This is a genomic window from Modestobacter sp. VKM Ac-2983, assembly GCF_026967885.1.
Classification (GTDB): Bacteria; Actinomycetota; Actinomycetes; order Mycobacteriales; family Geodermatophilaceae; genus Modestobacter.
The window spans coordinates 335,550-391,154 of record NZ_JAPVBK010000003.1; the positions used below are offsets into that span (position 1 = coordinate 335,550).

A 55,605-nucleotide genomic window follows, 5' to 3' on the forward strand; every position below is an offset into this window, starting at 1 on the left:
TGCGTGGCCCGCGGCTACCTGTCCGGCTCGGGCACGGTCGAGTATCAACGCAGCGGCGCGATCGTCGACGTCCCGCTGCCGGCCGGTCTGGTCGAGGGCTCGCGGCTCCCCGAGCCGGTCTTCACCCCCTCGACCAAGGCCGAGGTCGGCGAGCACGACGAGGCCATCGGGTTCGCCCAGGTCGTCGAGGCCGTCGGCGCCGACCGGGCCGAGGCGCTGCGGTCGCTCACCGTCGCGCTCTACCGCCGCGGGGCGGAGATCGCCGGACAGGCCGGGCTGGTCCTGGCCGACACCAAGTTCGAGTTCGGGACGGCGGGGGACACCCTGGTGCTCGGCGACGAGGTGCTGACGCCGGATTCGTCGCGGTTCTGGCCGGCCATGACCTGGTCGCCGGGGGCTCCGCAGCCCTCCTTCGACAAGCAGTACGTCCGGGACTGGCTGACCACCTCCGGCTGGGACCGGGTGTCCCCGCCGCCTGAGCTGCCCGAGGACGTCGTCGCCGCCACCCGCGACCGCTACGTCAAGGCCTACGAACAGCTCACCGGGCTGCCCTGGCGCTGAACCACCCGGCCACCGGGACGGCCGTGTCGGTGGGTCAGTAGAGCGCGGCGATGCCGCGGGCGCGGGCGTTGCGCAGCGCGGTGAACACGTGCGAGCGGATCAGGTCGGCGGCCCGCTCGGGCAGGTCGACGAAGCGCAGCGACCACTCGTGCAGGTTGTCCTGGCGGGGCCGGCGGCGGACCAGCGCGACCTCGGTGACGAGCTCGTCGGAGTACAGGTCGAGGGTGAGGAGCAGGGGCTGGCTCTTCGCCGGGAAGGGGATGCTGACGCCCAGGTCGCCGTGCGGGCGGAAGACGGCGAGCAGGCCGCCCTCGCTCAGGTCGACCGTGCTCCCGACCAGGGTCGCGCGGTCCCAGGCGAGGGTCACCGACAGCCCGATGGGGGCGCGGACGGCGTCCCGTCGCTGGATCGTGCTGGCCGGGCCGGTGACCTCGACCTCCCAGAGGCCGTCGGCGGCGACCGCGACCGCCTCGGCCGGGACGGACCGGAGTCCGTCGTCGGCCTGCCAGGACAGTTCCAGCATCTCGCGCTCGACGAAGGGGGTGACCTCGCCCAGGGCGTTGCGCGGTGGACTCAGGAAGAGGAACGACTCGCTCTCCCGGCGGACCCGGGCGGTGAGCGCCTCGTCCTGCCCGAGCAGCAGGACGCTCAGCGCCGTCGTGGCGGCCGGGTGGTCCACACCGGGCACTCCAGCGACCACCTGTGCTCCTCCTTGTCCCCCACCGATCGCCCCAGCGGCCATCGCATCCGGTCCATCGTGGGTCACTCGGACCGGTTGTCCAGCGCAACGGTGCAGGTCCGTGACCCGTCCGGATGAGCCGGGACGGGCCGGGGCCGGCTGGGCCACGGCGGTTCCCCGCAGCGGGCCGGCCGACCGGCGTGGTGTCGGTCCCCGTAGCGGAGCCGGTACCCTCGTCGGCGTGTCCCAGGTGGTCGTCGACGTCGTCCTGAAGCCAGAGATCTCCGACCCCCAGGGGCAGGCGGTGCTCGGCGCCCTCGGCCGGCTCGGCCACACCGGGGTGCGCAGCGTCCGCCAGGGCAAGCACTTCGTGCTCGAGGTCGACGGCGAACCCGACGAGGCCGAGCTCCGGCAGATCGCCGAGACGCTGCTGGCCAACCCCGTCATCGAGGACGTCGAGCTGCACCTCCCCGCTCGCACCACCGACTGAGAGAGACCCAGTGCGCATCGGTGTCATCACCTTCCCGGGTTCCCTGGACGACGTCGACGCCGCACGCGCCGTGCGGCTCGCCGGCGCCGAGCCCGTGTCCCTCTGGCACGGCGACCACGACCTGAAGGACGTCGACGCCGTCGTCCTGCCCGGCGGGTTCTCCTACGGCGACTACCTGCGCGCCGGGGCGATCGCCGCCCGCTCGCCGCTGATGGCCGACGTCGTGGCCGCGGCGCACGGCGGCCTGCCGGTGCTGGGCATCTGCAACGGCTTCCAGGTGCTGTGCGAGGCCGGGCTGCTCCCCGGGGCGCTGACCCGCAACAGCCACCTGCACTTCCGCAACCGTGACCAGGGGCTGCTCGTCGAGCGCGCCGACACCGCCTGGACGACGTCCTTCCAGCAGGGCCAGCAGATCGTCGTCCCGGTGAAGAACGGCGAGGGCCGCTACGTGGCCGCGCCGGCCGACCTGGACCGGTTGGAGGGCGAGGGCCGGGTGGTGGTGCGCTACGTCGGGGGCAACCCCAACGGCAGCTCCCGCGACATCGCCGGGGTCACCAGCGCCGACGGACGGGTGGTCGGGCTCATGCCGCACCCGGAGCATGCGGTCGAGGAGCTCACCGGCCCGAGCACCGACGGCCTGGGCTTCTTCACCTCGGTCCTCTCTGCCCTGGTGGTGGCCGCGTGAGCGCCACCGAGGGCCTGTCCGAGCTCGACACCGCGCCAGGGCGGACGAGCCGGCTGGACACCGTCGAGCTGGCCACCCAGCACCCCGACGACGAGCAGCCCTACGCCGAGCTGGGGCTGCGCGCCGACGAGTACGCCCGGATCCGGGAGATCCTCGGCCGCCGGCCGACCACCGCCGAGCTGGCGATGTACTCGGTGATGTGGAGCGAGCACTGCTCCTACAAGTCCTCGAAGGTGCACCTGCGCCGGTTCGCCGACCTGCCGAAGAGCGACGCACTGCTGGTCGGCATGGGCGAGAACGCCGGCGTCGTCGACGTCGGCGAGGGCTGGGCGGTCACCTTCAAGGTCGAGTCGCACAACCACCCCAGCTACGTCGAGCCCTACCAGGGCGCGGCCACCGGGGTCGGCGGCATCGTCCGGGACATCCTGACCATGGGCGCCCGCCCGATCGCCGTCATGGACTCGCTGCGCTTCGGTGCCGCCGACGCCCCGGACACCGCCCGGGTGCTCCCCGGCGTGGTCGCCGGGGTCGGCGGCTACGGCAACTGCCTGGGCCTGCCCAACATCGGCGGCGAGCTGCTGTTCGACGAGACCTACGCGGGCAACCCGCTGGTCAACGCCCTGTGCGTGGGCGTGCTGCGGCACGAGGAGCTGCAACTGGCCAAGGCCGAGGGCACCGGCAACAAGGTCGTGCTCTTCGGTGCCCGCACCGGCGGCGACGGCATCGGCGGGGTCTCGGTGCTCGCGTCGGAGACCTTCGACGCCGAGGGCCCGGCCAAACGCCCGGCCGTGCAGGTCGGCGACCCGTTCACCGAGAAGCTGCTGATCGAGGCCTGCCTGGAGATCTTCGCCGCCGGCCTGGTCACCGGCATCCAGGACCTCGGTGGCGCCGGCATCTCCTGCGCCACCAGCGAGCTGGCCGCGGCCGGCTCCGGCGGCATGGCGATCGACCTGGACGCCGTCCCGCTGCGCGACTCCACGCTCACCCCCGCCGAGATCCTGATGAGCGAGTCCCAGGAGCGGATGTGCGCCATCGTCGAGCCGGGCAAGGTCGAGGCGTTCCTCGCCGTCTGCGCCAAGTGGGACGTGCTGGCCACCGTCATCGGTGAGGTCACCGACGGCGACCGGCTGACCATCGACTGGCACGGCGAGCGGATCGTCGACGTCCCGCCGCGCACGGTCGCCCTGGAGGGCCCGCGCTACGAGCGCCCGATGGCCCGCCCGGCCGACCTGGACGCGCTGCAGGCCGACACCCCGCCGTCGTCCTCGGCCGACCTGCGGGCCGACTGGCTCGCGGTCGTCTCCAGCCCGGACGGCGCGGACAAGAGCTGGGTCACCGAGCAGTACGACCGCTACGTGCGGGGCAACACCGTGCTCGCCCAGCCCGAGGACGCCGGTGTCCTGCGGATCGACGAGTCCAGCAACCTGGGCATCGCGCTGTCGCTGGACGGCAACGCTCGCTACGCCCGACTGGACCCCTACACCGGCGCCCAGCTGAACCTCGCCGAGGCCTACCGCAACGTCGCCGTCTCCGGCGCGAAGCCGCTGGCGGTCACCAACTGCCTGAACTTCGGCTCCCCGGAGAACCCCGAGGTGATGTGGCAGTTCGCCGAGGCAGTCCGCGGCCTGGCCGACGGCTGCCGCGAGCTCGGCCTGCCGGTCACCGGCGGCAACGTGAGCCTCTACAACCAGACCGGCGACGTCGCGATCAACCCCACCCCGGTGATCGGGGTGCTGGGCGTGCACGCCGACGTCACCCGCCGGGTGCCCACCGGCTGGCGGGCGGACGGTGACGCCGTGCTGCTGCTGGGCGAGAGCCGGCCGGAGTTCGGTGGGTCGGCCTGGGCCGCGGTCGTCCACGGCCACCTGGGCGGGCTGCCGCCCCGGCTGGACCTGGCCGCCGAGCGCGCCCTGGGGGAGCTGCTGGCCTCGCTGTCGGCCGACGGGCTGGTCAGCTCAGCGCACGACCTGTCCGACGGTGGGCTGGCGCAGGCGCTGACCGAGTCGGCGCTGCGGTACGGCACCGGTGCCCGGCTGAGCGTGCCCGGCGACCCGACGGCATCGCTGTTCGGTGAGTCGGTGGCCCGCGTCGTCGTCACCACCGCGGACCCGGCCGCGGTGCGGGCCGCCGCTGAGGCGGCAGGGGTGCCGGTCACCGAGCTCGGGACGACGGGTGGCGACGCCCTGGTGCTGGAGGGGTTGCTGGAGCTGCCGCTGGACGAGCTGCGGGCGGCGTGGACGGCGACCCTGCCGGCGCTGTTCGGCAGCCCGGAGGCCACGGTCGGGTCGATCCCGGCGGGCACCGTCCCGACGAGCTGACCGGTCCGCTCCTGATGGCCGGCGCCGCGCCGATCTCCGCCGAGGACCTGCGGGCGGCGCTCGCGCCCACGGTCGGCTGGCTCGCCGGGGACGCCGAGCAGCCGCCCCGGGCGGTCCTGGGCGCGGCGGTGAAGACCTCGGCCCGCTGGCTCGCCCAGCACGTGCCCGGGCGCTCGGTGGAGTTGCGGGTCCCGCCGTTCGTGGCGGTGCAGTGCGTGCCGGGGCCGCGACACACCCGCGGGACCCCGCCCAACGTGGTCGAGACGGACGCCGCGACCTGGCTGCGGCTGGCGACCGGCGCGCTCTCCTGGGCCAATGCGGTCGGAGAGGGCAAGGTCAGCGCCAGCGGCAACCGCGCCGACCTCTCCGAGCACCTCCCGCTGCGCGCCGTCCGACCCGCCGGGCCACCCCCCTCGTCGAGTTGATCATCGGCGAACGGCTGCCCGCCAGGCCGGCGGGCGCCGCCGTTCGGCGATGATCGACTGCGGGTGGGGGGCGAACGGCACAGCGCCCCTCCTGCCGGTGGCAGGAGGGGCGCTGTGCGGTGTGGTGCGGGGGGCTCAGCCGCCGAACAGCGCGCTGGCCGCCTTCACCGTGTTGTACAGCCCGTAGGCCAGGGGCACACCGACCAGTGCCCAGGCGAAGGCGACGAGGCCGGTCGGGGTGTTCGTCGTGGCCTGCTGGTCGCCGGCGTGGCGTGAGGTGCTCATCGCGTCAGGTTCCGATCTCCGGTGGTGGATGCGGCGGTGGGGACGTCGGTGTTCTTCGGCTCGAACCACTTCTCGGCGACCGGCTTGATCATCAGGTTGGCGACGAAGCCGACGGCCAGCAGGCCGACCATGATGAACAGGGCCGGCCGGTAGTCACCGGCGGTCAGCTCACCCGGCGTGCCGCGCGCGTCGAGGACGCCGTTGATGATCAGCGGGCCGGCGATGCCCGCGGCGGCCCAGGCGGTCAGCAGCCGACCGTGGATGGCGCCGACCTGGTAGGTCCCGAACAGGTCCCGCAGGTAGGCCGGGACGGTCGCGAAGCCACCACCGTAGAAGCTGATGATGATCGCGGCCAGGATGACGAAGACCCAGGTGGCGGTGCTGCCGACGGTGGCCAGCAGGACGTACAGCACCAGGCCGACGCCCAGGTAGACCATGTAGATCGGCTTGCGGCCGATGTAGTCCGAGGTGGAGGACCACACGAACCGACCGGCCATGTTGAACAGCGAGAGCAGCCCGACGAAGCCGGCGGCCGTTGCGGCGAGGACCGTGGAGGTCTCCCCGTTTCGGAAGAAGTCCTGGATCATCGGCGCGGCCTGCTCGAGGATGCCGATGCCGGCGGTGACGTTGCAGAACAACACCGTCCAGAGCAGCCAGAACTGCGGGGTCTTGATGGCGTTGTTGGCGGAGACGTTCTCCGTCGTCACCAGGGACTTGGCCTTGACCTGCGACGGGTCGAAGCCGTCGGGGCGCCAGTCGGGCGCGGGGACCCGGACGATGAAGGCACCGAACATCATGAAGACCAGGTAGACGATGCCCAGCGTGACGAACAGCTGGGCGACGGCCGAACCCGAGGGGGTGGTGCCGATCGTGCCGTCGTAGGTGGGGTCGTACCAGTTCATCAGCTGGCGGGACAGCGGCGAGGCGATGAGCGCACCGCCACCGAAGCCCATGATCGCCATGCCGGTGGCCAGGCCGGGCCGGTCCGGGAACCACTTGATCAGCGTGGAGACCGGGGAGATGTAGCCGATGCCCAGCCCGATGCCGCCGAGGACGCCGTAGCCGAAGTAGACCAGCCACAGCTGCTCGGTCGAGATGCCCAGCGCCCCGACCAGGAAGCCGGCGGACCAGAAGCACGCGGCGGTGAACATGGCCGCCCGCGGGCCGTTCCTGTCCACCCAGGTGCCGAAGACCGCGGCCGAGAGGCCGAGCATGACGATCGCGATCGAGAAGATGATGCCGATCGCGGTCAGGCTGGACTCGAAGTGCGAGACGAGCGCGGCCTTGTACACGCTGGTCGCGTAGGCCTGGCCGATGCACAGGTGCACCGCCAGCGCGGCTGGCGGGATGAGCCAGCGGTTGAAGCCCGGGCGAGCGATGATGCGCTCCCGGGCCAGGAAGCTGGGTACTGCCACGGAACGACCTCCGAGGTGCGGGAACGGCGCGCCCGGACGGGCGCAACCTGGTCGCGGCCCGTCCACAGGTGTGACACAGGTCGCGACCGAACCGCACCGTACGACGCTGTGACGATTCCGGCTGCACGCTGGACCCCAGCCGGGTGAGGCTGAGACCAATTCGTTGCACGCACAACCGTCGTTTCCGCGGTGTGGGAGCGGGGCGCGGAACGGTCGCCCCGTTCCCTAGGCTGGCTGCATGTCGTACGAGGTCAAGGGCGTCGTCGCCCTGAGCAAGGGTGCTCCGGTCACCATCGAGACGATCATCGTCCCCGACCCGGGTCCGGGTGAGGCGGTGGTCGACGTCCAGGCGTGCGGGGTCTGCCACACCGACCTGCACTACCGGGAGGGCGGGATCAACGACGAGTTCCCGTTCCTGCTGGGTCACGAGGCGGCCGGGCTGGTCTCCGCGGTCGGCGAGGGCGTCACGAACGTGGCCGTCGGTGACTACGTGGTGCTGAACTGGCGTGCGGTGTGCGGGGAGTGTCGGGCCTGCACCAAGGGCAAGCCCTGGTACTGCTTCAACACCCACAACGCCGCGCAGAAGATGACGCTGGCCGACGGCACCGAGCTGTCCCCGGCGCTGGGGATCGGGGCGTTCGCCGAGAAGACCCTGGTCCACTCCGGCCAGTGCACGAAGGTCGACCCGGCGGCCAAGCCCACCGCGGCCGGGCTGCTGGGCTGCGGCGTCATGGCCGGCGTCGGTGCCGCGATCAACACCGGCGGCGTGGGGCGCGGCGACTCCGTCGCCGTCTTCGGCTGCGGCGGGGTGGGCGACGCCGCGATCGCCGGCTCCCGGTTGGCCGGTGCGGGCACGATCATCGCCGTCGACATCGACGACAAGAAGCTCGAATGGGCCAAGGGCATGGGCGCCACCCACACGGTCAACTCCTCCCAGACCGACCCGGTCGAGGCGATCAAGGCCCTCACCGGCGGCTTCGGCGTCGACGTCGCGATCGACGCCGTCGGGCACCCGGCGGTCTACGAGCAGGCGTTCAACGCCCGGGACCTGGCCGGCACCGTCGTCCTGGTCGGCGTCCCGAACCCGGCCTCGACGATCGAGCTGCCGCTGATCGAGGTCTTCGGCCGCGGCGGGGCGCTGAAGTCCTCCTGGTACGGCGACTGCCTGCCCAGCCGCGACTTCCCGATGCTCATCGACCTGTACCTGCAGGGCCGCTTCGACCTGGACGCCTTCGTCAGCGAGACGATCGGGCTCGAGGACGTCGAGGCCGCCTTCGACAAGATGCACGCCGGTGACGTGCTGCGCTCCGTCGTCGTCTTCGAGGGGGCCGAGAAGTGAGCGTCCGGATCGAGCAGGCCGTCGTCAGCGGGGTGTTCAGCCTCGACGGGCAGGACTTCGACGTCGACAACAACGTCTGGCTGGTCGGGGACGACGACGAGGTGGTCGTCATCGACGCCCCGCACGACGCCGCCCCGATCATCGAGGCGATCGCCGGACGCCGGGTGACCGCGATCGTGCTCACCCACGGGCACAACGACCACATCACCGCGGCGGTGGCGCTGCGCGAGGCCACCGGGGCGCCGATCTGGCTCAACCCGGCCGACCGGATGCTCTGGGACGTCGTCCACCCGGACACCGCACCCGATCGCGACCTGGTCGAGCGGACCCAGTTCACCGTGGGAGGCGTGCAACTGCACGCGCTGCACACCCCTGGGCACTCACCGGGCAGCACCTGCCTGCACGCGCCCGACCTGGCCACCGTCTTCACCGGGGACACGCTGTTCTGCGGTGGTCCCGGGGCCACCGGCCGGTCCTTCAGCGACAAGCCGACGATCCTGCGGTCGATCACCGACCGGCTGATGACGCTGCACGGTGACACCGTGGTGAAGACCGGTCACGGCGACGACACGACGGTCGACGCCGAGCTGGGCAACATCGCCTGATGGAGGACCTCGCCCCGCGCAGGCTGGGGCCGAGTCTCTGGGCCGGGCCGGGCTGACCGGTCGTTCCGGCCGCTGAGCTGCCATTTCCGGACGGCGTCGTCCTCCCCCGAGTGAGCGGTCCCACCCGGGGGAGGACGGCGCAGCCGGTACGCTCGCACCCGTGCCTCGCGGTGACGGACGGCTGACGCACGACCTCGACCCCCATGACCCTGGTCCCCAGGACGCCTGTGGCGTCTTCGGGGTCTGGGCTCCCGGGGAAGAGGTCGCGAAGCTGACCTATTTCGGCCTGTACGCCCTCCAGCACCGCGGTCAGGAGGCGGCCGGCATCGCGGTGTCCGACGGCTCCTCCGTCGTGGTCTACAAGGACCTCGGCCTGGTCAGCCAGGTGTTCGACGAACCGACGCTGGGCAGCCTCCGCGGCCACATCGCCGTCGGCCACGCCCGGTACTCCACCACCGGGGCCTCCACCTGGGAGAACGCCCAGCCGACGTTCCGCACCACCGGGGCGGGCACCGGGCTGGCGCTGTGCCACAACGGCAACCTGGTGAACACCGCCGAGCTCGCCAGCGCCGCGGCCGACGAGGGAGTTGCCGGGGCGTTCGTCGCGACCAACGACTCCGACCTGGTCACCTCGCTGATCGCGGCCAAGCCCGACATGTCGGTCGAGGCGGCGGCGATGGAGGTGCTCCCGCGCCTGCGGGGGGCGTTCAGCTTCACCTTCATGGACGAGGACACCCTCTACGCCGCGCGTGACCCGCAGGGCGTGCGGCCGCTGGTCCTGGGCCGGCTGGAGCGGGGCTGGGTCGTCGCCAGCGAGACGGCGGCGCTGGACATCTGCGGCGCCTCGTTCGTCCGCGAGGTCGAGCCCGGTGAGCTGATCGCCATCGACGAGGACGGCCTGCGCAGCCAGCACTTCGCCGTCGCCGATCCGAAGGGCTGCGTCTTCGAGTTCGTCTACCTCGCCCGGCCCGACACCACGATCTCCGGCCGCGGCGTGCACGCGACCCGGGTGGAGATCGGCCGCCGGCTGGCCAAGGAGCACCCGGTCGAGGCCGATCTCGTCATCCCGGTGCCCGAGTCCGGCACGCCGGCCGCGGTCGGGTACGCCGAGGCATCCGGGATCCCCTACGGCCTGGGCCTGGTCAAGAACTCCTACGTCGGGCGCACGTTCATCCAGCCCAGCCAGACGATCCGGCAGCTGGGCATCCGGCTGAAGCTCAACCCGCTGCGCGACGTCATCCGGGGCAAGCGCCTGGTCGTCGTCGACGACTCGATCGTGCGCGGCAACACCCAGCGGGCGCTGATCCGGATGCTCCGCGAGGCCGGGGCCCTCGAGGTGCACGTGCGGATCGCCTCCCCGCCGGTGAAGTGGCCGTGCTTCTACGGCATCGACTTCGCCAGCCGGGCCGAGCTGGTCGCCAACGGGCTGGACGTCGACGGGGTCCGGGCCTCGATCAACGCCGACTCGCTGGGCTACGTCTCCGAGCAGGGGCTGATCGCGGCCACCGAGCAGCCGGCCAACCGGCTGTGCACGGCCTGCTTCACCGGCGAGTACCCGATCTCCCTGGGCCAGCCGGAAGTGCTGGGCAAGCACCTCCTCGAGGGCATCGGCCGCCGGGCACTGACCGAGGAGGCCCCCGCGGTCACCGGCTGGACCGGCCAGCAGGCCGGCAGCCCGATGCTCCCCGGCGGGGCCGACGACGCGCTGAGCCGGCCGTGACGGCCCACGAGGGCGAGCTGACCTACGCCGCCTCCGGCGTGGACATCGACGCCGGTGAGCGGGCCGTCACCTTGATGCGGGCGGCGGTGGAGAAGACCAACCGCCCGGAGGTCGTCGGCGGGCTGGGCGGGTTCGCCGGGCTGTTCGCGCTGGACACCGCCAAGTACCGCGCGCCGCTGCTGGCCTCCTCGACCGACGGCGTGGGCACCAAGATCGCGCTGGCCCGGGCGCTGGACCGGCACGACACCGTCGGGATCGACCTGGTCGCCATGGTCGTCGACGACCTGGTCGCCTGCGGGGCCGAGCCGCTGTTCCTGCAGGACTACGTCGCCTGCGGTCGGGTCGTGCCGGAGCGGATCGCCGCCATCGTCACCGGGATCGCCGAGGGCTGCACGCAGGCCGGTGCCGCACTGGTGGGCGGGGAGACCGCCGAGCACGGCGACCTCATGGGCGCGGACGACTACGACCTGGCCGCCACCGCGGTCGGGGTCGTGGAGGCCGACGCCGTCCTCGGGCCGGAGCGGGTGCGCTCCGGTGACGTCATCGTCGCCATGGCCTCCTCCGGGCTGCACTCCAACGGCTACTCGCTGGTGCGCCGGGTCGTCGACCGGGCGGGGTTGGACCTGACCGGCACCCCGGCCGGTCTGGGACGTCCGCTCGGGGACGAACTCCTCGAGCCCACCCGCATCTACGCCCGCGACTGCCTGGCGCTGGTCGAGGAGCTGGGGGTGCAGACGGTGCACGCCTTCGCCCACATCACCGGGGGCGGGTTGGCCGGCAACACCGTCCGCGTCGTCCCGGCCGGGCTGGAGGCGGTGCTCGACCGGAGCACCTGGGCGCTGCCCGCGGTGGTGCGGCTGCTGGAGGAGCACGGCGTCCCCCGCACGGAGTCCGAGCGGGCGTTCAACTGCGGGGTCGGCATGGTGGCCGCGGTCGCCCCCGAGCACGCGGACCGGGCGGTCGAGTTGCTCGTGGCCCGCGGCGTCCCGGCCTGGGTGGCCGGCACGGTCGGGGCACGCGACGGAGAGGCCTCGGCCCGGCTGGTCGGCTCCTACCGCTGAGCCGGCCGCCGGCCGGTCTCCGTGGGGTCGGCCGGCCCAGGACGCACGACAGCACCACTTCTCCCGGAGGAGAAGCGGTGCTGCCCTGTCTCAGGGGCTGGGTCGCGGGCTCAGCGGGTCAGCGACTGGCAGCCCAGTCGTCGTCCTCGTCTTCCTGCGACCAGCTCCCGACGTGCGTGTCGTCCTCGTCGTCGTCCTTCGGCCCCCGGGAGGGGAACGACGACGGCTGTCCAGCCAGTTCTCGCTGGAGGGCAGTGAGGTCGGTGTTGGGTGAGCTGTACTTGAGCTCACGGGCCACGCGTGTCTGCTTGGCCTTCGCTCGGCCGCGCCCCATGGCTCGACCCCCTCGTGACGGAGTGCGGGTCGTCTCCAGCACTGGGCTGGACGGCCCGTGTGGCGACCCCGACTGAGTGACTGTGTCCTTGGCCGAGCTTACGACACGGATCGGTCACGGGCACGCAGCGCACCCCCCTGCCCCCTCATCCGAGGCTGGATGTGACCGGGGTCTCACCCGATTCGGCTGCTGGGACCGGTCAGCGGGGCAGCCGGATGGTCGCCAGCCGACCCACGGAGCTCATCCGCTCCTCGGCGAGCCGGTCGGCGGCCACGGCGGGGGAGACGTCCTCGGCGTCGGCGGCGGCGAACACCCGCAGCGCGACGTCGAAGATCGAGGTGGCCTTGGACTCGGCGCGGGCGAAGGAGAACCCGTGCCGCTCGTCCTCGACCTGGATCACGCCACCGGCGTTCACCAGGTAGTCGGGCGCGTAGAGGACGCCACGGGCGCGCAGCAGCTCGGCGGTGCCCGCGTGGGCCAGCTGGTTGTTGGCGCCGCCACAGACGACCTGGGCGGGCAGGACGGCCACGGTCTCGTCGTCCAGGGCGCCACCGAGGGCGCACGGGGCGTAGACGTCGTGCGGCGTGCGCACCAGGGCGGCGGTGTCGGCGACGGCGGAGACCTGCGGGTGCCGGGCCCGGACCCGCGCGACCGCGGCCGGGTCGACGTCGGTGACGACGACGGACGCACCGTCGGCGACCAGCCGGTCGACCAGCCAGCTGCCGACCTTGCCCACGCCGGCCACGGCGACGGTGCGCCCGGCCAGGGTCGGGGCGCCCCAGCGGTGCTGGGCCGCGGCCCGCATGCCCTGGAAGACCCCGAAGGCGGTGAGCACCGAGGAGTCGCCGCAGCCGCCGAAGGCCTCGGACCGGCCGTGCGCGAAGCGGGTCTCGCGGGCGACGACGTCCAGGTCGGCGTTGTAGGTGCCGACGTCGCAGGCGGTGAGGTAGCGCCCGCCCAGGCTCTCCACGAACCGGCCGTAGGCGCGCAGCAGGGCCTCGGTCTTGTCGGTGCGCGGGTCGCCGATGATCACCGCCTTGCCACCGCCCAGGTCGAGGCCGGCCAGGCTGTTCTTGTAGGCCATCGCCTTCGACAGCGCCAGCGCGTCGGCCACCGCGGCCTCCTCGGAGGCGTAGGGGAAGAACCGGGTGCCGCCGAGCGCCGGGCCGAGCGCGGTGGAGTACACCGCGATCACCGCGCGCAGCCCCGACCCGGGGTCGGAGCAGAAGACGACCTGTTCGTGCCCGGAGCCCATCACGTCCACGCCCGGCAGCCTAGGCAGCCGCGGGTCGTCGCGTCTGCTCCCGCGCGCCTCCAGGGGGTGCCGGGTGGCGGGCGACGGCAACGACAGGGTCTCGGTGTGGAGGTCCGTGCCGTGTCCGGTCCCCCGGGCGGGCATGATCAGGGGCTGACGACAGGCACCGGTCGATCCCGGTGCCGCACACTCCTCTGGAGGGCCGAGTCGAGGCCCGATCGGCGGAGGACATCAGCGGGGCATCGCTGCGCCGCCACACAGGAGGACACGCACACGATGGCTCGACCCAAGCGGCTGCTCGCACTCGCCCTGGCGGCACCCCTGTTGCTGAGCGCCTGCTCCACGGAGAACTCCGGCGGGGGCGACGAGAGCGGGGAGGGCGGCGGTGCGACCGCCTCCGGTGACCTCGACTTCGCCGTCGTCACCCACGGGTCGGCCGGTGACGCCTTCTGGGACGTGGTCCAGAACGGCGCCGAGGCCGCCGGTGAGGACCTGGGCGTGGGCGTGGACTACCAGAGCGACGGTGATCCGCAGCGCCAGTCCCAGCTGATCGAGGCCGCGGTGAACCAGGACGTCGACGGGATCGTCGTCTCCATGGCGAACCCGGATGCGCTCGAGGACTCGATCGGCGCGGCGGTGGACGCCGGCATCCCGGTCATCACGATCAACTCCGGGGGAGACCGGTCGGCCGAGTTCGGCGCCATCGGGCACGTCGGTCAGGACGAGACGATCGCCGGCATCGGTGCCGGGCAGCGACTGGCCGCCGACGGGGCGCAGAACGTGCTCTGCGTGGTGCACGAGGCTGGCAACATCGGCCTGGAACAGCGCTGCGCCGGCGCCTCGCAGGGGCTGGGCACCGACGTCCGGCTGCTCCAGGTGGACATCAACGACCTGCAGGCCGCCCAGTCGACGATCACCTCGCAGCTGCAGAGCGATCCCTCGATCGACGCGGTGCTCACGCTGAACTCCGCCGTGGCCCCGGTGGCGGCGTCCGCCGCCGACGACGCCGGGGCCGACGTCGAGATCGCCACCTTCGACCTCAACGGCGACGTCATCGCAGCGATCCAGGACGGCACGATCTCCTTCGCCGTCGACCAGCAGCAGTACGAGCAGGGCTACCTGCCGATCGTGATGCTCAAGCTGTACGCGGAGAACCTCAACACCGTCGGTGGCGGGCAGGCCGTGCTGACCGGTCCGGGGATCGTCGACGCCGAGAACGTCGACGAGATCGCGGACCTCGCCTCGGCAGGGACCCGCTGAGCGCGACCCGGGAGGCGCCCGTCGACGGGCCGGCGCGCGCCGACGAACGCGTCGCCCGGGTCAGCCCGTGGCGGCGGCTGCTGGTCAAGCCCGAGCTCGGGTCGCTGATCGGCGCCGTCGTCATCCTGGGCTTCTTCTCTGCCCAGTCCGACGTCTTCCGGTCGCTGGCCGGGGTGGCCAACTGGCTGGACGTCGCCTCGATCCTGGGGATCATGGCGGTCGCCGTCGCGCTGCTGATGATCGGCGGGCACTTCGACCTCTCCGCCGGGGTGATGACCGGCACCACCGCGCTGACCGTGGGCATCGTGGCGGTGCAGTTCCAGCAGAACATCTGGGTGGCGATCGCCGCGGCGCTGGCGCTTGCGCTGGGGATCGGCGCGTTCAACGGCTGGCTGGTCACCCGTACCGGCCTGCCCAGCTTCATCATCACGCTGGGCACCTTCCTGATGCTGCAGGGGCTCAACCTGGGGCTCACCAAGGCGTTCACCGGCACGGTCCAGGTGCGGGGGCTGGCCGATGCGCCCGGCTACCACTCGGCCGAGCTGGTGCTGGCGTCCACGGTCGAGGTCTTCGGCCAGCCGTTCCGGGTCGCCGTCCTCTGGTGGCTGCTGGTCACGGCGCTGGCCGCCTGGGTGCTCCTGCGCACCCGGTTCGGCAACTGGGTCTTCGCCACCGGCGGTGACGAGGTCGCCAGCCGCAACGTCGGGGTCCCGGCGCGGCGGACGACGATCGTGCTGTTCATGACCACCGCGACCGCCGCGTGGCTGGTCGGCTCGATCACCGCCGTCCGGCTCACCTCCGTGCAGGCCAACACCGGCACCGGCCAGGAGCTGATCTACATCGTCGCGGCCGTGATCGGCGGCTGCCTGCTCACCGGCGGGTACGGCTCGGCCGTCGGCGCGGCCCTCGGTGCGCTGATCTTCGGCATGACCCAGCAGGGGATCGTCTACCTGAACTGGGACGCCGACTGGTTCTACTTCTTCCTCGGTGCCATGTTGCTGCTCGCGGTCCTGACCAACCGGCTGGTCCGGCGCTACGCCGAGGCGGCTCCGCGATGAGCGCCGCAGCCGACCGGCCGGCCGCACCCGGGGGCGCACCGCTGCTGGAGCTGCGCGACATCGGCAAGGACTTCGGCTCGGTCATCGCGCTCGACGGCATCTCCACCAGCGTGCGCGCCGGGCAGGTCACCTGCGTGCTGGGGGACAACGGCGCGGGCAAGTCGACGCTGATCAAGGTGCTCTCCGGGGTGCACCGGCCCACTCGGGGACAGCTGTTCCTGGACGGTGAGCCGGTCGACTTCGACGCGCCGCGCGAGGCCCTGGACGCCGGCATCGCCACCGTCTACCAGGACCTGGCGATGATCCCGCTGATGTCGATCTGGCGGAACTTCTTCCTCGGCTCGGAGCCGACGACCGGCTGGGGCCCGTTCCGGCGGTTCGACCGGGCGACGGCCAAGGACGCAACCCGGCGTGAGCTGGCGGCGATGGGCATCGACATCCGCGACCCCGACCAGCCGGTCGGCACGCTCTCCGGGGGCGAGCGGCAGTCGGTGGCGATCGCCCGTGCGGTGCACTTCGGGGCCCGGGTGCTGATCCTGGACGAGCCGACGTCTGCGCTGGGCGTCAAGCAGGCCGCCGTGGTCCTGCGCTACATCGCCCAGGCGCGCGACCAGGGGCTCGGCGTCGTCTTCATCACCCACAACCCGCACCACGCGCACCCGGTGGGCGACCGCTTCCTGCTGCTCAACCGCGGCCGCAGCATGGGCGACTTCGCCAAGGCGGAGGTGACCCGGGAGCAGCTGACCGACATGATGGCCGGGGGGGACGAGCTCAGCCGGCTCGCCGAGGAGCTGGGGCGGCCGGGCGCACCCTGACCTGTCGGGTCGACATGGGCACAGGGGGACCGGGTGCGGCGGTGACCGAGCTCTTTGACACGGACGCGCGGTAGCTGCGCGTGTTGCGTCTGTGACTGGTGGTGCGACTGGGACGCTCGCTGAGCCCACCCGTCCATCCCTCTTCCCCAGGGAGCGACCATGACGCAGCACGTGCGGCGCCCGGCCACGGCGGCCGGCTGCCGAGTCCGCGCCGGACGCCTCCGGCCGTCCCGGCTGCTGGCCGGTGCGCTCACCGCAGCCGTCGCGGCCGTGCTGGTCGGAGCCGGCGGCGGCACCGCGCGGGCCGAGCCGGTGAACCCGAGTGACGAACAGCTGGCCGGTGCCCAGTCGGCGCAGGACGCGGTCGCGGCCGAGGTGGGCCGGATCGCCGCGCAGGTGGCCGCCGCCGAGGCACAGCTGGAGCAGGTCCAGGTGCTGGCCGAGGCCGCCGGCACCGTCTACCTGGCGGCGGAGGAGGCCCGGGTGCAGGCCGAGGCCGCGGCCGCACGGACGGCGCAGGACCTGCAGGCAGCGGCCGTCGCCGTCGCCGCCGCCCAGACGCGGATCGCCGAGTTCTCCCGGGACACCTACAAGAACGGCGGCGAGCTGACCAGCGAGATGGCGCTGCTGGACGTCGGCGGGCCGGCCGAGCTGGTGCAGAAGGCCGCGATGCTGTCCTACGTCGGCGACCACCAGGTCGACGTCCTGGCGGTGATGGAGGCGGCTCGGGTGGCGCAGGCCCAGGCCGACGCGGCCGCGCGGGCCGCCCGCGACGAGAAGGTGGCGACCGAGGCGGCGGCCGAGGCGGCCCGGGTGGAGGCCGAGCGGCAGCTGGCCAACCAGCAGTCGGTGTACACGCAGGTGACCGCGGACAAGGCCGCGCTGGACCAGCAGCTGCAGGACGCCCAGGTGCAGCTGCTCACCCTGCAGGGAGCTCGCAACGCCTACGAGGTGTGGCAGCAGCAGAAGGCGGCCGAGGAGGCCGCGGCCCGGCTGGCCGAGGAGCAGGCCCGCGCCCAGGCGCTCGCCGACGACCGGCAGGCACTCCTGGCGGACGCCGACACCGCCGGGTCCGGCTACGCCCGGCCGACCGTCGGCATCACCAGCAGCTGCTTCGGCTCACGCTGGGGGGTCACCCACTTCGGCGTCGACATCGGCGCGCCGATCGGCACGCCGGTGCGTGCCGCCACTGCCGGGGTGGTCCAGCGGGCTGGGCCGGCGACCGGCTTCGGGCTGGCGATCTACCTCCGCGGGGACGACGGTGCGATCACCGTGTACGGCCACGTCAACCGGTCCTTCGTCCGCGCCGGGGAGCGGGTCGCGGCCGGCGAGCAGATCGCCGAGGTGGGCAACCGTGGCCAGTCGACCGGGCCGCACCTGCACTTCGAGGTCCACCCCGGCGGGGCGATGCACAGCGGCCAGGTCGACCCGGTGCCGTGGTTGCGGGACCGCGGCATCACGATCCGGGGCTGCGGCTGAGCCCAGCACGACGACCCGGCAAGCGCGGCCCGGCACCCTGGGGAGGGGCCGGGCCGCGGTGCGTCGGGGGTCAGGCGTTGTCGCAGTTCTCCGTGATCCAGGCGTCCAGCCGGGTCTGGGACTCGGTCGCCTGCGCCTCGATCTCGGCGAGCGCCTGCTCCGCGCTGGCCTGGCCCTCCGGGGTGGTCAGGTCGATGTCGCCGACGGTCTCCCGGATGCCGACGAACGTGTCGATCAGGACCTCCCAGTCGGCGCTGATCTCGGCCGGGGCATCCAGCTGTTCCAGCTGGGCGATGGTCTGGTCGAGCAGCTCCTCCTGGGTCAGCTCGGCGGCCCCGGGGGCGGTGAGCACGGCCTCGGCCTCGGTGCAGAAGGCCTGCACCTCCTCGTCGGAGGTGGTGGCCTCGGCGGAGGCGGAGGCCGTCGGGCTGCTGGTCGTCGACGCGGCGTCGGGTTGCTCGTCGTCGCTGCCGCACGCGGACAGGAGGACGACGGCGACGGTGGCGAGACCGGCGCGGAGGGGGGTGGCGAGTGCGCGCATGGCCTCGACGGTATCCGCTCCCGGTGGAGGCGCCGAGGCCCGCCGGGGCCGGTTACGGTGCTCCGCGTGACCGCCCCCGTCGACCCGCGGACCAGCTGGGCGCTGCCCGCGCCCGGGGAGATGGCCCCGGTCGCGGACCCCGAGCCCCTGGTCACCCGGGTGCTGGCCCCGAACCCCTCGCCGATGACGCTGGACGGCACGAACACCCACCTGGTGGGCGAACCGGGCTCGGGCCAGGCCGTCGTCGTCGACCCCGGCCCGGACGACGCCGCCCACCTGGCCGCCGTCGAGGCCGCGCTGGCCGCCCGCGGCGCCCGGGTGGTGGCCGTGCTGGTCACCCACCACCACGCTGACCACGCCGAGGCAGCGCTGCCCTGGGGCCGGCACTTCGGTGCACCGGTCGCCGCCGCCACCGGTGAGGTCGCCGGACCGGGTGGCCGGCTGCTCCGGGCAGGGGAGCGGCTGGAGCTGGCGGGGACGACGCTGGACGTCGTCCCCACGCCCGGGCACACCGCCGACCACCTGGCCTTCCGGCTGGCCTCCGGGGCGGTTCTGGTCGGCGACCACGTGCTCGGCCGGGGCACCTCCGTGGTCACCCATCCCGAGGGCGACGTGCTGGCCTACCTCGAGTCGCTCCGCCGAGTGCACGACCTGGGGCCCTCGGCGCTGTACTGCGGCCACGGGCCCGAGCTGACCACCGACCCCGGGGCGGTGCTGCGGTTCTACCTGGCCCACCGGGCGTACCGGGAGCAGCAGCTGCTCGACGCCCTCGCGGCCGGCGCCCGGACGGTCGAGGAGCTGGTCGCCGTGGTCTACGCGGGCGTGCCGCAGGCGGTCTGGCCGGCCGCCGCCCAGTCGACCCGGGCCACGCTGGCCAAGCTGGCCGCCGAGGGCCGGGTGGAGCCCGCCGGGGACCGGGTGCGGCTGGCCTGACCGGCCACCGTCCTACTGTTCCGGGGGTGGAGCCGGCCGGGGAGTGGGACGTCGTGGTCGTCGGCGCCGGTTCCGCCGGCTGCGCGCTGGCCGCCCGCCTGGTCGACGCCGGCCGGCGGGTGCTGGTCCTGGAGGCCGGCGCCGACCACCCGCGGCCGGAGGACTTCCCCGCGACGATCCGGGACGCCGCGACGATGGGGGCCGCGACCCCCGGCCACCCGGCGAACTGGGAGCTCACCGGAGAGCTCACCGACGACCTGCGCTGGCCGGTGCCCCGGGGGAAGGTGCTGGGCGGCTCCAGCGCGCTGAACGGCACGTACTTCATCCGGGCCACCCGCGCCGACCTCGACGGCTGGGCCGCCGCCGGCAACGACCTGTGGTCGGCCGACGCGCTGCGCCCGGCCTTCGCCCGGTGCGAGAGCGACGCCGACTACGGCGACCGCCCCGGGCACGGCTCGACCGGCCCGCTGCCGGTCACCCGGGTGCACGAGCCGCATCCCGTCACCGATGCCTTCGCCGGCGCCTGCGACGCGCTGGGCTTCCCGGCCGAGCCGGACAAGAACGCCGACGGCCCGCCCGGGCACGGCCCGGTGCCGTTCACCGTCGCCGACGGCGTGCGGGTCAACACCGCGATGGCCTACCTCTCCCCGCGCCGGGGGCGGCCCGGGCTGACCGTGCGGGGCGGGGTGCGGGTGACCCGGGTGCTGGTGGAGCACGGCCGGGCGGTGGGCGTGCAGACCGACCGCGGCCCGGTGCGCGCCGCGGAGGTCGTGTTGTCGGCCGGCGCCGTCGGTTCCCCGCACCTGCTCCTGCTGTCCGGGATCGGCCCCGCCGACCACCTGCGGGCCACCGGCGTCGCCGTCGTCGCCGACGTCCCGGGAGTGGGGCAGGGGTTCAGCGACCACCCCGACGTCTACGTGACCTACCGGCCGTCCCGGCGCACCCCGATGCCCCGCGGGCTGCTCCCGCTGGCCACCGCCCTCAACACCGCCGACCACCTCGAGGTCATGCCCTGGCTCAAGCCGTTCCGACAGGTGATGCTGTTGCGGTCCTCGGGGTCGGCGCTGTCCGGCGTCGCCGAGGTGCTGCGCCGGCCCGCGGCGACGCTGCGGGCGTTGCGGGGGGCCTCCGTGCCGCGGCTGCTGGACTCCGCGCGCCGGCGGGACGACCTCTACCTCGCCGTGGCCCTGCAGCAGGAGGAGAGCCGCGGGCGCATCAGCCTGACCACCGCCGACCCGCTGGTGCAGCCACGGATCCAGTACCGCTACCTGACGCAGGACGCCGACCGGCGCCGGCTGCGGGCCGGCGTCCGGCTGGCCGCCGAGCTGCTGCGGACCCCGGCCTTCGGCCCGCTGGTCGCCGAGCGCACCGGCCTGCCCGACGACGTCCTGGCCGACGACCGAGAACTGGACAGGTGGACCCGGGCGCACCTGGCGACCGCCGTGCACCTGGCCGGCAGCGCCCGGATGGGGCCGGCCACCGACCCCGGGGCGGTGGTCGACCAGCACCTGCGCGTGCGGGGGGTGGCGGGCCTGCGGGTGGTGGACACCTCGGTGATGCCGGTGGTGCCCTCCCGCGGGCCGGCGGCGACGGCCGTGGCGATCGGGGAGCGGGCCGCCGAGCTGATGACCGGCGGCGGCTGACGGACCACCCTGCCGGACGGTGGGTTCAGCCGCCGGCGTCGCGGGCCGCGTCGGCCACGGCGAGGGACCGGTCCAGGTAGACGGCGTTGCCGGACAGCAGCCGGTGCAGCTCCCGGAACGACCGGTCCAGCACCGCGGCGGGGTCGGTGTCGGCCGGGTCCGGGTCCGGCGCCTGGCCGGCCATCTCGGCCAGCCCGACGGCCGCGTCGGCCAGCGTCGGCCACAGGTGGGCCCACTGCCAGAACTCGTAGGTGGCCGGCCCCACCAGGGCCGACGCCGGGGTGCCCAGCAGGCCGATCCCGTCGACGCCCGGCCGGCCGGGCGGCTCGCCCAGCCCGAGCAGCAGCGACTGGACCCGGTGCGTGCGGGCGAACTCGGCGGCCGGCTCGGAGCCGGGGACGAGCTCGGCCACCAGCCCCCGCTCGATGAGCGCGTCGAGCACGAGGTCGCAGTCGGGGACCCCGGCCTCCTCGGCCGCCTCGCGCACCGCGGTGCGGGTCCAGGGCACGCCGTCCTGCACCCGGCTGGGCACCCCGTGCGTCAGCGTCCACACGTCGGCGGTGGTCTGGTCGCCCAGCAGCGGGCTGTCCCAGCCCAGCCGCACCACCCAGTAGCTCGGCGGCTCCCCGCGGTGCTGGTGGAAGGCGCCCATCGGGTGGCCGACGGGGAAGACCAGCGCCTCCTCCGCCGGGGGCATCGGGTCGGTGGGGGTCATCAGTTCACCGCCCAGGTGTCCAGGTGGACGGCGTTGGGGGTGAGGAGCCGGTGCAGGTCCTCCAGCAGCGAGGTCAGCAGCGCGTCCGGGTCGGTGGCGAGGGTGTCGGTGATGCCGACCCGTGCCGCGGTGGTCGCGGCGCCCTCGCATGCCCGCCACAGGCTGGTCTCCATGTGCGCCCACTCGAACAGGTCGTAGGCGGCAGCCGACAGCACGGCGAGCGGGCGGCCCGGCAACCCGACCGCGTAGGCGTCCGGCGCGGCGGCGCTGTTCCCGAGCCCCAGCACCAGCGGCACCATCCGGACCCGGCGGGCCAGGTCGCGGGCCGAGTCGGTGCCCGGCGCAGCGAGAGCGACCAGCCCCTGCTCCTGCAGTCGGTCCAGTCGCTGCACGCAGTCCGGGAGGCCGACCGCCTCGGCCTGCGCGGCCAGCGCGTCCGGGGTCCACGGGCGCGGCTGGTGGTCGGCCGGCCCGTGCGCCATCGCCCAGACCCCGAACTCGGCCGAGGTGAGGCTGTGCAGGGCCGCACCGACCCGGACGTCGAACTGGTCCACGACCGCGCGGACGCCGATCAGCTGACCGATCGGGTAGACCTGCAGCGCGGGCGAGTCGCTGGTCATCGCGGCGAGCCTAGCCGGGGCCGGAACTCCCGCGCCGGACCACCGCCGGGCCGCGGGTCAGCTCAGCGGACGGTGCGGATCTGGGTGCTCGTGGTCGACAGCGGCGCCCACGGGTCGGGGTGCGGCTGCCCGGCGTCGCTCGCCCAGCCCGGTGGACGGCTGCCCGTCGTGCTGCCCCGGGTGGCCGGGCGGGCACTCAGGTGCACGATCAGGGAGAGCAGGACGAACAGCCCCACGAGCACGCCGGCGATGGTCAGGAGCGTCGAGAGCATGCTGGAGAAGCTAGTGGTGCGGACTGGTCCGTGTCCGGCGTTGCGCTGGGCAGAAGTAGCCGAAGTCGATCATCGGATGCGGGAAGTCTGACGGTTGACGTCGACTTGTCGACCGCAGTTGGACGATCCACCCCGTCAGAGTCTGCCAGTGCACGCGGTTCCGCGACAGCCCGGACCGAGCGCCGTCCCGACCCTCAGCCACCAAAATGGCCATTTTGGTGGTCGAGGGGTCAGGCGTCGAGGGGGAGGCCGGTGTAGTTCTCAGCGAGTTCGCGGGCGGCGGCCTCGGACGAACAGACCCGGCGGAGCTGGGACAGCTGCAGCTCGGCGTCGAAGTCGTCGCCGGCGCGGTGCAGCATCGAGGTCATCCACCAGGAGAAGTGGGTGCACCGCCAGACCCGCGCGAGCGCCCGGTCGGAGTAGCTGTCGACCAGGTCGGTCTGCTTCTCGGCCAGCAGCCGGACCAGTGCGGTGGCGAGCAGGGTGACGTCGGCGACGGCGAGGTTGAGGCCCTTGGCGCCGGTCGGCGGGACGATGTGCGCGGCGTCGCCGGCCAGGAAGAGCCGGCCGCGGCGCATCGGCGCGCTGACGAACGAGCGCATCGGCAGGATCGACTTCTCGGTGACCGGGCCGGTCTCCAGCTCCCAGCCGTCGAGGGCGAACCGGGTGGACAGCCCGTCCCAGATCCGGTCGTCCGACCAGTCCTCGATCTTCTCGTCCGGGTCGACCTGCAGGTACAGCCGCGACACCGACGGCGAGCGCATCGACAGCAGCGCGAAGCCGTCGGGGTGCCAGGCGTAGACGAGCTCGTCCTCCGACGGGGCGACGTCGGCCAGGATGCCCAGCCAGGCGTAGGGGTAGGTGCGCTCCCACAGCCGGCCGGAGGTGCCGGCGGTGACCACCGGGCGGGAGACGCCGTGGAAGCCGTCGGTGCCGGCGATGGCGTCGCACTCGAGCACCTGGGGCACGCCGTCGGCGTCGGTGAACCGGATCCGCGGGTGGTCGGTGTCGACGTCCTCGGGGGTGACGTCGGAGACCTCGAACAGCAGCGGCGGGCCGCCGTCGAGCTGGGCGGAGATGAGGTCCTTGGTCACCTCGGTCTGGCCGTAGACCCACACCTTGCGCCCGCAGAGCTCGGGGAAGTCCAGGTGGTGCCGGGTGCCGGGGTACTGCAGGAAGATGCCGTCGTGCGGCAGGCCCTCGCGCTGCAGCCGGTCGCCCATGCCGGCGTCGATCAGCGTGGAGACGGTGTGCTGCTCCAGGATCCCGGCGCGGATCCGGGCCTCGACGTAGTCGCGGGAGCGGTTCTCCAGGACGACGGTGTCGATGCCCTGCAGCTGCAGGAGCCGGGACAGCAGCAGCCCCGCCGGGCCGGCTCCGATGATCCCCACCTGGGTGCGCATCGCCCGAGTGTGACCCCCGCCGCCGACGTCGGGCGACCTCCTCCTCCCGCTGGACGGAAGGATCAGCGGAACTGCTCGGTGCGCGCCAGGGCCCGGCCGATGCCCCGGGCCGCCACCTGCAGCACCGGGGCCAGTCGGGCGACGTCGCGGCGGTGGGCCGGGACGACGATGCCGAGCGCGGCGACCACGATCGGCCCGGACAGTCGCTCCACGGTGACCGGGACGGCGACCGAGGCCGCGCCCAGGCTCATCTCCTCCGCGGTCCGGGCCCACCCGCGGCGGCGCACCTCGGCGAGCTCCCGGCTCAGCAGCCCGGCGTCCACGACGGTGTGCCGGGTCTCCCGGGTCGGCTGCCGGAGAACCTGCTCCAGGACGTCGTCCGGCGCGGAGGCCAGCAGCACCTTGCCCACCCCGGTGGCGTGCAGCGGCAGCCGGCTGCCGACCTGGCTGACCACCGGCACCGACTCGCGGCCGGAGATCCGCTCGACGTAGAGCGCCTTGGTGCCCTCGCGGACCGCCAGGTGCACGGTGTCGCGGGTGGCGGTGTGCACATCGAGCAGGAACGGCGAGGCGACCTGGCGCAGCTCCAGGTCGACCGGGGCGAGCAGCCCCAGGTCCCACAGCTTGCGGCCGATCTCGTAGCGGCCGTCGCTGCGCCGGACCAGGGCGCCCCAGGCGGCGAGCTCGGCGAGCAGCCGGTGGGTCGTGGTCAGCGGGGTGCCCGACCGCTCGGCGACCTCGGACAGGCTGAGTCGGGGGTGGGTGGCGTCGAAGGCGTCCAGGACGCCGAGCGCCCGCGAGGTGACCGATCGACCGGTCGCGGCGGCACCACCGGCCACGTCGTCCCACCTTCTGCTGAGCGGAAGCAGTTGCTTCCGGCAGCGTACTGCCGGGCCGTACGGTCCGGACATGACCGGGACCACATCTCGCGAGCCGCGACCGGCGTCGGACAGCGCCCTGGTGCTGCCCCGCTACCTCCGGGAGCCCGCCGACGGGCGCACCCCGGTGGCCTACCCCGGCTACAAGAGCACGGCGTCCCGGGCGCCGCTGCGCACCCCGGTCGACCTGCCGCACCGGCTGACCGAGATCACCGGCCCGGTGCTCGGCGAGGACATGGTCGCCGCCGCCGACGCGGACCTGACCCTGCGCGAGGGCGGCGAGGCGCAGGGCCAGCGGATCATCGTCTACGGCCGGGTGCTCGACAGCGACGGCCGCCCGGTGCCGCACACGCTCCTCGAGATCTGGCAGGCCAACGCCGCAGGCCGCTACCGGCACGTGGTCGACAACTGGCCCGCCCCGCTGGACCCGCACTTCGACGGGCTGGGCCGGGTGGTGACCGACGACCTGGGGCGCTATGAGTTCACCACCGTCAAGCCCGGGGCCTACCCGTGGGGCAACCACCACAACGCCTGGCGGCCGGCGCACATCCACTTCAGCCTCTTCGGCCAGGCGTTCACCCAGCGGCTGGTCACCCAGATGTACTTCCCGGACGACCCGCTGTTCGGGCAGGACCCGATCTTCAACTCCATGCCGACCACGGCGCGGCACCGGGCGATCAGCCGGTTCGACCTGGAGCGGACCCAGCCCGACTGGGCGCTGGCGTTCCAGTGGGACATCGTGTTGCGCGGCCGCGAGCAGACCCCCTTCGAGACCGATGACGACGGAGATGTCGCGTGAGCGCCGACCGACTGTCCCCCCTGGTGCTGGCAGCCGACGAGACCAACGACCGTCGGCAGGGGACGCCGCGGCGCGGCACCGGCTTCCTGACCGAGCCCTTCCGGCTGGGCACGACCCCCAGCTCGACCGTCGGGCCCTACCTGGCGATCGGCCTGACCTGGGCCGACGGGGCGAACGCCGTGGCGGAGGGCACCCCGGGTGCGATCTGGCTGCGCGGCCGGGTCTTCGACGGCAACGGCGACCTGGTGCCCGACGGCATGATCGAGACCTGGCAGGCCGACCCGGACGGCCGCTTCGCGCACCCGGACGACCCGCGCGGCGCCGTGACCACCCCCGGCTTCCGCGGGCTGGGCCGGTCGCACACGGTCGACGGCGGCGCCTACGCCGTCCGCACGCTCAAGCCCGGCCGGGTGCCCGACGGGGAGGGCGGGCTGCAGGCGCCGCACGTCGACGTCTCGGTCTTCGCCCGCGGCCTGCTCGACCGGCTCGTCACCCGCATCTACTTCGCCGACGAGGCCGCCGCCAACGCCGAGGACGCCGTGCTGCGCGGCCTCCTGGACGACGCCTCGCGCGCCACGCTGATCGCCCAGCCGAGCGAGGACGGCTACGTGCTGGACATCCACCTGCAGGGCTGCGCGGCCCAGGGCATGGACGAGACCGTCTTCTTCGCGGTGTGAGCACCGGCCACGGGGGAGCACCCGCCAGGATGGACGCGTGATCCTCGACGCGACCTTCGCCCGCGGCCCCGTCTCGGCCGGCACCGCCGGGGACGCGTGGCTGGTGGCCCTGCTCGAGGTGGAGGGTGCGCTGGCCCGCGCCGCCGCCCGGGTCGGCCTGGTGGCCGGCACGGCCGCGGACGAGGTGAGCCGGGTGTGCGCCGACCCGGCCGCGCTGGACCTGCCGGCGGTGTACGCCCGGGCCGGGGACGCCGGCAACCCGGTGCCCCCGCTGGTCCGGGCGCTGCAGGACGCCGTGGGCCCGCACGCTGCCCGGGCGGTGCACGTCGGCGCCACCAGCCAGGACGTCGTGGACACCGCGGCGGTGCTGCTGGCCCGGCGCGGCCTGCACCTGATCGACACCGACCTCGCCGCGGCCGCCGAGGCCTGCGCCCGGCTGGCCCGGGCGCACCGGGACGACGTGCTGATGGGCCGCACCCTGCTGCAGCAGGCGCTGCCGGTCACCGCCGGGCTCAAGGCCGCCACCTGGCTGGCCGGGCTGGACGGCGTCCGAGCCCGGGTCGCCGCGGTCGCCGCGGCGCTGCCGGTCCAGTACGGCGGGGCGGTCGGCACGCTGGCCGCCAGCTCGGGCTCCGGGGTCGACCTGCGCCGGGAACTGGCCGCCGAGCTCGGGCTGGCCAGCACCGAGGTGCCCTGGTTCACCGTGCGGCTGCCGATCGCCGACGTCGCGGGCGTGCTGGGCGCGGCGGCCGGGGTGGTGGCCACGATCGCGCTGGACGTCGTCCTGCTGGCCCAGACCGAGGTCGCCGAGGTGGCCGAGGTGGCCGAAGGGCGCGGCGGTTCCTCGGCGATGCCGCACAAGAGCAACCCGGTGGCCGCGGTCTCCGCCCGGGCCTGCGCCCGCCGCGCCCCCGGGCTGGTGGCCACCCTGTTCGCCGCCATGGAGCAGGAGCACGAGCGCGGCGCGGGCACCTGGCACGCGGAGTGGCCGACCCTGACCGACCTGCTGGGCACGGTCGGCTCCGCGGCGTCCTGGCTGGCCGAGTGCCTGTCCTCGCTGCGGCTGGACACCGAGCGGATGGCGCGGACCGTGGCCGCGGCCGGTGACCCGCAGCTGGCCGGGGCGCTGGCCGAGGCGCTCACCCCGGCGCTCGGCGCGGGTGCGGCGCACGACGCCGCCGCCGCCGCGGTGCGGGAGGCGGCCGCGGCCGGTCGCCCGCTGGCCGACCTCGTCGCCGAGCGCACCGACGTCGACGGCGCCGCACTGGTCGCCGACGGCACCCCGGACGTCGGTGAGGCCGGCGCCCAGGTGGACGCCGCGCTCGCCGCCCACACCATCGCGATGCAGGGAGGACACCCGTGACCGCCGTCGAGGTGCACGCCGTCGTCGAGGGCCCGGCCGAGGCGCCGGTGCTGCTGCTGTCCAACTCGCTCGGCTCGGACCTGTCCATGTGGGACCCGCAGGTGCCGGCGCTGACCGAGCGGTTCCGGGTGGTCCGCTACGACACCCGCGGCCACGGCCGGTCGCCGTCGGGGCCCGGTGACGCCACGATCGACGACCTGGCCGACGACGTCGTCGCGCTGCTGGACCGGCTGGGGGTCGCCCGGGCGCACGTCGCCGGGGTGTCGATCGGCGGGATGACCGGCCTGCGGCTGGCCGTGCGCGAGCCGCAGCGGGTGCTGACCCTGGCGGTGCTGTGCAGCTCGGCGCACACCGGCAACGCGGCGAGCTGGGCGGACCGGGCGCGCACCGTGCGCGCCGAGGGCACCGGCGCGATCGCCGAGCCGGTGGTCAGCCGGTGGCTCACCCCGCCGTACGCCGCTGCGCACCCCGAGCTGGTGGCCCGGCTGCAGGCGATGGTGGCCGCCGCCGACGACGAGGGGTACGCCGGCTGCTGCGCGGCCATCGAACGGATGGACCAGCGCGCCGACCTGCACCGGATCACCGCGCCGACGCTGGTCGTCTCCGGCGCCGAGGACCAGGCGGTGCCGCCGGAGCACCAGCAGCTGATCGCCGACGGCGTCCCCGGTGCCCGGCTGCTCAGCCTCAGCCCGGCCGCGCACCTGGCCAACCTGGAACAGCCCGAGCAGGTCAGCCGGGCCCTGATCGCGCACGCCACCGGAGGCACGCCGTGACCGAACCGCAGCAGCCCGGGCCGCTGGAGACCACACCGCTGGAGACGGACGAGCAGCGCCGGGCGGCCGGCATGCGGGTGCGCCGGGAGGTGCTCGGCGACGCCCACGTGGACCGGGCGGTCGCCAACGTCACCCCGTTCACCGCCGACTTCCAGGACTTCATCACCCGCGTCGCGTGGGGCGACCTGTGGCAGCGGCCGGGCCTGGGACGCCGGGAGCGCAGCATGCTGACCCTCGCGATCACCGCGGCGCTGCGGCACTGGGACGAGTTCGCGCTGCACGTGAAGGCGGCGGTGCACAACGGGCTGACCGACGAGGAGATCGCCGAGGTGTGCCTGCACACCGCGGTCTACGCCGGGGTGCCGGCGGCCAACCACGCCCTGGCCGTCGCCAGGCCGATCCTGGCCGAGCTGCGCACCCAGGATGGGGGCGCCCAGGATCGAGGCACCCAAGATCGAGGCACCCAGGGCTGAGGCGCCCGGGGGCGGTCAGCCGGCGGGGACGGTGACCGGCACGGTCGCCCGGCCGGTGCCCAGGTCGACCGAGGCGCCGTCGGGGAAGGTCGCGGAGCCGGTGACGAGGAGGTCCCCCTCGGTGAAGCCGGCCGGCACGTCGAACGCGGTGATCACCCGCGTCGGGGAGTCGTCCAGGTCCAGCGCCCGCAGCGTGGTCCCGTCCGGCAGGCGCAGCGACAGCAGCCCCGGCGGCACCGCGCCGGGCGCGGCGTCCGGCAGGGCCATCGTCACGTCGAGCAGCAGCAGGGCGCGGCTCGGGTCGGCCGGCCGCTCGTCCTGGACGAACCACTCGAGCCGGCCGCCGCCGACCGCGATCGTGACGGGCAGGGACGCGGAGACCCGGCCGGGTGCGCTCAGCGTCGCCGACAGCTGCCGGACGGCGTCCACGTCGGCCTCCCGGGAGGTGCGCGCCAGGACCTGCAGGTTGCCCGGGCCGGGGGCGCCGGTGAGCAGCGACAGCCGTTGCTCGACCGCGGCGTCGACGACCAGGAGGTCGGCGACGGTGGTGTCCACGGGCACCGACAGCAGCGCCTCGACGGTGGTGCCCGGGGCGGTCAACGCCGGGGCGACGACGACCGGATCCCGGCCGGGGACCTGGTAGCTGATCGCCGGTGGGGTGGGGGAGCGGCCCTCGCCCTGCTCCACCAGGTACCGCACGGCGAGGAACTCCTCACCCTCGGCCGGGCGTCGGGCGGCGTCCCCGGTGCCCACCCGGTCGGGCCGGGCCAGGCCGGTCACCGTCACCGCCGCGGCGGGACCGGAGAGCCGGGCCGGGCCGGCCGGCTCGGCCCAGGTGACGTCGGGGAACGGCCCGACCGCGCTGTGGCCGGGGGGCGCCTGCGGCACGGCAGGGGCGGTCAGCCCGCCGGTGCCCCGCGGTGGCTCCTCCCGGTCCGGCCGGCGGAGCAGCCCGCGGTCGGTCAGCGGCTCGGGGGCGGGGTCGGCCGGCAGCGCGGCGACCGACAGCCGCACGTCGCCGCCCGCCGGGGTGCCGGTCAGGGGGAACCGGAGCCAGCTGGCGTCGTCCTGCCCGTCGACGAACAGCGCCGGGCCGCACAGCAGCTCCGGGCGCAGCTCGGAGCCGGCGGCGTCCTCGAGCTGGAACCAACAGCGGCTGTCCGCGCTCCGGACTCCCTGCCGCATCGCCACGTGGTCGCTGAAGGCACGATCGGCCGCGGCGAGGACGACGGCGGGATCGGTGACGTAGCGGCCACCGAAGGTGAGCGGGTCCTCGCGCAGCAGCGCGAACAGCCCGGCGCCGGCCAGCAGCACGACCAGCAGCGCGGCGCTGAGGATCGACCCGATCGGACGGCGACGGCGGCGTCCGACCAGCGGGGGTACCGGCGCGGCCGGGTCGGGCGCCGGGACGGCGGGGCGCTCCTCGCCGGCTCCGCCCACTGGTCCTCCGGCCTCTCGCAGCTCCACGGCGGCCTGGCGGCGGCCGACCGGGAACGCTAACCGACCAGGCAGGCCGACCGCACGCACCGCCACCGGAACGGGGAACGGGTCGCCGCGCTGCGGTCACCCGGAGGGAGGAGTGGCTCCTTGTCTCTCGGTTCGGCAGCGGCTACACCGGGTAGGGGCGATCCGCTGGACCCACCCACTCGTCGAGGAGGACCGCCCTGCCGCGTCGGAGTGATCGACCGCAGGAGGCGTTCCACCGCGTGACCGCAGTGCCCGAGGAGAAGGCCCGCCCGCTGCGGGTGGCGACCGTGCCGTACGCCGGCGCCTACCCCGCGGCGGTGCTCCCGGCCGGCGCCGTCCGCGTGGGCCCGGACGTCTCGCCCAGCCCCTGGCTGGACCCCGAGCACCTCACCGCCCATGCCGCGGAGCTGGACGTGCTGCACCTGCACGGCGGGTACGAGCACCTGACGGCCCCGGAGCTGGACGCCTGGACGGCGGCGGTGCGCCGCTGCGGGGTGCCTCTGGTGGTCACGGTCCACGACCTCACCCCCCGGGAGGCGCCCGACGGCACCCTCCGGCGCACCCGGCACCGGGCCCACCTGCGTGCCCTGCTGGCCACCGCGGAGGTGGTGCTCACCCTGACCCGGGGCGCCGCCGACGAGATCGCCGACCGCTTCGGCCGGACGGCGATCGTCGTCGCCCACCCCTCGCTGGCCGAGCCCACCCCCGACATCGGGCGGGAGACCCGGCTGGTCGGACTGCACCTGGGACGGCTGGGTCCGGAGGTGGCCGAGCCCGGGACGCTCGTCCGGGCCGCGCTGTCGGGCGCAGTGTCCGGTGGCGGCCGGCTGCGGGTCGACGTGCACCCCGACGTCGACCTCGCCGCACGGCTGCCGGAGCTGCTGGAGCTCGCCGGCGCCGGTCAGCTGGAACTGGCCCGCAGCTGGCCGCAGGGCCCGGCCGCCTGGGTCCGCCACCTCCAGGGGCTGCACGTGTCCGTGCTGCCGCGCCGCACGAGCACCCACTCGGGCTGGGTGGAGCTGTGCCGCGACGCCGGCACCCGGCTCCTCGTCCCCCGCGGTGGCCGGCACTCCGAGCAGTGGGCCGACGTCGTCCTGTACGGCAACGACCCCGAGCACGGGCTGGACGCCGCGTCACTGACCTCCGCGGTGGTCGCCGCCCTCACCCGGCCGGCACCGGGCCGGGTGGACCGTGCCTGGCGGGCCGCGCAGCGTGCCGCCGTGCAGCAGGTGCACGCCCAGGTCTACGAGCAGGTGGCCGCCGACGCCGCGGTGGTCTGAGCGGCAGCTGGTCAGTCGCCCTCGGGACCGGACTGCGTGGCGTGCGGCAACCGCACGGTGAAGGCGGTGTGCCCGGGTGCGCTGGACAGCTGCACGCTGCCGCCGTGCGCGGTGACGACGGCGTGCACGATCGCCAGCCCGAGCCCGGTGCTCCCGGCCGACCGGGACCGGGAGGCGTCACCGCGGGCGAACCGCTCGAAGACGTGCCCCTGGAGCCCGGCGGGCACCCCCGGGCCGTCGTCGGTGACCTGCAGGACCGCCCAGTCGGACTCCGTCCGCAGCCGGGTGGTCACGGTCGTGCCCTCGGGGGTGTGGGTGCAGGCGTTGCCGAGCAGGTTGACCAGCACCTGGTGCAGCCGGGCGGCGTCACCACGCACCAGCACCGGGGTGTCGGGGAGGTCGAGCTGCCAGTGGTGGCGCGGGCCGGCGACGTGCGCGTCACTGACCGCGTCGACGGCCAGGGCGGTGAGGTCGACCTCCTCGGCGGCGAGCTCCCGGCCGGCGTCCAGCCGGGCCAGCAGCAGCAGCTCCTCGACCAGGGCCGACATGCGCAGCGCCTCGGACTCCACCCGGCTCATCGCGCGCCCGACGTCCCCGGCGACCTCGGTGTGCTGCCGCCGGACCAGTTCGGCGTAGCCGCGGATGGAGGCCAGCGGGGTGCGCAGCTCGTGGCTGGCGTCGGCGACGAACTGGCGCACCCGGGTCTCCGACTCCTGCCGGGCGGCCAGCGAGCCCTCGACGTGGTCGAGCATCCGGTTCAGCGCCATCCCCACCTGGCCGACCTCGGTGCCCGGGTCGGTGTCCTGCGGGGCCACCCGCTCGGCCAGCTGCACCTCGCCGCTGGCCAGCGGCAGCTCGGAGACGCGGGTCGCGGTGGCCGCCACCCGGTCCAACGGCGCCAGGGTGCGGCGGATGACGAGCACGGCGGCGCCGGCGGCGGCGAACAACGCGGCCAGCCCGGCCAGCAGCTCCACCGCGATCAGGTTGCGGACGGCGTCGGCGGCGCCCCCCAACGGCAGCCCGTCCACCAGCACCCCGTTCGGGATGCTGTTGGCGACCAGCCGGTACTCGCCGAGGTCGCCGCCGAGGTCCCGGGTCGCCGGGGCCGCGTCGGTGGGCAGCTCGGCGAGGACGGCCTCCTGGGCGTCGGTCAGCGGCAGTGGCTGGCCGCGCTGGTCGAGCACCGCTGAGTCGACGACGGCCCCGTCCATGATCATGGCGCCGAGCGTGCTCTCGCCCTGGCCTCGGGCGCCCAGACCACCCGGCCCGCCACGCCCGTCGCCCCCGCGGTCGAACCACTCGCCGTCCCGGCCGGTGGCGTAGTCCTGGGAACGGTCGGCGGCCGCCTGCAGCCGGCTGTCGACCTGGCCGACCAGCTCCGAGCGCAGCGCGGTGACCGAGACGACGCCGACCAGGGCGAGCACCAGGACCAGCGGGACGACGAAGGCGATGAGCAGTCGGGTGCGCAACGAACGGCGGGACCGGGTGGGGCCGCCGGTCACCGGTGGTGGTCAGACGTCATGCGGCGGGCTTGATCACGTATCCGGCGCCCCGGAGGGTGTGGATCATCGGCGGGCGGCCGGCGTCGATCTTGCGCCGCAGGTAGGAGATGTAGAGCTCGACGATGTTGCCCTGGCCGCCGAAGTCGTACTGCCAGACCCGGTCGAGGATCTGCGCCTTGGACAGCACCCGCTTGGGGTTGCGCATCAGGTAGCGCAGCAGCTCGAACTCGGTGGCGGTCAGTCGGATGTCCTCCCCGGCCCGGGTGACCTCGTGGCTCTCCTCGTCCAGGGTCAGGTCGCCGACCACCAGGAGGCCGTCGTCGGCCACCACCCGGCTGGTGCGGCGCAGCAGGCCGCGCAGTCGGGCGGCGACCTCCTCCAGGCTGAAGGGCTTGGTGACGTAGTCGTCGCCGCCGGCGGTGAGCCCGGCGATCCGGTCCTCCAGCGCGTCCTTCGCGGTCAGGAAGACCACCGGGACCAGCGGGGTCTCCGCGCGCAGCCGGCGCAGCACCTCCAGGCCGCCCATGTCGGGGAGCATGACGTCGAGGACGACGGCGTCGGGACGGAACTCGCGGGCCGCGCGGACCGCATCGGCTCCATCGTGGGCGGTGCGGACGTCCCAGCCCTCGTAGCGCAACGCCATGGACAGCAGCTCACAGATCGAGGGCTCGTCGTCGACGACCAGCACCCGCAGGGCAGTGCCGTCGGGCCGCGTGAGCTGGGCGCGGGAGCTGGCTGCCGGGGAGGTCGTCGTCATGAGCCGACTGTGCGTCCTGGACCTGAGATATTCCTGTGTGCCACGCAGGAAGTGGCTGGACGTCTGCCCGGCGGCTGGAGCGCGGCTGGGCAGACGGGGATGAGGTGAGGTGGGCAGGGGCGGGGTCGAACCGCCGACCTCTCACTTTTCAGGCGAGCGCTCGTACCAACTGAGCTACCTGCCCCTTCCCGGTGTACTGGACACCGGGTGGCGACCCTGACGGGACTCGAACCCGCGACCTCCGCCGTGACAGGGCGGCGCGCTAACCAACTGCGCTACAGGGCCTTGCTGTGGAGCCGTGCTGCGTGGCTGTGGAGCTGTGCTGCGTGGTGGTTGTGGTGCTGTTGTGCATGGTGCGTGCCCCCAACGGGGTTCGAACCCGTGCTACCGCCTTGAAAGGGCGGCGTCCTGGACCGCTAGACGATGGGGGCTCGTGGTCGCTGGAGGCAGTGAGAACCATACATGCCCGGTCGGAGGTCCTCCCACAGGGGGTCGCCGGTGCGCGTGGCGACCGGGCCGGCGGCGTCCACCGTGCCAGCATCCACCCCGTGCTGATCCGCCGTCCCGCCCGGGTGACCCGTTCCGCCGGGCTCGCCGTTGCCCTCCTGCTGGTGGCCGGCTGTGCCGCGCAGCCCGACACCGACAGTGCGGGGTCGACCGGAGACGCCTCGTCCAGCAGCGCTGCGCCCGAGCCGACCACCGAGACGACCGCAGCAGCGTCGGCGAGCCCGGCCGCGGAGTTCCCCGCGGACACCTCGGCCGACACCGCCGACCCGGTCGACCCCGAGGGGCTCACGGTGACCGCCGTCCGCGCCGCCGAGCACGAGGGGTACGACCGGGTGGTCTTCGAGCTCGCCGGCAGCGGCACCCCCGGCTGGCGGGTGGAGTACGTCGACGCGCCGTCGTCCCAGGGGTCCGGTTCCCCCGTCGACGTCCCCGGGACGGCGTTCCTCCAGGTGACGCTGCAGGGCACGAGCTATCCGTACGAGACCGGCGCCGAGGAGGTCGCCCGGGGGCCGGTGTCGGTCTCGGGCACCGACACCGTGCAGGGCGTCGTCTACGACGCCACCTTCGAGGGCACCTCGGTCGCCTGGATCGGCACCAGCGCCGAGGTGCCGTTCCGGGTCTCCGCGCTGAGCGACCCCACCCGGCTGGTGGTCGAGGTCGCCGACGCCGGCTGAGCTCAGCCCAGGGAGGCGCTGAGGTCCACCGACCCGGGCGCCACCGTCGTGCAGGTCAGCGACAGCGGCCCGGCCGAGACGCTCTCACCCTCGGCGCAGGAGACGCTCGTGTTGCCGACCGTGAGGCTGGCCCGGCCGTCCTCGGTCCCGCCGAAGGAGAGCTCGGTGCCGAGGATCGTGGCCGTCGCGCCGTCGCCGCTGAGCGTGGCGGTGCACTCGTTGCCCGAGCAGGCGACGCTGGGTGAGCTGCAGGCCGTCAGCGGCAGGAGCAGCAGCAGCCCGGTGGCTGCGCCGGCCGCCAGGCGGGCGGGACGGTCCATGATCGACATACGGGCAGCGTAGGACCGGGACGCCGGGCGCCCGGGCAGCCGCGGCGGCGAGCCGTCGCGTCCGGTCGGGAGGTGGTCGCTCCCGGCGAGCTCGGTCGCTGGGGCCTCAGTCGCGGGCAGCCGGGGAGAACACCCAGCTGCGCAGGGCGACGAACCGGATCAGTCCGATCGCACCGGTGACCGCGGCGATCAGGCTGAGCTGGACGACGGTGCCCACGTCGCCGGTGAGGGTGTGCAGCCCGGCCAGGGCCAGCGAGGTGGCGACCAGCCCGATCCCGGCCAGGCCGCCGCCCTCCCACTGGGCGGTGAACCAGGAGACCCGGCCACCGGCGTGGAAGGTCGACCGGCGGTGCATCTCGTTGGCCAGCAGTGTGGAGGCGATCGCGCCGGACAGGTTCGCGACCTGAGCGCCGAAGCCCTGCAGGCTGATGAACACCACGGCGTAGAGCGCGCTGGAGACCCCGCCGACGACGACGAAGCGGACGAACTGCGCGCGGGCGTCGTCCTGCTGCAGTCGCTCGCGCGCCGCGCTGGACCGCACCCGCACCGCGCTGGACCGCTCCCGCACCCACCTGGGCTCGATGCAGCCGTCGAGACGTCCCTGGCGCACGCCGTCCACGGCGGTGCGACGGAGCAGGGACGGGCAGGTCACGGGTCCTCCTCAGGACGCGAGCACGGGTCCATGCTCGATCAGCAGGGTCATCTTCCGACAGCAACCCTTGAGACGCATGTGCATTCCCGGAGCGTTCCCGCAACACTCCGTGACCTCCCTCACGGAGCGTGGTCACGCACCGGTCGTCGGCGGCCTGGCCGCCGCGGCACTGACCCTGCGGACGGCGGGTTCCGGACGGTCGCACCGGGTATGGGGCGCTGCATGAGCCTGTTCGGTGTGCTGGACCGCCTGTCCGAGGTGTCGTCGTTCGACACGAAGCTGGAGTCCGCCCGGACGGCGGTGAACAAGGTGCTGCAGCCGCAGGCGTTCCGCGACCTGCTGCACGGCACCTGGCTCGGCCACCCGCTGCACCCGATCCTGGCGATGGTCCCGGTGGGCACCTGGCTGTCGGCCGGGATCCTGGACCTCCTGCCGCCGACCCGCCCGGCGGCCACCGCGCTGATCGGCACCGGCGTGGCGGCCAGCGTGCCCGCGGCGATGGCCGGCGCGGCCGACTGGTCGGAGCAGGACGACGCCGTCCGCCGGCTGGGGGCGGTCCACGCCGTCGCGAACGTCGCCGCGCTGGGTCTCTACGTCGGCTCGCTGGTGGCCCGCGGCAAGGGCAACGGCACGCTCGGGCGGGCGCTGGCCTACAGCGGTCTCGGGCTGGCCAGCGGCTCGGCGGCGATCGGGGGCCACATGTCCTACGCCCAGTCCTCGGGTGCGAACCACGCCGTCACGGACGCCCGGCAGCTCACCACCGACTGGATCGACCTCGGCCCGCTCGACGACCTGCCCGAGGGCCGGCCCGCGCTGCGCACCGGAGAGGGCCAGGGCACGCCCGTGGCGCTGGCCGTGGTGCGTCGGGGGGCGCGGGTCGATGCGTTCATCAACTCCTGCGCGCACGTGGGCGGGCCGCTGGCCGAGGGCACCGTGGAGCAGGTGCGCGGGGCGGACTGCCTGGTGTGCCCGTGGCACGGGTCGGCCTTCGACCTCGAGAGCGGCGAGCCGCGGCGGGGCCCGACGGCGTCGGCCCAGGAGCGGCTCGAGGTCAAGTACGAGGCCGGCCGGGTGCTCGGGAAGCTGCCCAACCGGCACGTCACGAAGTGACGCCCGGCGGCTGACCCCGCCCTACGCTCGGCGGCGTGCGGACGCTGGCTCTTGCGCTGCTGGTCGCCGGATGTGCGGCGGGTGGTCCGCCGCCCGTCGCGCCGCCGGGATTGCCGGACGTCCCTGGCATCGAGGGCGAGGTGCTGCGCTTCCGTTCCGACGAGGCGATCGGCGGGCAGGCCCAGCTGCACCTCACCAACACCGGGACGGCGCCGTTCACCGTCACCGAGGTGGCGCTGGACTCCCCGGGCTTCGCTCCGTTGCCGGCCCGTCCGGTCGAGGCGGAGTACGCGCCGAGGCGGACGATCGACCTGCCGACTCCCTACGGGCGGGTGGACTGTGCCCAGGCACCGGACCCGGCAGCGGCCCGGCTCACCGTCGTCCGGCCCGATGGGGTCGTCGACGAGGTACAGGTGCCGCTGGCCGGCGAGACGCTCGCGCAGGTGCACGCCGAGGAGTGCGCGGCCGTCGCGGTGGCCGAGGTGGTGGACGTCGCCGTCGAGGAGCTGGCCGCCGCGGGGGACGCGGTGACCGGTGAGCTGGTGCTCACCCGGCGCACCGGCGACGAGCCGGTGCAGGTCGCCGCGCTCGGACGCAGCGTGGTCCTGGAACCGACGCTGGACGCCGACCTCCCGGCCACTCTCGCCCCGGGGCGGGACCGGCTGCGGCTGCCGGTGACCTTCCGACCGGCCACCTGCGAGCCGCACGTGCTGGCCGAGACCAAGCAGCCCTTCGCCTTCCCGCTCCGGCTGGCCGTCGGGGACGGCGACGAGGTGGCGGTCGACCTGCCCGTGGACGAGGCGCAGGCGGCGCAGCTGCAGGAGCTGCTCGGCCGGGTCTGCACCGCCTGACCGTGGTTGACCGGCCGGTGCGGCGGGCATCCGAGGGCGGTGTTCCTCTTCTTCACCAGCCGGCTCGGGTGCCTGGGGTCGCTGCTGGTCAGCCTGCTGCTCACCGCACTGCTCTTCCTGATCTTCACCATGCTCTGAGCAGCCCCCTCGGCGTCAGTGCACGTTGCTGGTCAGTGAGCGCGGCATCGCGCGCCCGGAGGCAGCGCTCAGCGACCAACGGCGGGCGGCCGCCGGTCGTTGTTGGGCTGGTCAGGTTCCCGACAGGTTCTCCGGGACCGTGAGGACGACCTTGCCGCGGGCGTGGCCGTCGAGGAGGTGCCGGATGCCTGCCGCGACCTGGTCGAGCGGGAGGGTCCGGTCGACGACGGGCGTGAGCGCGGCGGACTCGATGAGCTCGCGCAGGGTCTGCAGGTCCCGGGCGTTCTCTGAGGAGAGGAAGGTCCCCAGCGTCTGCCCGACGAACGGGGAGAGCAGCTGGGCGCGCAGTTGGCGGTCGGTGCCGCCCAGCCACCGCCCGCTCGTCTCGCCGCCGACGATGACCAGCCGGCCACGGGGGCTGAGCACCCGGCGCAGCCGGCCGAGCGGGCGGTTCCCGCCGATGTCGAGGACGACGTCGTAGCGGTGGCCGCCGGCGGTGACGTCCTCGCGGGTGTGGTCGATGACGTGCTGGGCTCCCAGTGCCCGGACGAGGTCGGTCTTCGAGCCGCTGCAGACCCCGGTCACCTCGGCCCCGAGGTGCACGGCGAGCTGGACGGCGAAGGTGCCCACGCCGCCGGAGGCGCCGATGACCAGGACCCGCTGCCCAGCCGTGACCCGGCCCTGGTCGCGGACCGCCTGGAGGGCGGTGAGCCCGGAGATCGGCACCGCGGCCGCCTGCTCGAAGGACAGGTTCCCGGGCTTGGGCGCGAGCTTGTCGGCCCGGGCACGGGAGCACTCGGCGAAGGAGCTGCGACCGACGCCGAACACCTCGTCACCGGGTGCGAAGCCGGCGACGTCCGCGCCGACGGCGGTGACGACCCCCGCCAGGCTCCGGCCGGGGTTGGTGTCCCTCGGTCGCCGCAGGCCGAACCCGGCGCGGACGGGGTACGGCAGCCCGGCCATGACGTGCCAGGTGCCCCGGTCGATGCTCGCGGCGCGAACGCGTACCAGCACCTCGTCGGCGTCGATGGCCGGTCGATCGACCTCCGCGACCCGGAGGGCCTCCTCCGGTTCGGTGCCGTACCGGTCGTGGACGACTGCTGTCATCCGGTCGGCGGAGCGGTGCGGGGAGCGTGCGTCGGTTCGCTGTGTGCGGGTCATCGGATCGCTTCCGTCAGTGGGTCCCTTACGCCGTAAGGCTGTTCCTTACAGCGTAAGGTTGTCAAGGACGAGAGGAGGGGCATGAGCCCGACGGACGCCGCACGTGCGCCCCTGGACCGGAATCGGGTGCTGCGGGCGGCCGTGGCGCTGGCCGGTGAGACCGGCATCGAGTCGCTGAGCATGCGGAAGCTGGGTCAGGCGCTCGGGGTGGAGGCGATGTCGCTGTACCACCACGTGGCGAACAAGGTCGACCTGCTCGACGGCATGATCGACCTGGTCTTCGGCGAGGTCGACCTGCCCGCCAGCGGGGTCGGCTGGAAACCGGCGATGCGACGCCGGGCGGTCTCGATGCGCGAGGTCCTGTCCCGGCACCGCTGGGCGATCGGCCTGATGGAGTCGCGCACGACGCCCGGCCCGGCCACCCTGACGCACCACGACGCGGTCATCGGCTGCCTGCGGGGAGCCGGCTTCTCGGTCGGGTTGACCGCGCACGCCTTCTCGGCCATCGACAGCTACGTCTACGGGTTCGCGCTGCAGGAGCGTTCGCTGCCGTTCGAGACGGCCGAGCAGACCGCCGAGCTGGCGGAGGAGATGCTGGCCCAGCTCCCGCCCGGGGTGTACCCGCACCTGGTCGAGCTGGCGACTGCGCACGTGCTGCAGCCCGGCTACGACTACGGCGAGGAGTTCGAGTTCGGCCTGGACCTGGTGCTGGACGGGCTGGAGCAGGCAGCTGCGCGAGGGGGCCGGTAGTCGGCACAGGCCGGGGGCCTCGCTGCTCCCAGCGGTAACCTCGCACCCGGGCCGCGGGGCCACCGAGGTCCACGCCGGTCGTGGGTCGCCTGGGGATCCCTGCACCCACCGGGCCTCTAGCTCAACTGGCAGAGCAGCGGACTTTTAATCCGCGGGTTGAGGGTTCGATCCCCTCGGGGCCCACCGCACTTGAACTGCGCGTTTATCGCGGGTGGGGTGCCCGGTCTAGGGCACCCGGTGCCGCTGTCGTGGCCAGTCAGCCCCATAGTGCCCCCCATGCGCCGAGCAGCGTCCTCGGCCAACTCGGCAACGACGTGGGAGTAAGTACCGAGCACATGGTGACTCGGGAGTCCTCCGGCAGTGCCAGTGGGGAATCTGGCGGCGGCTGGAACGGTGAACTGCCGCCCATTGACGTGCAGGCCTGCATCTTTGTCGGCAACCGAGAGATCACCGACATCGCCAGGGTGGAGGGCGGTCGCCGTTGTGCAGAAGCAGCGAGTGGGCGACGACCGGCAACTGGAGGAGTGTCTGAGTGCAACATTCCCGGTCGTGGCCATGAAGCTGTGACGCAATGGTGCAGGAGGCCACAGTCGAGCCCATTGCGACCATTCGGTCGTTCATTCCGGCCGGGGATGCTCGTGGATCTCGGCACCGGCTGCATCAACGAAGGTGCCCCGCCCGATGGGGACTTTGTGCCCGCCGACACGGTCGGTCTCGACTACGTCTCCTCCAGCAACTAGGAAGACCAGCGGACCGCTTCCACAAACGACGTGGGGAGTCACTGCCTACCGTATCCGTGTCCAACAGTGCTAATCGCGCACAGGAAACGGTCCACCCCGCTTTTGGCGGTGTGGGCCGTTTCGTGCGTTCCAGGATCAGTGAGCGACCGCGACCGCGGGCTCGAGCGCCAGCGACTCACTCGGCAGCACGGTCACCACGTTCGGCTCAGCGTCCGACACCTCCACCGCAGCCCGGGTACCCCACGCCGTCTGCCGCAGCGTCGCCAGCGAGTAGATGCGCAGCGGCAGCAGCACCATCACGTGCAGCATCCCGTACACCGGGGCTAGCAGGAACGCGCCAGCCTGCTCCCACCGCGACCAGTCCGGGCGCCGAACACTGAACACGTGAACCGACCGCCCATAGCCGGCCAGCACGATCCAGCCCAGGTAGTCAACCAGCAGGAACTGCCCCGTGACCATCGGCAGAATGAACGCCGTCATCAACAGACCGATGGTGAACCCGGCCCACGACACGGACTCGACCGCTGTCAGCCACCACGCGACCCGCTTCGGTGACAGGTGGGTCAACGCCCACCACGACTCGCGGAAGAACGACTTGCCCCAGCGGATCTGCTGCCGGATCAGGTGTCCGCTCTTCTCCGGGACTGCGGTACGAGCCACCGCCCCGTGAGCCAGAACCACGCGGCCGTGCAGCAGGGACAGGTTGGTGAGGTGCCGGTCGTCCCCCGCGACGGCCGGTGCCCCCAGGAACGTCTGCCCCAGGAACTCATCGAGGTGCTTGGCGACGATCTCCGCGCGCCAGAACGCCAGCGACCCGCACACGCACAGCACCGACCCGAGCCGGGAGTACGCGGCCCGCTCGTACAGGAAGGCGTTCACGTAGCGCAGGTCCAGCAGTCGCGGCAGCAGGCCCTTGTCCTGGTTCAGCGCCACGACGGTGCCGGTGACCGCAGCGGTGCGCGGATCGGAGAACGGGGCCAGTCCACGACGGATCGCGGCGGGCTCGAGAACCGTGTCGGAGTCGACGCACACGAAGATGTCGACAAAGCCGGCCAGTGCCCGGAACGCCTGCCCCATCGCCTCGCGCTTACCTGCGTTGGCCTGGTAGATGACGGTGGCGTGCGGACGGCTCTCGGCCCACTTGTGCGCCATCGTGCGGGCGTCGTCCAGGGTTGAGCCGTCGTCGATGATGTAGACGGCGGTCGGGGTGTGGGTCTGCGAGTCGATGCTGTCCAGCGCGCGGGCCAGGATCGCCGGGTCCTCGTTGTAGAACGGGACGACGACGGCGACCCGCAGATCAGGTGCCGGTCCCCAGCGACGGGCGGGCAGCAGGGACAGCAGCAGCTTCGACCCGAGGATCACCGCCACCGCCCCGCCGTAGATCGTCCAGCCGGGGCTTCCGCGCCACTCGAACCAGGCGACCCCGACGGCCAGAATCGCGGCGAAGATGCCGGTGATCAGCCACGGATTCGGGGTCACGGTGATGACGTTCGACTGCGTCCGGTTCCCCCGATGGCGGTACCGACGGCTGAGGTGCTGGAGATCCTGTGAACGCTCCGTGACGGAGGGTTTCGTCGCTGTAGGCACGACGAGTGACGGTAGCGTTCCGGAAGTGGGAACAGAATGGGCAACCTATACATGTTTCGTCACCAACAGTAAGCGCCGCGCGGGACTGTGACCTGCGACAACAAGACCCCCGGACCCGAGCGTTTAGCTCGAGCCGGGGGCGCTTCCTGCGTCTGCGGGTGTGTTGTCAGAACGAGTCTGCGATCGAAGGACGCCTGAATCAGTTGCGGGTACACCGGCCGTCGGTCCTGACTGTGCGGAACTAAGACGGAAATGCCACTGAGCTCCGCCATCACGGTGACGGCGGAGCTCGAAGTGTCGTCAGGCGGCCAACTCCGCGGCTGCTGCGGGTGGCGAACTAGGGCTTCATTACTCGACGGGTCTAGCCGGTCGACCGTTGCGCAGGACGAGCCACACGATCGTGTGAGGCAGCGGAGCGTCAGCCCCTGATCTGTGTCGGAAGCTAGCACAGTGCGGCGCCGTGGACACGAACAGCTTATTGGGTCATCTTCTGGATCGCGGTCGTTTACGGCATCGCACGTCTGGTTAGCCGGTACCGGCGAGCAAGTGCAATGGAGCGGATGGCCCAGCGGTTCTTTCGTGAAGAACGGCGCGCCGCAGCCACCGAGACCTCCTACCCCTCCGCCACCGCCGAGTGTCTTTGCGGTGCTCGTCGGGGCGAGTGGCATGAATCGTTCTGCCCCGAAGCGCCGGAGAATGTGGCGTAGCGGCGCGGTCAGAGAAGCACTATTCAGGCAGCGTCAGAGGGACACCGCCACCCTCTCGGTCTGCTCACCTGACCCTCCCGAGAGGTCAAAGTGGTCAACATCGGGCGGTGGCTGCGCGGGATCGGGGAGACCAGCGGCCCCACGCGGTGAGGACCGCACGGTCCGTCCTGAGCGGCGTCCTCCATCTTGCCGTCAAGCACGAGGCCATCCAGCGCGACCCGGTGCGAGACGTTGGCCCCGTTCACGTGCCGGGCAAGCAGACCGAGCACCCACCGCCAAGGGCGTTCAAGCGCGCGGACGATGGCCGATGCCGCTGCGGGTGACCCTGGCACTCGACGCGGCCGCATCCGCGGGGCTCCTGGCCCCCATCGTGTTGCGTGCGGCGCGTCGCCGCTGACCATCAGGTCCACAGACCCCGCCGTCGGGCATTCCGCCCGCACCGGGACGGTGCAGCTGCAGCACGAGCCCGTGCGCGGGAAGTGTCATTGCGCGTCCGGGAGTCGTGGCTCCGATAGGAAGGGGCGTCATGCGGAATGGCGGGCGCAACATGCCGATTGAACGTCCCAGATCTTGATGACCGTCCCGTGATCTGGGAAAAGCCCAGTTCAGCGCAGGGAAGATGTCGACAAGGCGGCTGCTGAGAGGCCGGTCATCGACCGTTCGGGTGGCTTGCACAACGATTCGGTGACGGGACCGTGATGACGGTGTGAAAGCGCGTCGTCCGGCACGGCGGGAGCCCTAGCTTTTGGCATGTCCGCGGCACTTCCCCAGCCGCGACGGACTGCACCGAGGAGCCCCCTGTGAACACCGCGCTCGACCTCGCACCCCGCCCGTCGTCCACCGCGATCCCGGCGGAGGAGGAGCTGGACCTGGCCGCTCTGCTCCAGCTGTTCGAGCCCGGCGAGGAAGAGATGACGTCGGTGCGCACCTCCCTGCGGTCGTCCGGCTCCTCGCTCCTGCGGTGGGCCCAGGGTTCCTCGCGTCGGGCCGCCAGCTGGGGCGCCGTCTCCGTCGGGTGGCAGTGATGCTGCTCTGGCCGGTGGTCGCGGTGGTCGGTTTCGTGGTGCTGGCTGCGCTGGTCGTGGCCCTCGCGCAGAGCTCGACCGCGCGGTACGAGTTCGAGCGCAACCAGGTGCAGGGCCAGCGGGCCACGGCCGAGGCCGCAGCCCCGGTCGCTGCCCCGGTGGCGGTGGGGGCGGCAGCGGTCCCCGGCGGTGTGGCAGCCCCGTTGCGGGCCGCTGAGCCGGCCAACGTCGTGGCACCGGTGGCCACCCCGGGCATGGCGGCGCACCCGGCGGGCCGGCAGGGCGGCGCGCAGGGCACCCCGCCGGCCTGGTGGCTGGTCGAGGAGTCGGGGGACGGCGCACGGGAGCAGGTGCTGGCGGGCCCCTTCGCCGACCCGATCGAGGCGGACTGGTTGGCGATGTCCGCGGCACCGGCGGGTGCCGGCCGAGCCGTCTACGGCGTGCTCCGCTCCGATGGCCGGCTGGTCCGCCGGCAGCTGCCGGCCGAGCGGGAGTGGCTCAGCGACCTCGGTGACCAGCTCGACCGGCTGCCCGAGGAGTGGGACGGGCCGCTGGCGGAGGAGGACGACCTCGTCTCGCTGGGGGTCGAGGTGGCCGCGGCTCTGGTCGAGGCGGGGCTGCAGCTGCACGACTGCGCGGGGGAGGGGCCGGCCGGCGGCGTGTGCCTCACACCGGAGCCCGGGCACCCGGGTGTGCTGGTCAGCTGGCACCAGCACGACCGGATGAGCCGCCACCAGATGCGCGGTGCCGATGTGCACGAGGCGGTGCAGCGCACGATGAACGCCGCGATCGCCGAGTGCCTGCTGCAGCTGGGCTTCGACGTCCAGCCGTTCGGCACCGCCGGTTGCTCGCTGGTGGCGGTCGACCCGCACTGAACCGGCCGCCGGTTCAGTGCGCGTCGGCCCACGAGTCGACGACGGAGACGTCGAGCGGGAAGTCGACGGGGAAGTCGCCGAACAGCAGCCGGCCGGCCTGCGCTGCGGCCTGGTGCACCGCCGCGGTCACCTCGCCGGCGAGGTCGGCGGGGGTGTGCACCACGACCTCGTCGTGCAGGAAGAACACCAGGTGCGGGCGGTCGGTGAGCTCGCCGGCGTCGCCGAGTCGCCAGAGCCGGTTGCGCAGGTCGGCCAGCCAGCACAGCGCCCACTCGGCGCCGGTGCCCTGGACGACGAAGTTCCGGGTGAACCGGCCCCAGGCGCGGCGGTCGCGGGCGTGCTCCTCGGATGGCACCCCGTCGTCCGCGGGCTCGAGGGAGTGCTCGGCCCACGCGCCGGTCGGCGGCGGGGACCCGCGGCCGAGCAGGGTGTGCACCACCTCGCCACGCTCGCCGGCCCGGGCGGCCTCCTCGACCAGCCCGATGGCCCGCGGGTAGCGGCGCGCCAGCCGGGGGAGCATCCGCCCGCTCTCGCCCCGGGTGCCGCCGTACATCGCGCCGAGCATCCCGAGCTTGGCGTCGCTGCGGCTCGGGACGGCGCCGCTGTCGACCATCGCCTGGTACAGGTCTGCCGCGCGCGCCGCCTCGGCCATGGCGGTGTCGCCGCTCATCCCGGCGAGCACCCGGGGCTCCAGCTGGGCGACGTCGGCGACGACGAACCGCCACCCCGCGTCGGCGACGGCCGCCGGGCGGATCTGGGTCGGCACCGACAGCGCCCCGCCGCCGGACGACGCCCACCGGCCGGTCACCACCCCGCCGGGCAGGTACGTGGGGCGGAACCGGCCGTCGCGCACCCAGCTGTCCAGCCAGGCCCAGCCGTTCGCCGCGAGCAGCCGGGCCAGCTTCTTGTACTCCAGCAGCGGCGGGACGCCGGGGTGGTCCAGCTGCTCCAGCGTCCAGGACCGGGTGTCGCTCACCGGCAGCCCGGCGTTCTGCAGCGCCCGTAGCAGCTCGCCGGGGGAGTCCGGGTTCAGCTGCCGCGCGCCCAGGGCGGCGCGGATCTCCGGGACCAGCCGTTCCAGCTGCGCCGGCCGTTGCCCCCGCGGCGGCCGCGGGCCCATCAGCTCGGTCAGCAGCCGGTCGTGGACGTCGGCGCGCCAGGGCAGCCCGGCGTGCGTCAGCTCCGCGGCCACCAGGGCGCCGGAGGACTCCGCGGCCAGCAGCAGGGCCAGCCGCCCACGTTCGGGCGCCGCGGCCAGGGCCGCCTGCTGCCGGCTGTGCTCGGCCACCGGGTCGAGCCGCTCGGCCAGGTCGTCGAGGGCGAAGAGGGTGTGCTCCTCGGCGGCGACCGGGGCCAGCGCGTCCCAGGCCGCGGCGTCGTCCCCGGCGAGGGACGTCTGGTCGACGAGGGGGGAGTGGCGCAGCAGTGCCCGGCTCAGCCGCAGGTCGCTGCAGCGCTCCACCCGCACCCCGGCCGCCAGCAGCGCCGGGTACCAGCGGGTGGTGTCGTCCCAGACCCAGCGGGTGCGTGGGCGCTGCCGCACGAACCCGGGCAGCTCCTCCTCCGGCAGCCGCACCGGCGGGCCGGCGACGCCGCCGGAGAGCTCCCGCGCCTCGACCTGACCGGGCGCCGTGCGGACCAGGAGCACCCGGTCAGGGACGCCGTCCTCCGGCGCCGGCCTGCCCGTGGTCACCGCGGCAGTGTCCTGGACGGGTACGACGGGACGGGCTCCGGCCCGGATGGACTGGTCAGTCGCCGTACTGGCAGGCCGGGCAGAGCCCGGTGTCGTCCGGCACGTCCTCCACCGGCACCACCTGCACATGGGTGCCGCAGAGCGCCGACACGTCCTCGTGCGACTGCAGCGCCGGGCGTCCGACGGCCGGGTCGACCGCGTGCAGCGGGCCGGCCAGCTTGTCGCCCACCGGGTCCTGCGCCGTCCGCCGGGCCCGACCGATCAGATTCGCCATGGCACCCACTGTCCCTCACCGGCGGCGGGTGGGTCCGGCCGGCGCATGGGACCGGTCGGCCTGGGGCAGGATTCGGGTCCGTCTCAGCCCCGGACGTCGCGCTGTCGCACGCGAGGAGCCACCGATGTCCCGATCGATCGCCGACCAGACCGTCGAGGAGCTGGGCGGCCCAGGCAGCGTCCTCGCCCGTCAGCGCGCGGACCACGCGGAGCTGGACCGGCTGCTGCACGAGCTCGACAGCACCACCGGCACGGACCAGGAGCGGGTCCTGCGCCGGGTCGACCGGCTGGTCTTCAGCCACGCCTTCGCCGAGGAGACGGTGCTCTGGCCGGTGATCCGCCGGGTGCTGCCCGACGGCGACGCGCTGACCCGCCAGGTCGAGGAGGAGCACCAGGAGGTCAACGAGCTGGTCAGCGAGCTGGAGGCGCTCGGGCACGACGACCCGCGCCGGGCAGTGGCGCTGGCCCGCCTGGTGGAGGTGCTGCGCGAGGACGTCCGGGACGAGGAGGACGTGATGTTCCCCCGCCTGCAGGCAGCCGTGGACGACGAGGCGCTGCGCCGACTCGGCCGCCAGTGGCAGCTGGCCCGGCGGGTCTCGCCGACCCGGCCGCACCCGACCGTCTCCCGCCGCCCGCCGGGGAACGCCCTCTCCGGGCTGCCGCTGTCGGTGCTCGACCGCACCCGCGACCTGGTCGACGCGGGGGTGCAGTACGCCCCGGGCCGGATCGCCCCGGCCGGCCAGGCGGTCAGCCGGGGACTGGCCACGGTCGCCGGATGGGTGGAGCGGGTGCCGCCGGCCCGCCGCGGTGACGACGGGCAGTCGACCAGCCGCTGAGTGGCCGTGTCGGCCGCGTGGTCTGATCGCAGGGACACGGTCGGCACCGTCGCCGGCCGACGACGCGAGGGAGCCGCATGTCCGGCAGTCCAGGCCAGAGCTCAGGCGAGGTCCAGCTCGAGGTGTCCGACGGCGTCGCCGTCGTGACGCTCAACGCACCGCAGCGGCGCAACGCGCTCACCCCCGCGATGGCCGCCGAGCTGATCGCCACCTTCGACGAGGTCGACGCCCGCGAGGACGTGGGCGCGCTCGTCGTGCAGGCGGTCGGGAAGTCGTTCTGCGCCGGTGGCGACGTGCAGACCCTGACCGACGCCGGCCGCGACCCGGCGGCGCCTGAGGCGTACGCCGGCATGGGCGCGATCTACGACTCGTTCTACCGGCTCGGCCAGGTCCGGGTGCCGACGATCGCCGCCGTCCGGGGCTCGGCGGTCGGCGCCGGGATGAACATGCTGCTCGCCGCCGACCTGCGGATCGTCGCCCGCGACGCCCGGCTGATCTGCGGCTTCCTCAAGCGCGGCATCCACCCCGGCGGTGGGCACTTCGTGCTGCTCTCCCGGCTGGTCGGGCGGGAGGCCGCCGCGGCGATGGCGCTCTTCGGCGAGGAGGTCGACGGCGAGGCCGCCGTCCGCCTGGGCCTGGCGTGGGAGACCCACGACGAGGACGCCGTCGAGGGGCGCGCCCGGGAGCTCGCCGCCCGGGTGGCCCGGGACCCGGCGCTGGCCCGGCTGGCGGTCGGGAACTTCCGCAAGGAGACCGGGCCGCCCGGGGTCAGCTGGGAGATCGCCACCCAGTTCGAGCGCCCCGCCCAGATGTGGTCGATGCGCCGGCCGACCGACTGAGGACGCGCGGCGGCCCCCGGTCCAGCAGGACCGGGGGCCGCCGTGTCGTACGGGGTGGATCAGGTGGTCTGCTGACGCTTGGGGTCGTCCCGGGCGTCGAGCTGGATCTCCTTGTCCGCACGCGGCACGCCGTCCTTGAGCTCCTTCGTCCGCTCCATCTCGGAGTCGAGCTCGATGCCGAACAGCAGGGCGAGGTTGATCAGCCAGAACCAGATCAGGAAGATCACCACGCCGGCCAGCGCCCCGTAGGTGGCGTTGTAGCTGCCGAAGTTCGCCACGTAGAAGGCGAACAGCCCGGAGGCGACGATCGCCACCAGGATCGCCATGCCGGCGCCGGGGCTGATGAACTTGAAGCCGCGCAGCTTCGCGTTCGGGGTGGCGTAGTAGAGCACGGCGATCATCAGCGCCAGCACCACCAGGATGACCGGCCACTTCACCCAGGTCCAGACGGTGAGCACGGTGTCGCCCAGGCCGATGGCCTGGCCGACTGCGTCGACCACCGGGCCGCTGAGCACCAGCATCGCCAGGATCAGCGCGGCGAACAGGATGCCGATCAGCGTGACCAGCAGCTGCAGGGGCTTGAGCTTCCAGATCTTGCGGCCCTCACGGGTCTCGTAGACCACGTTGGCCGCCCGGGTGAACGCGCCGACGTAGCCCGACGCCGTCCAGATGGCGCCCACGAGACCGAGGACCAGACCGAAGCCGGCAGCGGTGGGGCTGCCGGCGACCTGCTCGATCACCGGGTTCAGCGTGGTGGCCGCCTGCTCCGGCACGACCTCGGTGAGCGCGGTGGTCAGCTCCTCCGGGTCGGTGAGCAGGCCGATGATCGACGCCAGCGCGGTGAGCGCGGGGAAGAGCGCCAGCACGCCGTAGTAGGTGAGCGTGGCCGCCCAGTCGGTCAGCCCGTCCTCGCTGAACTCCTTGGCGGTGCGCTTGAGCGTCCCGCCGGTGCTCGTGTCGGTGTCCACGCCGGTGGGCGCGAAGTCGGCCCGCTCGTGCGTGATGTTGTCGTCGCCGGGGGCGATGTCCCCGCCGTCGCGGGCGGTGGTCGGATCGCGGTCGTCCGTCGTGTTGCGGCCCTCGTGGGGGGTTCGTGCACTTGCTCCGGCCATCGGGGCCTCCGGTGATCGACGCGGGCTGGGTCGGTCCGTGGGTGCCCCGGCAGCAGCTGTCGCACGCCTGGCGTCCAGGAATTCCGGCTCCGGTGGGTCTCAGCAGGGTCTCCACCCGGCCTGCGTCGCGCCGTCACCAGATCGTGACCTGGCAGTGCCGTCCCGGAGGGTTGGAACGCCGCAGGGCGGGCAGAGGAGCATCGGACCTGAGTCGCCGGGAGTTCTCCGGCGGGCCCCGAGAGAAATGTGGAGTGACAGATGGTGTTGTGGCCGACGCTGAGCCTGATCGGGTTCTTGGCCCTGACGGCCCTGGTGATCGCGATGGGCACGCAGTCCACCGCACGGTACGAGGCAGAGAAGCGCGCGGCATCTGGGCCGCTCGGACGGGCCGCGACGACGGACTCCCGCTCCCCGCGCCCTGCGAACGCCGTCTCCTGACGCCCCCGGGGAGGCCGGTCGGCCTGCCCGGACTGCCGCACCACGGCGGTCCTCCTCCCGGAGGGCCGCCGTCGTCGTGTCCGCACGTGGGTGTCGCCACGCGCGGGCGGCCGCTCAGCTGAACCAGTCGCCGCGCATCTCCAGCACCGTGGTGTCCAGCGAGGCCAGCAGGGCCAGCTGTGGGCCGACCTTCGGCAGCTCCCAGCGCTGGAAGTACCGCGCCGCCTGGCGCTTGCCGGCGTAGAAGTCGCCCTCCCGGCCCTCGGTCGCCAGGGCCTGCTCCAGCCACAGCCAGCCGACGACGACGTGGCCGGCTGCCTCGAGGTAGACGCTGGCGTTGGCCAGCGCCACCTGCGGGTCGCCCTGTCCCCACAGCGTCGCGGTGACCGCCCCGAGCTGCTGCACCAGGTCGTCGAGCTGCTCGCCCAGGTCGGCCCACTGCGTGCCGGCCGCCCGCGCGGTGGTCGCCGCGATCGTCTCGCCGAGCAGCGCCAGGCCGGCCCCGCCGGACATGACGACCTTGCGACCGAGCAGGTCCAGCGCCTGGACGCCGTGGGTGCCCTCGTGGATGGGGTTGAGCCGGTTGTCCCGGTAGAACTGCTCGACCGGGTAGTCGCGGGTGTAGCCGTAGCCCCCGTGCACCTGGATCGCCAGGTCGTTCGCGGCCAGGCACCACTGCGAGGGCCAGCTCTTGGCGATCGGGGTCAGCATCTCCAGCAGCAGGTGCGCCCGGGCGCGCTCCTCCTCGGTCTCCGCCGTCCGCTCCTCGTCGACCAGCCGGGCGCAGTAGAGCCCCAGCGCCAGCCCGCCCTCGACGTAGGACTTGCCGGCCAGCAGCATCCGCCGCACGTCGGGGTGCTCGATGATCGGCACCGGCGGGGCGGAGGGGTCCTTGCCGGAGAGCGGCCGCCCCTGGGTGCGGTCGCGGGCGTAGTCGACGGCGTGCAGCCAGCCGGTGTAGCCCAGCCCGGTGGCGCCCATCCCGACGCCGATCCGCGCCTCGTTCATCATGTGGAACATGTAGGTCAGGCCCCGGTGCTGCTCGCCGACCAGGAAGCCGACGGCGCCGGGCTGCCCGCCGGGGGTGTGCACGCCCTCGCCGAAGTTCAGCAGGGTGTTCGTCGTCCCGCGGTAGCCCATCTTGTGGTTCAGGCCGGCCAGCACGACGTCGTTCCGCTCGCCGAGCGACCCGTCCTCCTCGACGAGGAACTTCGGCACGATGAACAGCGAGATGCCCTTCACGCCCGCCGGGCCGCCGGGCACCTTGGCCAGCACCAGGTGGACGATGTTCTCGGTCAGCTCGTGGTCACCGGCCGAGATCCACATCTTGTTGCCGGTCAGCCGGTAGCTGCCGTCGTCCTGGGGGACGGCGCGGGTCGTGATGTCGGCCAGCGACGACCCGGCCTGCGGCTCCGACAGCGCCATCGTGCCGAACCAGCGGCCCTCGGCCATCGGCGGCACGTAGGTCTGCACCTGCTCCGGAGTCGCGTGGGAGACCAGCAGGTTCGCGTTGGCCATCGTCAGGAACGGATAGGCCGAGGTGCCGATGTTGGCCGCCTGGAACCAGACGTGCACCGCCTGGTTCACCACCGCCGGCAGCTGCAGCCCGCCGAGCTCCTCGGGCAGCGCGGCGGCGTTCATTCCCGCCTCGGCGAAGACCCGCAGCGCGGCCGCCACCTCCGGGATCAGCACCACCTTCCCGTCGACGACGTGCGGTTCGTTCTCGTCGGCCGTGCGGTTGTGCGGGGCGAACTGCTCGGTGGCGATCTGCTCGGCCAGCTCCAGGACGGCGTCGAACGTCTCCCGCGAGTGCTCGGCGTACCGCTCCCGCTTGGTGAGCGTCTCGACCTGCAGCCACTCGTGCAGCAGGAACTCCAGGTCGCGGGGGGACAGGACGAGCGACGAGCGCACGGGGGCTCCTTGACGACGGCGGTGTCGGCGGGGCGGAGGACCGGCCCCTGCCCAGGTTAAGCGCACGCAGCTGGACGCCCACGGTGCTCGGTGACCAGCCTTCGGTGACCCGCGTGCAGCGTGTCGCCCTGTCGGGGGTTGGGCTCCCGGCAGCGCCGGGTACCGGGGCGGCCATGCCCCTTTCAGACATCCTGGCCCGGGCGGCCGGGCTGGCCTCCGAGGCCGGCAGCGGCGCGCTCAGACAGCTCCAGCACGTCCGGCTCCCCGGTGTCGGTCAGGCCTCGGCCACCGACGACCCGGAGACCGCCGCCCGTCGCTGGAGAGCGGTCACCGTGCTCACCGACCCCGAGCAGTTGCGGGCCGGGACCCCGGAGCCGCTGACCCGGTTCGGTGACCGCCTGGAGATCCGGGTGACCCCCGCCCCGGGCGAGCGCGGCGCCGAGCTGGCCGCCCGCTTCCGGGACCGGGTGGGGGAGGACCAGCTGGGCGAGCTCCGCTCGGCGCTGCGGGAGGCCAAGCAGCGGATCGAGACCGGCGAGGTGCTGCGGAACGAGCCGCAGCCGCACGGTCACCGCGCACAGACGCCCCAGGGGAAGGTCCTCGACGGGATGGACGAGCGTGCATCCGAGGAGGGTGTCCTGTGAAGGCAGCAACGTGGACCGGCGTGAACGAGGTCTCCGTCGAGGAGGTGCCCGAGCCGACGCTGCTCAACGACCACGACGTGATCCTGAAGGTCACGCAGTCGGTGACCTGCGGGTCGGACCTGCACCTGCTGGGCGGGTACATCCCGTTCATGCGCGCCGGCGACGTGCTGGGCCACGAGTTCATCGGCGAGATCGTGGAGGCCGGGTCCGCGGTGCGGCACCGCAAGGTCGGCGACCGCGTCGTCGGCGCACCGTTCGCCGCCTGCGGGAACTGCTGGTACTGCAAGCAGGAGGAGTACTCCCTCTGCGACAACGGCAACGCGAACCCCGGCATCACCGAGGGGCTGTGGGGGCAGAGCCCCGGCGGCTGCCTCGGGTACTCCCACGCCATGGGTGGCTACGCCGGCAGCCACGCGGAGTACATCCGGGTGCCCTACGCCGACGTCGGCACCTTCGTCGTCCCCGAGGGCATCTCCGACACCCGGGCGCTGTTCGCCTCGGACGCGGCGTCCACCGGCTGGATGGGCGCCGACCTGGCCGGGACCAAGCCCGGCGACGTCGTGGCCGTCTGGGGCGCCGGCGGGGTGGGCCAGATGGCAGCGCGGGCGGCGATGCTGCTGGGGGCCGAGCAGGTCTACGTCGTCGACCGCGTCCCTGAGCGGCTGCAGCAGGTGCGCGAGCACGTGGGTGCCGAGGCCATCGACTACTCGAGCACCGACGTCCTCGCCGAGCTGCGCGAGCGGACCGGTGGCCGCGGGCCCGACGTCTGCATCGAGGCGGTCGGCATGGAGGCGCACAGCTCCGGCGCCGCGGGGGTCTACGACCAGGTCAAGCAGCAGTTGCGGCTGCAGACCGACCGGCCGACCGCCCTCCGTGAGGCGATCATGGCCTGCCGCAAGGGCGGGAGCATCTTCACCCTCGGGGTCTTCGCCGCGATGGTGGACAAGTTCCCGCTGGGCGCGTTGATGAACAAGGGCATCACCATGCGGGGGGCGCAGGTGCACGCCCAGCGCTACATCCCCGAACTGCTCGAGCGGATGGAGCGGGGGGAGCTGACCACCGAGCACCTGGCCACCCATGTGCTCCCGTTGAGCGAGGCGCCCCGCGGTTACCAGATGTTCAAGGACAAGGAGGACGGCTGCGTGCGGGCCGTCTTCACCCCCGGCAGCTGAGGAGCCCGCCCCCGGCCGTGTCAGGCTGGGGGCGGGCCCGGGACCGGGCTCCCGGACGAGCACGCCGTACCCGGACAGCGACAAGACGGTGTACCAGGAGGCCCGGTGTACTGGCTCGTCCTCGTCCTCTCCGGCGTGCTGGAGGCCGTCTGGGCCACCGCCCTCGGCCGGTCGGAGGGCTTCACCCGGCTGGGCCCGACGGCCGTCTTCGCGGTCGGCCTGGCCGGGAGCATGGCCGGGCTGGCGTACGCGATGCGCGGCCTGCCGATCGGCACGGCTTACGCCGTCTGGGTCGGCATCGGCGCGACGCTGACCGCCGGCTGGGCGATGTGGTCCGGTGAGGAGCAGTTCTCCGTCGTCCGGGTGCTGCTGCTGGCCGGGATCGTCGGCTGCGTCGTGGGGCTCAAGCTCACCCACTGACCGCCCTGCGCGCACGCCGGGCGCTGTGCACGTGCCGCAGCACGTGCACAGCGCCCGGAGCGCGTGCGCGGAGGGGTCAGCGCGGGTCGCGCGCCCCGTCCGGCAGGTGGTCGGCCGGGACGCTGTCCAGCCCGGTCGGTTGGTCCGGCGCCGCCTCGTGCCGGGCCCCGACGGACGTCGGTGCACCGACCCGGTCGTCGTCCAGCCGACGGTCGGTGCGGTCGGCGTCGTCGACCGGCGGCTCCACCGACGTGGGCGCCGCGGCACCGGCCGCGTGCGCCGCCGCCGTGTTCGGGTCGTCGGTGACCTCCCGGGCGCCGGCCTGCTGGGCCTGGATGCCGGACTGCGTCCGCAGCGCCAGCTGGGGGAGCAGGAGCAGGACGAAGAAGCCCAGCGCGACCACGCCGGCGGCGATCAGGAACACCATGTCGATCGAGTCGGCGAAACCGGTCTTGAACGGCAGGGCCACGGCGCTCGGCAGCTCCTGGATGAAGGAGGTGTCCGACAGGTCGGCCGCGTTGGCCGCCGCCGCCTGCAGCTGCGGGGCCAGCGCCGGGTCGGCCGCGGCGGCGTCGGAGACCGCGCTGCCGATGTCGGTGGGCAGCCGGGTGAACAGCACGGAGAGGAAGACCGCCGTCCCCAGGGTGCCGCCCATCTGGCGGAAGAACGTCACCGACGAGGTGGCGACGCCGATCTCCCGCGGGCTCACCGCGTTCTGCACCGCCAGGATGACCGGCTGGAAGTTGAAGCCCAGGCCCAGCCCCATCAGCGTCATGAAGGGGAACATCAGCGGCACCGGGGTGTCCGCGCCGACGATGAACGACAGCGACACCAGTGCGGTGACGATGAAGACCACGCCGACCAGGGGGAACGCCTTGTACTTCCCGGTCCGGGCGATGACCTGACCGGCGATGATCGACCCGGCCATGATCCCCATGACCAGCGGGATCATCTGCAGCCCGGCCTCGGTCGGGCTGGAGCCCTGCACGATCTGCAGGTACTGGGGCAGCAGCAGGATGCCGCCGAACATGCCCGCGCCCAGCACGATGCTGCTCAGGCTGGTCACCGCGAAGGTCCGGTTGGCGAACATCCGCAGCGGCAGCAGCGCGTCGTCCTTGTAGACCCGCTCGGCGAGCACGAAGAGCACGAAGCCGAGCGCGGAGAGGGCGTAGCAGACCAGAGCGCCGGTGCTGCTCCAGCCCCAGGTGCGGCCCTGCTCGGCGACGATCAGCAGCGGCACCAGGAAGGTGATCAGCGCCAGCGCGCCGGGGAAGTCGATCC

55 protein-coding genes, 4 tRNA genes and 1 riboswitch (2 of these 60 running past the window's edge) are annotated in these 55,605 nt (G+C 73.6%); of the genes, 33 read left to right on the forward strand and 26 right to left on the reverse strand.

All coding sequences use genetic code 11. The features are described from left to right. Positions 1 to 561: the 3' portion of a phosphoribosylaminoimidazolesuccinocarboxamide synthase gene (locus O2W18_RS13475; protein ID WP_269188028.1), read on the forward strand. It extends 318 nt beyond the left edge of the window; the window shows 561 of its 879 coding nt (coding positions 319-879); its start codon lies off the left edge, out of view; the stop codon is at positions 559 to 561. Positions 562 to 595: 34 nt separating this feature from the next. On the opposite strand, the gene O2W18_RS13480 is transcribed toward O2W18_RS13475, so the two are convergent. After that, complete coding sequence (locus tag O2W18_RS13480; RefSeq protein ID WP_269188029.1) at positions 596 to 1,261, reverse strand: PilZ domain-containing protein; 666 nt, start codon at positions 1,259 to 1,261, stop codon at positions 596 to 598. A gap of 220 nt (positions 1,262 to 1,481) precedes the next feature. Between O2W18_RS13480 and purS the strand changes: the two genes are divergently transcribed. From purS to O2W18_RS13500, 4 genes are read left to right on the forward strand one after another with little or no spacing between them, the layout of a single operon-like run. Then, the gene (gene purS / locus O2W18_RS13485; RefSeq protein ID WP_036336369.1) at positions 1,482 to 1,730 is read left to right on the forward strand and encodes a phosphoribosylformylglycinamidine synthase subunit PurS; all 249 of its coding nucleotides are present in this window, start codon (positions 1,482 to 1,484) and stop codon (positions 1,728 to 1,730) included. A gap of 10 nt (positions 1,731 to 1,740) precedes the next feature. Next, positions 1,741 to 2,415, forward strand: coding sequence for a phosphoribosylformylglycinamidine synthase subunit PurQ (purQ, locus tag O2W18_RS13490; protein ID WP_269188030.1), 675 nt, complete (start codon positions 1,741 to 1,743; stop codon positions 2,413 to 2,415). Continuing rightward, on the forward strand, positions 2,412 to 4,733 hold the full coding sequence (gene purL, locus O2W18_RS13495) for a phosphoribosylformylglycinamidine synthase subunit PurL (RefSeq protein WP_269188031.1): 2,322 nt from the start codon (positions 2,412 to 2,414) through the stop codon (positions 4,731 to 4,733). Before purQ ends, purL begins: the two co-directional genes overlap by 4 nt. 14 nt (positions 4,734 to 4,747) lie before the next feature. Continuing rightward, entirely contained in the window at positions 4,748 to 5,158 is a 411-nt protein-coding gene (locus O2W18_RS13500) for a sterol carrier family protein (RefSeq protein ID WP_269188032.1), read from the forward strand. A gap of 135 nt (positions 5,159 to 5,293) precedes the next feature. On the opposite strand, the gene O2W18_RS13505 is transcribed toward O2W18_RS13500, so the two are convergent. Further along, the gene (locus O2W18_RS13505) at positions 5,294 to 5,443 is read right to left on the reverse strand and encodes an MFS transporter small subunit (RefSeq protein ID WP_269188033.1); all 150 of its coding nucleotides are present in this window, start codon (positions 5,441 to 5,443) and stop codon (positions 5,294 to 5,296) included. Continuing rightward, on the reverse strand, positions 5,440 to 6,858 hold the full coding sequence (locus O2W18_RS13510) for an OFA family MFS transporter (RefSeq protein WP_269188034.1): 1,419 nt from the start codon (positions 6,856 to 6,858) through the stop codon (positions 5,440 to 5,442). Before O2W18_RS13510 ends, O2W18_RS13505 begins: the two co-directional genes overlap by 4 nt. A 238-nt stretch (positions 6,859 to 7,096) precedes the next feature. Here O2W18_RS13510 and O2W18_RS13515 point away from each other — a divergent pair, with 238 nt between their 5' ends. The 4 genes from O2W18_RS13515 to purM all read left to right on the forward strand — a co-directional run bounded on the left by O2W18_RS13515 (position 7,097) and on the right by purM (position 11,583). After that, positions 7,097 to 8,197, forward strand: a complete 1,101-nt coding sequence (locus O2W18_RS13515) for an S-(hydroxymethyl)mycothiol dehydrogenase (RefSeq protein ID WP_269188035.1) — start codon at positions 7,097 to 7,099, stop codon at positions 8,195 to 8,197. Beyond that, complete coding sequence (locus O2W18_RS13520) at positions 8,194 to 8,802, forward strand: MBL fold metallo-hydrolase (protein WP_269188036.1); 609 nt, start codon at positions 8,194 to 8,196, stop codon at positions 8,800 to 8,802. Before O2W18_RS13515 ends, O2W18_RS13520 begins: the two co-directional genes overlap by 4 nt. Before the next feature lie 160 nt (positions 8,803 to 8,962). After that, positions 8,963 to 10,522, forward strand: coding sequence for an amidophosphoribosyltransferase (gene purF, locus O2W18_RS13525; RefSeq protein ID WP_269188037.1), 1,560 nt, complete (start codon positions 8,963 to 8,965; stop codon positions 10,520 to 10,522). Then, positions 10,519 to 11,583, forward strand: coding sequence for a phosphoribosylformylglycinamidine cyclo-ligase (purM, locus tag O2W18_RS13530; RefSeq protein ID WP_269188038.1), 1,065 nt, complete (start codon positions 10,519 to 10,521; stop codon positions 11,581 to 11,583). The genes purF and purM overlap by 4 nt, the downstream gene beginning before the upstream one ends. 118 nt (positions 11,584 to 11,701) lie before the next feature. Here purM and O2W18_RS13535 read toward each other — a convergent pair whose 3' ends face one another. Both O2W18_RS13535 and O2W18_RS13540 read right to left on the reverse strand, forming a co-directional pair. Continuing rightward, positions 11,702 to 11,917, reverse strand: a complete 216-nt coding sequence (locus O2W18_RS13535; RefSeq protein ID WP_269170328.1) for a DUF3073 domain-containing protein — start codon at positions 11,915 to 11,917, stop codon at positions 11,702 to 11,704. Between the two features lie 199 nt (positions 11,918 to 12,116). Next, entirely contained in the window at positions 12,117 to 13,172 is a 1,056-nt protein-coding gene (locus O2W18_RS13540) for a Glu/Leu/Phe/Val family dehydrogenase (RefSeq protein ID WP_269188652.1), read from the reverse strand. Positions 13,173 to 13,448: 276 nt separating this feature from the next. Between O2W18_RS13540 and O2W18_RS13545 the strand changes: the two genes are divergently transcribed. The 4 genes from O2W18_RS13545 to O2W18_RS13560 all read left to right on the forward strand — a co-directional run bounded on the left by O2W18_RS13545 (position 13,449) and on the right by O2W18_RS13560 (position 17,784). Continuing rightward, positions 13,449 to 14,432 (forward strand): sugar ABC transporter substrate-binding protein, encoded by a 984-nt coding sequence (locus O2W18_RS13545; protein ID WP_269188039.1) that lies wholly within the window; start codon positions 13,449 to 13,451, stop codon positions 14,430 to 14,432. 173 nt (positions 14,433 to 14,605) lie between these two features. After that, on the forward strand, positions 14,606 to 15,490 hold the full coding sequence (locus O2W18_RS13550; protein ID WP_269188040.1) for an ABC transporter permease: 885 nt from the start codon (positions 14,606 to 14,608) through the stop codon (positions 15,488 to 15,490). Further along, complete coding sequence (locus O2W18_RS13555) at positions 15,487 to 16,305, forward strand: ATP-binding cassette domain-containing protein (protein ID WP_269188041.1); 819 nt, start codon at positions 15,487 to 15,489, stop codon at positions 16,303 to 16,305. The genes O2W18_RS13550 and O2W18_RS13555 overlap by 4 nt, the downstream gene beginning before the upstream one ends. A 159-nt stretch (positions 16,306 to 16,464) precedes the next feature. Further along, positions 16,465 to 17,784, forward strand: coding sequence for a M23 family metallopeptidase (locus O2W18_RS13560; protein WP_269188042.1), 1,320 nt, complete (start codon positions 16,465 to 16,467; stop codon positions 17,782 to 17,784). A 70-nt stretch (positions 17,785 to 17,854) separates the two neighbouring features. Here the strand turns inward: O2W18_RS13560 and O2W18_RS13565 are convergent, their stop codons facing one another. Further along, on the reverse strand, positions 17,855 to 18,325 hold the full coding sequence (locus O2W18_RS13565) for a hypothetical protein (RefSeq protein ID WP_269188043.1): 471 nt from the start codon (positions 18,323 to 18,325) through the stop codon (positions 17,855 to 17,857). A 66-nt stretch (positions 18,326 to 18,391) separates the two neighbouring features. Here O2W18_RS13565 and O2W18_RS13570 point away from each other — a divergent pair, with 66 nt between their 5' ends. Both O2W18_RS13570 and O2W18_RS13575 read left to right on the forward strand, forming a co-directional pair. Then, positions 18,392 to 19,258, forward strand: coding sequence for an MBL fold metallo-hydrolase (locus O2W18_RS13570; protein ID WP_269188044.1), 867 nt, complete (start codon positions 18,392 to 18,394; stop codon positions 19,256 to 19,258). Between the two features lie 26 nt (positions 19,259 to 19,284). Next, complete coding sequence (locus O2W18_RS13575) at positions 19,285 to 20,901, forward strand: GMC family oxidoreductase (protein ID WP_269188045.1); 1,617 nt, start codon at positions 19,285 to 19,287, stop codon at positions 20,899 to 20,901. A gap of 25 nt (positions 20,902 to 20,926) precedes the next feature. On the opposite strand, the gene O2W18_RS13580 is transcribed toward O2W18_RS13575, so the two are convergent. From O2W18_RS13580 to O2W18_RS13600, 5 genes are all read right to left on the reverse strand, one after another. Beyond that, on the reverse strand, positions 20,927 to 21,616 hold the full coding sequence (locus O2W18_RS13580) for a hypothetical protein (RefSeq protein ID WP_269188046.1): 690 nt from the start codon (positions 21,614 to 21,616) through the stop codon (positions 20,927 to 20,929). After that, entirely contained in the window at positions 21,616 to 22,236 is a 621-nt protein-coding gene (locus O2W18_RS13585) for a hypothetical protein (protein WP_269188047.1), read from the reverse strand. The genes O2W18_RS13580 and O2W18_RS13585 overlap by 1 nt, the downstream gene beginning before the upstream one ends. 62 nt (positions 22,237 to 22,298) lie before the next feature. After that, on the reverse strand, positions 22,299 to 22,508 hold the full coding sequence (locus O2W18_RS13590) for a hypothetical protein (protein WP_269188048.1): 210 nt from the start codon (positions 22,506 to 22,508) through the stop codon (positions 22,299 to 22,301). A gap of 230 nt (positions 22,509 to 22,738) precedes the next feature. After that, the gene (locus O2W18_RS13595) at positions 22,739 to 23,911 is read right to left on the reverse strand and encodes a 4-hydroxybenzoate 3-monooxygenase (RefSeq protein ID WP_269188049.1); all 1,173 of its coding nucleotides are present in this window, start codon (positions 23,909 to 23,911) and stop codon (positions 22,739 to 22,741) included. A 62-nt stretch (positions 23,912 to 23,973) separates the two neighbouring features. Then, positions 23,974 to 24,750: an IclR family transcriptional regulator gene (locus O2W18_RS13600; RefSeq protein WP_269188050.1), complete on the reverse strand. Its 777-nt coding sequence runs from the start codon at positions 24,748 to 24,750 to the stop codon at positions 23,974 to 23,976. A 70-nt stretch (positions 24,751 to 24,820) separates the two neighbouring features. Here O2W18_RS13600 and pcaH point away from each other — a divergent pair, with 70 nt between their 5' ends. The 5 genes from pcaH to pcaC are packed head-to-tail and all read left to right on the forward strand — an operon-like array spanning position 24,821 to position 28,874. Then, positions 24,821 to 25,588 (forward strand): protocatechuate 3,4-dioxygenase subunit beta, encoded by a 768-nt coding sequence (gene pcaH / locus O2W18_RS13605; protein ID WP_269188051.1) that lies wholly within the window; start codon positions 24,821 to 24,823, stop codon positions 25,586 to 25,588. After that, positions 25,585 to 26,265, forward strand: a complete 681-nt coding sequence (pcaG, locus tag O2W18_RS13610) for a protocatechuate 3,4-dioxygenase subunit alpha (protein ID WP_269188052.1) — start codon at positions 25,585 to 25,587, stop codon at positions 26,263 to 26,265. Before pcaH ends, pcaG begins: the two co-directional genes overlap by 4 nt. Before the next feature lie 37 nt (positions 26,266 to 26,302). Further along, positions 26,303 to 27,628, forward strand: coding sequence for a lyase family protein (locus tag O2W18_RS13615; RefSeq protein WP_269188053.1), 1,326 nt, complete (start codon positions 26,303 to 26,305; stop codon positions 27,626 to 27,628). Further along, a complete protein-coding gene (pcaD, locus tag O2W18_RS13620) occupies positions 27,625 to 28,401 on the forward strand; it encodes a 3-oxoadipate enol-lactonase (protein ID WP_269188054.1) in 777 nt (258 codons plus the stop codon). The genes O2W18_RS13615 and pcaD overlap by 4 nt, the downstream gene beginning before the upstream one ends. Further along, entirely contained in the window at positions 28,398 to 28,874 is a 477-nt protein-coding gene (pcaC, locus tag O2W18_RS13625) for a 4-carboxymuconolactone decarboxylase (RefSeq protein WP_269188055.1), read from the forward strand. Before pcaD ends, pcaC begins: the two co-directional genes overlap by 4 nt. A gap of 15 nt (positions 28,875 to 28,889) precedes the next feature. Here pcaC and O2W18_RS13630 read toward each other — a convergent pair whose 3' ends face one another. Further along, complete coding sequence (locus O2W18_RS13630; protein WP_269188056.1) at positions 28,890 to 30,314, reverse strand: hypothetical protein; 1,425 nt, start codon at positions 30,312 to 30,314, stop codon at positions 28,890 to 28,892. A 266-nt stretch (positions 30,315 to 30,580) separates the two neighbouring features. Between O2W18_RS13630 and O2W18_RS13635 the strand changes: the two genes are divergently transcribed. Continuing rightward, entirely contained in the window at positions 30,581 to 31,621 is a 1,041-nt protein-coding gene (locus O2W18_RS13635; RefSeq protein ID WP_269188057.1) for a glycosyltransferase, read from the forward strand. Between the two features lie 11 nt (positions 31,622 to 31,632). On the opposite strand, the gene O2W18_RS13640 is transcribed toward O2W18_RS13635, so the two are convergent. The 5 genes from O2W18_RS13640 to O2W18_RS13660 form a co-directional block, all read right to left on the reverse strand. After that, on the reverse strand, positions 31,633 to 33,123 hold the full coding sequence (locus tag O2W18_RS13640) for a sensor histidine kinase (RefSeq protein WP_269188058.1): 1,491 nt from the start codon (positions 33,121 to 33,123) through the stop codon (positions 31,633 to 31,635). A gap of 16 nt (positions 33,124 to 33,139) precedes the next feature. Next, on the reverse strand, positions 33,140 to 33,880 hold the full coding sequence (locus O2W18_RS13645) for a response regulator transcription factor (RefSeq protein WP_269188059.1): 741 nt from the start codon (positions 33,878 to 33,880) through the stop codon (positions 33,140 to 33,142). Between the two features lie 110 nt (positions 33,881 to 33,990). Then, positions 33,991 to 34,064, reverse strand: a tRNA-Phe gene (locus tag O2W18_RS13650). Between the two features lie 24 nt (positions 34,065 to 34,088). Beyond that, positions 34,089 to 34,165: transfer RNA gene (locus tag O2W18_RS13655), tRNA-Asp, on the reverse strand. Between the two features lie 73 nt (positions 34,166 to 34,238). Then, positions 34,239 to 34,311 (reverse strand) — tRNA-Glu (locus tag O2W18_RS13660). Positions 34,312 to 34,428: 117 nt separating this feature from the next. On the opposite strand from O2W18_RS13660, the gene O2W18_RS13665 reads away from it, so the two are divergent. Next, positions 34,429 to 35,061 carry an AMIN-like domain-containing (lipo)protein gene (locus O2W18_RS13665; protein WP_269188060.1) on the forward strand — a complete coding sequence of 211 codons (633 nt, stop codon included), beginning with the start codon at positions 34,429 to 34,431 and terminating at the stop codon, positions 35,059 to 35,061. Positions 35,062 to 35,063: 2 nt separating this feature from the next. Here the strand turns inward: O2W18_RS13665 and O2W18_RS13670 are convergent, their stop codons facing one another. Then, a complete protein-coding gene (locus O2W18_RS13670; RefSeq protein WP_269188061.1) occupies positions 35,064 to 35,390 on the reverse strand; it encodes a hypothetical protein in 327 nt (108 codons plus the stop codon). A gap of 106 nt (positions 35,391 to 35,496) precedes the next feature. Continuing rightward, on the reverse strand, positions 35,497 to 36,042 hold the full coding sequence (locus O2W18_RS13675; RefSeq protein ID WP_269188062.1) for a GtrA family protein: 546 nt from the start codon (positions 36,040 to 36,042) through the stop codon (positions 35,497 to 35,499). A 222-nt stretch (positions 36,043 to 36,264) separates the two neighbouring features. On the opposite strand from O2W18_RS13675, the gene O2W18_RS13680 reads away from it, so the two are divergent. Beyond that, positions 36,265 to 37,152, forward strand: coding sequence for a Rieske 2Fe-2S domain-containing protein (locus O2W18_RS13680; RefSeq protein WP_269188063.1), 888 nt, complete (start codon positions 36,265 to 36,267; stop codon positions 37,150 to 37,152). A 35-nt stretch (positions 37,153 to 37,187) separates the two neighbouring features. Continuing rightward, a complete protein-coding gene (locus O2W18_RS13685) occupies positions 37,188 to 38,003 on the forward strand; it encodes a hypothetical protein (RefSeq protein WP_269188064.1) in 816 nt (271 codons plus the stop codon). Between the two features lie 249 nt (positions 38,004 to 38,252). Here O2W18_RS13685 and O2W18_RS13690 read toward each other — a convergent pair whose 3' ends face one another. Next, positions 38,253 to 39,248 carry an NAD(P)-dependent alcohol dehydrogenase gene (locus tag O2W18_RS13690; protein WP_269188065.1) on the reverse strand — a complete coding sequence of 332 codons (996 nt, stop codon included), beginning with the start codon at positions 39,246 to 39,248 and terminating at the stop codon, positions 38,253 to 38,255. 135 nt (positions 39,249 to 39,383) lie between these two features. Here O2W18_RS13690 and O2W18_RS13695 point away from each other — a divergent pair, with 135 nt between their 5' ends. Both O2W18_RS13695 and O2W18_RS13700 read left to right on the forward strand, forming a co-directional pair. Beyond that, on the forward strand, positions 39,384 to 40,052 hold the full coding sequence (locus O2W18_RS13695) for a TetR/AcrR family transcriptional regulator (RefSeq protein ID WP_269188066.1): 669 nt from the start codon (positions 39,384 to 39,386) through the stop codon (positions 40,050 to 40,052). Positions 40,053 to 40,162: 110 nt separating this feature from the next. Beyond that, positions 40,163 to 40,235 (forward strand) — tRNA-Lys (locus O2W18_RS13700). Between the two features lie 692 nt (positions 40,236 to 40,927). Here the strand turns inward: O2W18_RS13700 and O2W18_RS13705 are convergent. Continuing rightward, entirely contained in the window at positions 40,928 to 42,271 is a 1,344-nt protein-coding gene (locus O2W18_RS13705) for a glycosyltransferase (RefSeq protein ID WP_269188067.1), read from the reverse strand. Positions 42,272 to 43,886: 1,615 nt separating this feature from the next. Between O2W18_RS13705 and O2W18_RS13710 the strand changes: the two genes are divergently transcribed. Together O2W18_RS13710 and O2W18_RS13715 are read left to right on the forward strand one after the other, a co-directional pair. Next, positions 43,887 to 44,111: a hypothetical protein gene (locus O2W18_RS13710; RefSeq protein ID WP_269188068.1), complete on the forward strand. Its 225-nt coding sequence runs from the start codon at positions 43,887 to 43,889 to the stop codon at positions 44,109 to 44,111. Further along, on the forward strand, positions 44,111 to 44,986 hold the full coding sequence (locus O2W18_RS13715) for a hypothetical protein (protein WP_269188069.1): 876 nt from the start codon (positions 44,111 to 44,113) through the stop codon (positions 44,984 to 44,986). Before O2W18_RS13710 ends, O2W18_RS13715 begins: the two co-directional genes overlap by 1 nt. Positions 44,987 to 44,999: 13 nt before the next feature. Here O2W18_RS13715 and O2W18_RS13720 read toward each other — a convergent pair whose 3' ends face one another. Next, the gene (locus O2W18_RS13720) at positions 45,000 to 46,679 is read right to left on the reverse strand and encodes a bifunctional 3'-5' exonuclease/DNA polymerase (RefSeq protein WP_269188070.1); all 1,680 of its coding nucleotides are present in this window, start codon (positions 46,677 to 46,679) and stop codon (positions 45,000 to 45,002) included. Positions 46,680 to 46,734: 55 nt separating this feature from the next. Further along, complete coding sequence (locus O2W18_RS13725) at positions 46,735 to 46,953, reverse strand: hypothetical protein (RefSeq protein WP_269188071.1); 219 nt, start codon at positions 46,951 to 46,953, stop codon at positions 46,735 to 46,737. A 124-nt stretch (positions 46,954 to 47,077) separates the two neighbouring features. Between O2W18_RS13725 and O2W18_RS13730 the strand changes: the two genes are divergently transcribed. Then, complete coding sequence (locus O2W18_RS13730) at positions 47,078 to 47,788, forward strand: hemerythrin domain-containing protein (RefSeq protein ID WP_269188072.1); 711 nt, start codon at positions 47,078 to 47,080, stop codon at positions 47,786 to 47,788. 77 nt (positions 47,789 to 47,865) lie between these two features. Continuing rightward, complete coding sequence (locus tag O2W18_RS13735; RefSeq protein WP_269188073.1) at positions 47,866 to 48,627, forward strand: enoyl-CoA hydratase/isomerase family protein; 762 nt, start codon at positions 47,866 to 47,868, stop codon at positions 48,625 to 48,627. 59 nt (positions 48,628 to 48,686) lie between these two features. On the opposite strand, the gene O2W18_RS13740 is transcribed toward O2W18_RS13735, so the two are convergent. Together O2W18_RS13740 and O2W18_RS13745 are read right to left on the reverse strand one after the other, a co-directional pair. Further along, positions 48,687 to 49,739, reverse strand: a complete 1,053-nt coding sequence (locus O2W18_RS13740) for a YihY/virulence factor BrkB family protein (protein WP_269188074.1) — start codon at positions 49,737 to 49,739, stop codon at positions 48,687 to 48,689. Between the two features lie 552 nt (positions 49,740 to 50,291). Continuing rightward, on the reverse strand, positions 50,292 to 52,088 hold the full coding sequence (locus O2W18_RS13745; RefSeq protein WP_269188075.1) for an acyl-CoA dehydrogenase: 1,797 nt from the start codon (positions 52,086 to 52,088) through the stop codon (positions 50,292 to 50,294). Positions 52,089 to 52,261: 173 nt separating this feature from the next. Here O2W18_RS13745 and O2W18_RS13750 point away from each other — a divergent pair, with 173 nt between their 5' ends. From O2W18_RS13750 to O2W18_RS13760, 3 genes are all read left to right on the forward strand, one after another. Next, complete coding sequence (locus O2W18_RS13750) at positions 52,262 to 52,732, forward strand: hypothetical protein (protein WP_269188076.1); 471 nt, start codon at positions 52,262 to 52,264, stop codon at positions 52,730 to 52,732. 20 nt (positions 52,733 to 52,752) lie between these two features. Continuing rightward, the gene (locus tag O2W18_RS13755) at positions 52,753 to 53,904 is read left to right on the forward strand and encodes a zinc-dependent alcohol dehydrogenase (RefSeq protein WP_269188077.1); all 1,152 of its coding nucleotides are present in this window, start codon (positions 52,753 to 52,755) and stop codon (positions 53,902 to 53,904) included. Between the two features lie 30 nt (positions 53,905 to 53,934). Further along, positions 53,935 to 53,999, forward strand: a riboswitch (guanidine-III (ykkC-III) riboswitch). A 10-nt stretch (positions 54,000 to 54,009) separates the two neighbouring features. Then, complete coding sequence (locus tag O2W18_RS13760; RefSeq protein WP_269188078.1) at positions 54,010 to 54,324, forward strand: DMT family transporter; 315 nt, start codon at positions 54,010 to 54,012, stop codon at positions 54,322 to 54,324. A 76-nt stretch (positions 54,325 to 54,400) separates the two neighbouring features. Here O2W18_RS13760 and O2W18_RS13765 read toward each other — a convergent pair whose 3' ends face one another. Then, positions 54,401 to 55,605: the 3' portion of an MDR family MFS transporter gene (locus O2W18_RS13765; protein ID WP_269188079.1), read on the reverse strand. Its footprint extends 676 nt past the window's final position; only the last 1,205 of its 1,881 coding nucleotides appear in the window; its start codon lies off the right edge, out of view; its stop codon occupies positions 54,401 to 54,403.

Excerpts from the sequence above, each read along its gene's own strand:
- O2W18_RS13500 (WP_269188032.1), top strand. The coding sequence starts at position 4,748 with ATGGCCGGCGCCGCGCCGATCTCCGCCGAGGACCTGCGGGCGGCGCTC.
- O2W18_RS13505 (WP_269188033.1), bottom strand. The coding sequence starts at position 5,443 with ATGAGCACCTCACGCCACGCCGGCGACCAGCAGGCCACGACGAACACC.
- O2W18_RS13515 (WP_269188035.1), top strand. The coding sequence starts at position 7,097 with ATGTCGTACGAGGTCAAGGGCGTCGTCGCCCTGAGCAAGGGTGCTCCG.
- O2W18_RS13535 (WP_269170328.1), bottom strand. The coding sequence starts at position 11,917 with ATGGGGCGCGGCCGAGCGAAGGCCAAGCAGACACGCGTGGCCCGTGAG.
- O2W18_RS13540 (WP_269188652.1), bottom strand. The coding sequence starts at position 13,172 with ATGGGCTCCGGGCACGAACAGGTCGTCTTCTGCTCCGACCCCGGGTCG.
- O2W18_RS13545 (WP_269188039.1), top strand. The coding sequence starts at position 13,449 with ATGGCTCGACCCAAGCGGCTGCTCGCACTCGCCCTGGCGGCACCCCTG.
- O2W18_RS13555 (WP_269188041.1), top strand. The coding sequence starts at position 15,487 with ATGAGCGCCGCAGCCGACCGGCCGGCCGCACCCGGGGGCGCACCGCTG.
- O2W18_RS13560 (WP_269188042.1), top strand. The coding sequence starts at position 16,465 with ATGACGCAGCACGTGCGGCGCCCGGCCACGGCGGCCGGCTGCCGAGTC.
- O2W18_RS13565 (WP_269188043.1), bottom strand. The coding sequence starts at position 18,325 with ATGCGCGCACTCGCCACCCCCCTCCGCGCCGGTCTCGCCACCGTCGCC.
- O2W18_RS13580 (WP_269188046.1), bottom strand. The coding sequence starts at position 21,616 with ATGACCCCCACCGACCCGATGCCCCCGGCGGAGGAGGCGCTGGTCTTC.
- O2W18_RS13585 (WP_269188047.1), bottom strand. The coding sequence starts at position 22,236 with ATGACCAGCGACTCGCCCGCGCTGCAGGTCTACCCGATCGGTCAGCTG.
- O2W18_RS13590 (WP_269188048.1), bottom strand. The coding sequence starts at position 22,508 with ATGCTCTCGACGCTCCTGACCATCGCCGGCGTGCTCGTGGGGCTGTTC.
- O2W18_RS13595 (WP_269188049.1), bottom strand. The coding sequence starts at position 23,911 with ATGCGCACCCAGGTGGGGATCATCGGAGCCGGCCCGGCGGGGCTGCTG.
- pcaH (WP_269188051.1), top strand. The coding sequence starts at position 24,821 with ATGACCGGGACCACATCTCGCGAGCCGCGACCGGCGTCGGACAGCGCC.
- O2W18_RS13645 (WP_269188059.1), bottom strand. The coding sequence starts at position 33,880 with ATGACGACGACCTCCCCGGCAGCCAGCTCCCGCGCCCAGCTCACGCGG.
- O2W18_RS13670 (WP_269188061.1), bottom strand. The coding sequence starts at position 35,390 with ATGTCGATCATGGACCGTCCCGCCCGCCTGGCGGCCGGCGCAGCCACC.
- O2W18_RS13680 (WP_269188063.1), top strand. The coding sequence starts at position 36,265 with ATGAGCCTGTTCGGTGTGCTGGACCGCCTGTCCGAGGTGTCGTCGTTC.
- O2W18_RS13690 (WP_269188065.1), bottom strand. The coding sequence starts at position 39,248 with ATGACAGCAGTCGTCCACGACCGGTACGGCACCGAACCGGAGGAGGCC.
- O2W18_RS13695 (WP_269188066.1), top strand. The coding sequence starts at position 39,384 with ATGAGCCCGACGGACGCCGCACGTGCGCCCCTGGACCGGAATCGGGTG.
- O2W18_RS13715 (WP_269188069.1), top strand. The coding sequence starts at position 44,111 with ATGCTGCTCTGGCCGGTGGTCGCGGTGGTCGGTTTCGTGGTGCTGGCT.
- O2W18_RS13725 (WP_269188071.1), bottom strand. The coding sequence starts at position 46,953 with ATGGCGAATCTGATCGGTCGGGCCCGGCGGACGGCGCAGGACCCGGTG.
- O2W18_RS13730 (WP_269188072.1), top strand. The coding sequence starts at position 47,078 with ATGTCCCGATCGATCGCCGACCAGACCGTCGAGGAGCTGGGCGGCCCA.
- O2W18_RS13735 (WP_269188073.1), top strand. The coding sequence starts at position 47,866 with ATGTCCGGCAGTCCAGGCCAGAGCTCAGGCGAGGTCCAGCTCGAGGTG.
- O2W18_RS13740 (WP_269188074.1), bottom strand. The coding sequence starts at position 49,739 with ATGGCCGGAGCAAGTGCACGAACCCCCCACGAGGGCCGCAACACGACG.
- O2W18_RS13750 (WP_269188076.1), top strand. The coding sequence starts at position 52,262 with ATGCCCCTTTCAGACATCCTGGCCCGGGCGGCCGGGCTGGCCTCCGAG.